Origin of the sequence: Tissierella sp. (assembly GCF_032104385.1) — a bacterium.
In the GTDB taxonomy this organism is placed as follows: domain Bacteria; phylum Bacillota; class Clostridia; order Tissierellales; family Tissierellaceae; genus Tissierella.
Genome location: NZ_DAMCHJ010000016.1, coordinates 1 through 44,558 on the forward strand (window position 1 = coordinate 1; position 44,558 = coordinate 44,558).

Genomic DNA, 44,558 nt, shown 5'->3' on the forward strand with positions numbered 1-44,558 from the left:
AGACTGCGGGAAATGACCTAACTTAGCGAACGATAGTGAGCTTTAGTAGGTCAAACGCAAGGGGAAACAAATCTATATGAGTAAGGCGAGTAGGTAGATTTGTGTTTCAAGACTGCGGTGATTTTATGATGAAAGGATGAAAAAATTGAAAAGGTTTAATGAATTATCAAATGAACCTGTAAAGGTTAGAGAGCATAATATTAATAAGTATTGGCAAGAGATAGATTTACTCCATAAATCAGTTACTACAAGGGATAAAAAGAAACCATATATATTCTACGAAGGACCTCCCACAGCAAATGGGAAGCCTGGAATACACCATGTAATGGCTAGAACATTAAAGGACTTAACCTGTAGATATAAAACTATGCAAGGATATCAAGTAAAAAGAAAAGCAGGCTGGGATACCCATGGACTTCCAGTAGAAATTGAAGTAGAAAAGAAATTAAACTTAAAAGATAAACATGATATTGAATCCTATGGTATAGAATCTTTTAATAAACAATGTAAGGAATCTGTTTTCCAATATGAAAAACTTTGGAGAGATATGACAGAAAGGATGGCTTATTTAATTGATTTAGATAATCCATATATAACTCTGGATAATAATTATATTGAATCAGTATGGTGGATATTAAATAAATTCTTTAAAGAAGGTTATATATACGAAGGACATAAGATATTACCATATTGCTCAAGATGTGGTACAGGATTAGCATCCCATGAGGTTGCACAAGGATATGAAGAAATAAAAACTGATACAGTAGTAGCAAAATTTAAACTTAAGGATAAGGATGAGTATTTCTTAGCTTGGACTACAACTCCTTGGACCCTTCCATCTAATGTTGCTTTGACAGTAAATCCTAAAGAAACCTATTTAAAAGTTAAACAAAATGATGAAATATATTATGTAGGAAAAGTTTTAGCAAATAAAGTATTAGGTGAAGATTATGAAGTACTAGAGGAAATGAAGGGTAATGATTTAGAGTTCGTTGAATATGAACAATTAATTCCATTTATTAATGTACAAGAAAAAGCATTTTTTATAACATTAGCAGACTATGTAACTACTGAAGATGGAACAGGAATAGTACACTCTGCTCCAGCATTTGGTGAAGATGACTATAACACAGGAATGAGATATAGTCTACCAGTTGTAAAACCAGTATCAGAAGATGGTAAATTTACTGAAACTCCTTGGGAAGGTAAATTTGTAATGGATGCTGACCTTGATATTATAAAATGGCTTAAAGAGGAAGGGAAATTATACAAGAAAGAAAAAGTAGCTCACAACTATCCACATTGTTGGAGATGTAAAACACCATTATTATATTATGCAAAACCATCTTGGTATATTGAAATGACAAAGTTGAAGGATAAACTTGTAGAAAATAACAATGGTGTAAATTGGTTCCCGTCATTTGTAGGTGAGAAGAGATTTGGCAATTGGTTAGAAAATATTAATGACTGGGCAATATCTAGAAGTAGATATTGGGGTACCCCACTTCCTATATGGAGATGTAGTGATTGTGGTCATATAGATAGTGTTGGTTCTAGGAAAGAATTAGTTGAAAGGGCAATAGAAGATATAGATGAAAATGTAGAGCTTCATAGACCATATGTTGATGAAATACATTTAAAATGTGATAAATGTAATGGAACTATGACTAGGGAAAAGGATGTAATAGATGTATGGTTCGATAGTGGAGCTATGCCATTTGCACAGCATCATTATCCATTTGAAAACAAGGATATTTTCTTTGATGAACTTTTCCCAGCTGATTTTATAAATGAAGGAATTGACCAAACTAGAGGTTGGTTCTATTCCCTTATTGCAATATCAACATTTGTAACGGGGAAATCACCATATAAAAATGTATTAGTAAACGATTTAATACTAGACAAGGATGGTAAGAAAATGTCTAAGTCTAGGGGAAATACAGTAGATCCTTTTGAACTGTTTGACAAATATGGAGCAGACGTTTTAAGATGGTATTTAATCTATGTATCTCCACCATGGGTTCCAACAAAATTTGATGAAGATGGACTAAGGGAAGTAGAAAGTAAATTCTTTAGATCTATAAGAAATGTATATAATTTCTTCTCACTATATGCAAATACAGATGGCATAGACCCTAGAGAGTTTTTTATTGAATACAATGATAGACCAGAAATCGACAGATGGATACTTTCAAAATATAATACATTAGTTAAGGATTGTAATCAAGATATGGACATATTTGAATTGACAAAAGTAGTTAGAGCAATCCAAGAGTTTGTAATAGAAGATTTATCTAATTGGTATATTAGAAGGAATAGAAGAAGATTCTGGTCAACAGAACTAGATGATGACAAGAAAGCTGTATATAATACAACTTATGAAATACTTGTAGGATTATGTAAAATGGTAGCTCCATTTGTACCATTTATTTCCGAGGAAATATATCAAAAGTTGACAGGAGATGAATCAGTACATTTAGTATACTATCCAAAGGCAAATGAAGAATTAATAAATAGAAAAACAGAAGAAAAGATGGATTTAGTAAGGGATTTAGTGGGACTTGGTCGTGCATCTCGTGAGTCAGTAAAGATAAAAGTACGTCAACCACTTAAAGAAGTAGTAATAGATGGAAAATATGAAGAACAAATAAAAGACTTAGTACCTTTAATTATGGAAGAGCTAAATGTTAAAGAAGTAGTATTTGAAAAGGATTTATCTCAATTTATGAACTACTCCTTAAAACCAAACTTCAAAGTAGCAGGTTCAATACTTGGAAAGAAGATTAAATCATTTGGTAAGGCATTAAATGAATTGAATGCCCGTGATACTGTTGAAAGATTAGAATCAGGTGAAAAAATAGTTCTAAATCTAGATGGAGAAGATACAGAAATAGAAAAAGACTATGTACTAGTTACTATAGAATCTAAAGAAGGTTTTGATGTAGCCATGGAAAACAATCTATTTGTAATTTTAGATACAACTTTAACTCCTGAGTTAATTAATGAAGGATATGCAAGAGAGTTTGTATCTAAGATTCAACAAATGAGAAAGAATAATGGCTATGAAGTTCTAGATAATATCAATATATTCTATGATGGTTCTGATGAAATCAAAGAAGCTATAGATGAATTTGAAGAGTTTATTAAGTCAGAAACTCTAGCTAAATCTATAGAAAGAGTAATAGAGGAAGGTTTAGAAAAACAAGACTTAAATGGTCAGATGACAGGAATAAGACTAGAAAGAATAGAATAGAAACTAGAATAAATATCCATCGGCTAGGTCGGTGGATATTTATTTGTTTTGGGATGAAAAAGAGTTGAGGATTTTATGGATCATTTATTGATAAGAATGAGAGAATAATCTGGAAGGCATGCTAAGATGTATTGTTTATATTACATGATTTAGAAAAATATATCTTTGGAGTCTGATCTTATAAGTTCTTTTTATTATTAAAAACTTAGAGAATGGTTTTATTTGCTAAAATATTTATGGCGAATAAGAAGTTTCTTAACTTCTATAAGTATGATATGAACTGCTGAAGTTTTTGACATATATATTTTTAGTGTTATATACTATAATTAATATTAAACAATAAAAGATTTATATAGAAGGGAATTGAACAGGAACAGTTAATTTGGAATTAATTATAAAATCTATAAGTAAATTATAAATAGTTAATTCACAAGATTTATTAAAAGTGGAAAAAACAATCTAAGGAAAGATGAGCTGGATCAAGTTTATGATATTATGTGTAAATATTCCAATATTCTATTGTGTATTGGTAATGGTAAGAAATATCATTTTGTAGAGATTGAATGAGAGGATGAGATATGCTGTGGGAGATTATGTAAGAGAACTAAGAAAATTAATAGGTTCCCGACCAGCTATTTTATGTGGGGCAGGTATTATCATAATAAATGCTAAGGAAGAAATATTGTTACAGCATAGGACGGATAATGATTTATGGGCAGTTCCAGGAGGTGCTATCGAGTTAGGAGAAACTGTGGAAGAAGCAGCTACTCGTGAAGTATTTGAGGAAACAGGATTGAAGGTGGGAAACCTTAAACTATTAGGAATATACTCTGGTGAAGATACTTATTATAAATATCCTAATGGAGATGAAGTTTATTGGATTACTATTGCATTTATAAGCAATGAGTTTGATGGAAAACTAAGACCAAATAATTATGAAAGCAAGGAATGTAAATTCTTCAGTGTAGACGAGCTGCCAGAAAATTTCATAGGTATAGATAGATTAATTTTGAATGATTATTTGAAGATTCGTGGATATTTCTTCACTGGCTGTTAATCACTACCTGGGAGCAAAAGTTCTTAAGCTTCAGCTCAAAAGTGTCAGAAATACAGAACACTATACAACATTGATATAATCATCTCAGAGTAATGAATTGTGAGATAAATTGCCAAATAATTTGGGGGGAAGGTATAATAAAAGAGAAAGCAAGGTCAAATTATAAAAAAGGTATGCAAATTTAAGATACACCTAAACAAGGAGTAAATAAAAAGAATAACTTGATATATGCTTTGGATGTACTAGATTTATTTGTAATAAAATGTTAGAAGATAAAATTGAAAAAAGAAATATTGTAAGTGATAGGAAAGTCACTGTTTAAAACACAGTGATTTAAAGGGTGGTAAATTATGATTAATCATAGTCAAATAATTTAAAGAGGTGTAAAAATGAGACCAATTGATATGCATTGTGATACAATATTAAAGTTAATGGATGATAAAGAAAACTTAGGATTATATGAGAATGATTTAAGTATAGATATTAAGAAACTGAAAAAGGCTAAATCATTAGCTCAATTTTTTGCTATGTGGGTGGATTTTAAAGAAGAAATAAATCCCCTGGAAAGATGTCTTGAGATGATTGATAAATTTTATACTGAAATTGATAAAAACTCAGATGCTATTTCTTTAGCAACTAGCTATGAAGATATAATTAAAAATGATAATGAAGGAAAAATTTCAGCTGTCCTTAGTATCGAAGAAGGGGGAACAATTAGAGGGCAGATACATAATTTGAGAAACTTTTATAGATTAGGAGTAAGATCCATAACTCTTACATGGAATGCAGCAAATGAAATAGGATATCCTAATATGAATAAAGAATATAGAGATAAAGGATTAACAAGTTTTGGTCAGGAAGTTATATATGAGATGAACAAACTAGGAATGCTTATAGATGTTTCCCATCTTTCAGATAGAGGTTTCTATGATGTAGCAAAACTAAGTTCAAAACCATTTATAGCATCCCATTCAAATTCAAGAGCTATGAAAGAACATTCTAGAAATCTTGCCGATGATATGATAAAAATCTTATCAGAACATGGAGGTACAATGGGCATATGCTTTGAAAGAGATTTTCTAGGTGAAAGTGAGAATTCAAGAATTGAGGATATGATAAGACATATTAAATATATTAGAAATGTAGGAGGCATAGATGTTATAGCATTAGGCTCTGATTATGATGGTTCTCATCCAAATTGTGAAATAAACAATATAGGTGGAATAGAGAAACTTGCATTTGCATTAAAAGATAATAAATTTTCGGAAGATGAAATAGATAAGATATTTTATAAAAATGCCCTCAGGGTAATTAAGGATGTATTGTAGTTGGGAAACTTAAAGAATGGAAATATAGAATTGTAGATATAATATAAACATATATAATAATTAATATGAGGTGAATTGGTTTGAAGCATTATAAAAAGATGTTTTTTGTATCTTTTATAGTTGCATTGGCATCACAAGTTAATATAGGTTTAATAAATAGTGATTTTAGAGTTTCGGCAGGTATAATATTCTTCGTAGCTTTTCTTTTTCACTATCATGAGTTAAGACCAATTCCAACTGGTATACTATCAGGCATAATGGTATATCTTTTAAGGTTAATGGTTCATTACTTAACCAGTAAGAATCTCAATAATGTAATAATCTCTTATCAATTGGAAATATTATTTTATGCTTTTTATGCCATTATTTACTCTTTATTAATAAATAAAGTAAATAGAAACAATATAAATTTTATGTTTTTTATTGCCATTATTAGCGACTTTGGTGCTAATCTTATTGAAGTAGTTGTAAGGACAACAATAGATATCTCTCCTTCTCCGTGGAAGGTTGGGACTACACTATTTCTTGTAAGCATAGTGCGCTCTGCCATAGTTTGGCTTGTATTAAATACGCTTAAATATTATAGAATGCTTTTGATGAAAGAAGAACATGAAAATAGATATAAAAGGCTATTATGGCTGACATCTCAGTTGAAAACAGAAATGTATTGGATAGAGAAGAATATGGATCATATAGAAACGGTCATGTCGGAGTCATATGAGTTATTTGAGAAAATCAATCTTAATGAAGATAGAGAAAGTTGGGCAAATAAAGCATTAAATATTGCTAGAGATGTACATGAGATAAAGAAAGAGAATGGTCTAGTAATACGTGGAATAAAAGAAATTACGGAAAGTGAACTAAAGGATAAAGGGATGGATTTTAAAGATATTGTTAGCATACTTTCTGAAACTATGAAAAGGGAAATAAAAGGATTAGATAAAGATATAAATCTTGAGTTTATCATAGGAGAAAACTTCTATACTTCCAAACATTATTATCTTATGTCCATGCTTCGGAATCTTATAATGAATGCTGTGGATGCAATACCTAAAATGCAAAAAGAAGCTAAAATCAGTGTAAGACATAAGATTGACGGAACCCAGCATCATTTTATAGTCTCTGATAACGGTATAGGTATAGATGAAGAAGGACTAAAATATATTTTTTCACCTGGATTTTCAACTAAGATAAATTATAATACAGGAGAAGTTAATAGAGGTCTTGGACTCAGTATAGTTCAGTATATAGTAGAGGAACAATTAAATGGTAAGGTAAATGTTACCTCTATTTTAGGAAATGGAACTAGTTTTCATATATACATTCCGAAAAATGTATTGGAGGAAGATTAAAAATGAGAATATATATAGTGGAAGATGATCCCAATATTATTAGAATTTTGGAAAGAATAATAATGGATAAAAATTTGGGAGATATAATAGGGAGAAGTGATAACGGATTAGATGCTTTGGAAGAAATAGAATTATTGAATCCTGATATAGTATTAGTTGATTTATTGATGCCTGGTAAAGATGGTATTAGTTTAGTGAGAGAGGCTAAGATAAAAGATTCAGATATTCAATATATTATGATTTCACAGGTATCATCTAAGGATATGATTTCTAAAGCATATCAAAGTGGAGTAGAATATTATATCTCAAAGCCCATTGATGCTATTGAAGTACAGACTGTAATTAAAAAAGTTACAGAAAAAATTAATATAAATAAGAAATTATTTCAAATTCAAAGTTTGTTTTCTGATGAAACTAAAAATGTTAAAAGAGAGCAAAATAGTGTAGATGGTATTGAAGGAGTAAAAACAGTGATGCAAAGAATTGGTCTTATTGGACAATCTGGTAGCCAAGATATTATTAATGTAGCTAAATATTTAATTGATACAAATCAAACCATGGCGGATTATACTATAAAAGAACTTTGTAGTCGCTTTACAGATAATCCTAAGACTATGGAGCAGAGAATTAGAAGAACAGCTACTATAGGCATGGTTAATCTTGCAAATATTGGAATAGAAGATTATATGAATGAGATATTTACTGAGTATTCAAATGGACTTTATAATTTTGAGCAACTAAAAATAGAGATGGATTTTATTAGAGGGAAAAGTAAAAAAAGAGGTAAGGTAAATATAAAAAAATTTATAGATGGAATAGTATATTATGGAAAAAGACAATAAAAAGCTATATAAGAGTTCAGTTTTAACTCTTATATAGCTTTTTATTATTGATAAAATACTACAAAAAAATCATAAATTTTTATTGCAATTTGAAACTTTCAAAAACTATTTGAATATTGCAGGTTATAATCGGTTTATAAATTATAGGACTAATTTATATGTGTGTAAGTGTCAAAAGGATATCAAAAATACTTAAGAAAACAGGAGGTTATATTAATGGATTCAGTAAGAGCAATAGTTAGTTTTGTAAATACTATTCTATGGGACTATGTATTAATATTTGGACTTATAGGGGTAGGAATTTTTATGACTGTAAGACTTAAGTTTCCACAATTTACAAGATTATTTCCTGCATTAAAGAAAATGATTGAAGGAATAGTTAAGAAAGAGGCAGTAGAGGAAGGAAAAATGTCACCTTTCCAAGCCTTATCAACAGCTGTGGCAGCTCAAGTTGGTACAGGAAATATAGTAGGTGTAGCTACAGCAATAGCAGCAGGAGGACCTGGGGCTGCATTTTGGATGCTAATATCTGCATTCTTTGGAATGGCTACCATTTTCAGTGAATCAGTTTTAGCACAAAAGTATCGAGAAAACAAAGATGGAGTATTAGTAGGGGGACCTGCTTATTATATAAAAAATGGTTTAAAATCTAAATTATTAGCAACAATTTTTTCTGTATCATGTATTGTGGCATTGGGTATAGTTGGTATCATGGTACAATCAAACTCAGTGGCTGGGTCAGTTAGCAATGCTTTCGGAGTACCAGTAATAGCAGTTACCATTGGACTTGCAATAGTAGTAGCACTTATATTAATGGGTGGTATGGGAAGGATAGCATCCTTTGCTGAAACAGTAGTGCCAATTATGGCAGGTGCTTATATATTAGGAAGCTTAATTATTATTGTAATGAACATTGGTAGTTTCATTCCAGCATTAAAAAGCATTTTTATGGGGGCATTTTCACCAGGATCAATAGGTGGAGGTGTACTTGGTATAACTGTTCAACAAACTGTAAGATTTGGTTTAGCAAGGGGACTTTTCTCTAATGAAGCTGGTATGGGTTCAACGCCACATTCACATGCAGTTGCCGATACTAAGCATCCAGCCGAACAAGGATTTACAGCAATGATAGGAGTATTTATATCAACATTTTTAATTTGTCTATCAACAGTTATGGTGAATATTACATCAGGTGCTTATAATTCCAATATATCGGCTGTTGAAATGACTCAAAACGCAACTGTAATGACACAAAATGGTTTTACTGCCGGATTTGGTACCTTTGGAGGAATGTTTTTATCAATATGTTTATCCTTTTTTTCACTTACTACAATAGTAGGATGGTATTTTTTTGCTGAATCAAATGTAAAACATATATTCAATACAAATACAATAATTATTAATGGATTTAAAGGTATAGTGCTTACGGCTTTAGTGGTGGGTACATTAATAGATGCCACATTTGTATGGGAATTGGCTGATATGTCCATGGGTATAATGGCTGTACCGAATATTATAGCATTATTCTTATTATCCAAGGAAGTTAAGAATATACTTGATGATTATGATTCAAAGGTATTAAGAGGAGAACTTCATTGGGAATATGAATATCAGAATCTTGATGAAAAGAAAGATAATAGAAAAGCTATATTAAGAAAAGGATTGAGTACTACTTTATTAAAATAATAAATTTTATGACACATTATGACACAGGGATAATCCCAAATCAGGGAAGGTAGATGGCTAAAGCTGTCTACCTTATTTGTATTTATAGATTTTTAAAGGAAAAGAAAAATGATAATATAAATCTTATAATGAAAATATTTTTGTAAACAGATTCAAACATTTAATGTAATATATGGATATGTTATGAATTGAATGTTACAATCATATTCAAGGATGTGCTTTCTTGAAAAATAAAATAACTGCTGTGATATGTGTAGATTCTTTCCAACAGAATTTTATATTCCAGGAAAAATTTGTATAATGATAACAGGGATAGGAGTCTACTATCCTGATGGTGGTGAAACACAGAGAATAGGCATAGTTCCTGACATTGAAATAAGACCTACAATTAAAGGAATTAAAGAAGGCAGAGATGAGTTGTTAGAAAAGGCTATTGAAATAATTAATGGGAAATAAAAAGCAAAAAAACTATTTCAAAGGGGGAGAAATGTGAGATTAACAGAAATAGAACAATATATATTAGAGCTATTTACGACTAAAGATAATGAACATTTCTATGAAGAAAGCGGAATTACTGTAAGAGGAACAGAGGATATAAAAAGAATTGGATATTGTACAAACTTAACTCTTGATACCATAGAAGAGGCAAGAAAAAATAAAGTTGATTTAATAATAACTCATCATGATGCTTGGGAGTTCATATATGAACTGAAAGAGGCTTGCAAAGAAAAGCTTTTGGAGTATAATATATCACATTATTTTAATCATCTGCCATTAGATGACTGTGAGTTTGGAACTAACAATTCTTTAATTGAAAGATTGGGATTGAAAATTATTGAAAGAACTCATGAAGAGGATGGATTTTTTTGTGGGAGAGTAGCAGAGTTTAAAGAAGAAATAACATTTGAAGAATTGGTTAAAAAACTAGAGGATATATTAGAAGAGCCAGTACAATCATGGAAGTTTAAGGATGAAAAAATAAGGACAGTTGGTTTGGTCTGTGGAGGTGGAGGCTTTACCACAGATGTTCGGGAAGCAGTTGAGCGAAATTGTGATGTGTATATAACAGGTGAAAAGGTGCTATATACTATTGAATATGCCAAATTTGCAGGGATTAATTTAATAGTAGGAAGTCATACCTTTACTGAAGTATTTGGAATTGAAAGCCTTGCTATGAAAATAAAAGATAAGTATAAAGACATAGAGATAATTAAGCTACAGGAAGAACATCTAGAGGTATTTCATAGTGTACTAAAGGGATAATTAAAGTATATATAACTAATTTTTAGTATAAATTAATAAGATTACTTACATTGCCTATGCTTCCTATCCATAGAGATATAGTTAGGAAGCATTTTGTGGCATTAAGACTTAGAATTAAGGTCTATTCTAATAGGATTACCTATTTCTATGCTATTATTTTTTATAATAGAATCATAAGCTAATATTTCAACACCATTTTCACTTGCAAGTTTAACAGCTTCAGAGAATTTACTATCCATTTGCCAATTTAATCTAAAAAGCTTTGGTCCCTTCATCTGTATTAGAAAGAATATCGTTCCTTTGTATCCTTGTTTTACTGCTTCAATCATTTCCAATACATGTTTAGTTCCTCTTTCTGTAGGTGCATCTGGAAACATGGAAATATGATTATTTTCTAAGGTTGCACCTTTTACTTCAATAAAACCCTTTTGCTCCTTAGATTCAAAATATATATCATATCTAGAACTTCCAAAGGTAACTTCTCTTTTTAATCTTGTTAAATCTTTAAATCCTTTAATTTTATTTTCCTTAAGGGCATGGTAAACTACTGCATTAGGGATTTGAGAATCTATATTAACTAACATATTCTCCTTCCAAACAGATATAATTGAGTATTTTGTCTTTCTATTTGGGTTATGAGTGCAATCTTCTAAAATAACTTTAGCTCCAGGTATTAATAATTCTCTACATCTTCCAGTATTTTTCACATGGACTGTTTCTTCTTTTCCATTTATCAGTACTTGTGCAATGAATCTATTTGGTCTTATTAGAAAGATTCCTTCTACAATTTTTTTATATTCCATATTTTCTCCTTTTTATAACAATGATTATTTATTGTTTATTGTATCACTAGGAATAATATATATCAATTTTTCCAATGAAAGGGGAGTCTAAGAGAATTTAAGGAAACTTCCACATTCATAGTTAATATAATAGCTATAACTATTATATCAGGGGTGAATGAAATGAAATATATGTATATTGTAGATTATGAAGATGGTTCTACAGTTAAAGAAAAAGTTAATGAGTGGATAGCTGAAAATGAAGAGAATATACTAGAAATCGTAGATATAGAATATAATCAGGAAGGAAATCTATACTTTGCTATAGTTTCTTATTTAGAAAGAGAAAAATAATGATTAAAAATATTATTTAATAAAAGAAGGATTTGACAAAAAAATGTAGAATATTTAATGTAGTATACAAATTCATCGCAAAGGAGATTACAATGGAAAGGTTTAAACAAAATAGAAATTTTATGAAATCTGGCTTTATAGAGCATATATTATCAGATCAAGAAAAACAATTACCTCAACCACCACTACAAAAACCATATGACAATAATTTTGAAATAATTGAGTTACCTAGTATAAACCAAGATCTCATAGTAAAGCAAGATATACATAAGTGTATATCGGATAGGAAGACCAATCGTGAATACAGTAAGAAAGCTTTAACAATAGATGAATTATCTTATCTCTTATGGGCAACTCAAAGTGTAAAAGAAATCAGGGGAGATAACTATGCAACAGTCAGACCTGTACCATCAGCTGGGGCAAGACACCCTTTTGAAACTTATTTAGCTGTTCAAAATGTAGAAGGGCTCAAAAAAGGTGTTTATAGATATCTTGCACTAGAGCACAAACTTTTATTTTTATATGAAGAAGATATAGAGGAGAAAATAATATCCGGAACTCTAGGACAAAAATTCGCTGGAACTGCAGCAGTTAACTTTATTTGGTCTTGCTTACCCTATAGAGGGGAATGGAGATATGATAAACTTGCCCATAAGGTGATGCTTATAGATGCTGGACATGTGTGTCAGGCATTATATATTGCTTGTGAGTCACTGGGGTTAGGTACTTGTGCTATAGCCGCATATGATCAAAATCTTATGGATGAGATGGTAAAAGTAGATGGGGAAGATGAGTTTGTAGTATATATGGCTCCAGTAGGCAGAATTTAACAGTTTACGATTTTTATTATTTTACATCCCTCAAGTGAAGTACTTGGGGGATAATATTAAATCATTTAAAACTTATATTCCAAATTGGTATAGGGAGTGATTATATTGAATATGAAAGAAATAGAAAAAACATGTCCCCTTTGTGGAAAAGATAATAATTGCCAACATGGTGAAGAAGAGTGTTGGTGCCATACTGTTAAAATACCAGCAGCCATATTAGACATGATTCCTAAGGAGAAAAAAGGTAAAGCTTGTGTATGTAAGGAGTGTATTAATAAATATAAAGAACAATTGAATAGATAAATATAAATTTATAAAAAGAAAATATTTTACTTTAATATAGATTGTTATTATTGTAAATAATAGAGAAATTTTGAAAAAGGTCTTGCATTTAATCATATTCATATGTTATTATAAGACAATTTAATTTGCTAAAATTTAAATATAAGAAACTTAAAAATACTAAATTTAATTAAATATGACAAAATTATAAATGTATTTATATCAAAAGAGGTGTAAAATAATGGCAGATAAAAAAATAAGAGATTATGGAATTAATATAGGTACTTTTGCAACAGGAAATAATAACTCTATTACCGATGTAAAAGGTGTAAAGGTAGGTCATACTACAATAAATGATGGAGTTATAAAGACAGGAGTAACTGCAATATTGCCACATGAAGGTAATATTTTTAAAGACAAGCTAATAGCAGCATGTCACGTAATAAATGGATTTGGTAAATCTACGGGACTTATACAAATAGAAGAATTGGGTACTATAGAAACACCTGTTATTCTTACCAATACACTTAGTGTTGGTACAGCCCATGAAGCTTTAGTAAAATATATGCTGAGTCATAATGATGACATTGGTAATACAACTGGTACTGTGAACCCTATTATCTGCGAATGTAATGATGGAGAGATAAATGATATCAGGGGACTTCATATAAAAGAAGAACATATCTATGAAGCTATAGAAAAATGTGATATTGATTTTGCTGAAGGAAATGTTGGTGCTGGCACAGGTATGATATGTTATGGATTAAAAGGCGGCATTGGTTCATCATCTAGGATTATTGAGCTAGAAAATACCCAATATACATTAGGAGTATTAGTTTTAAGTAATTTTGGTTCATTGAAGGATTTTGTCTTAAATGGGGAGCAGTTAGGTAAAAAGCTAAGTGATAAGATAAAAGATATTAGTATAAAAGAGGACAAAGGATCTATAATTTTAATATTAGCTACAGATATTCCTTTATCATCACGACAAATTAAACGTATAATAAAAAGAGTTTATCCTGGGATATCAAGAACAGGTAGTTATACAGGTAATGGAAGTGGTGAAGTAGTTATAGGATTTTCAACAGCTAATGTAATTAAACATTATGAAGAAGAGGGTATAGTTAATATTCAGGTGATTAATGAAAATAAGATAAATAAGGTTTTCAAAGCAACCGTTGAAGCAACGGAAGAGGCTATATTGAATTCCTTAATATGTTCCCATACTTCTATTGGTAGAGATGGAAAGCCAGTATATTCTTTAAAGGATTTGATATAAATTTTAATTGGAGGAAAAATAGATGTTTGAAATTAATGAGATTTATCATGGATTTAAATTGATAGAAGAAAGTAAGGTAGAAGAATTACAGTCAATTGCAAGGGTTTTTCAGCATGAAAAATCTGGTGCTAGATTACTTCATCTAGAAAACGATGACGATAATAAAGTGTTTTCCATAGCATTTAGAACACCACCAACTGATAGCACAGGTGTTCCGCATATATTAGAACATTGTGTACTATCAGGCTCGAGAAAATACACAACCAAAGAACCCTTTATGGATATGTTAAAAAGTTCTTTGCAAACTTTTATTAATGCTATGACTTTTAGTGATAAGACTTTATATCCTATAGCTAGTAGAAATGAAAAAGATTTTTTTAATTTAATGGACGTTTACTTAGATGCAGTTTTTTATCCTAAGATATACGAATTACCTAGTATTTTCATGCAAGAAGGTTGGCATCATGAATTATTTAATAGAGAAGATAAAATAACTTATAAAGGTGTTGTATATAATGAAATGAAAGGAGCTTATTCATCACCAGAGGAAATATTAGAGGAAAATATAGCTAAGTCATTATTTCCAGATACATGTTATCAGTATTCATCAGGTGGAGATCCAGATATAATTCCTGAACTTAGCTATGAAGCCTTCTTAGATTTCCATAGAAAGTTTTATCATCCTTCCAATAGTTATATATACATTTATGGTAATGGAGATATACATAAAGAACTTTCATTTATAGATGAAAATTATTTATGTAATTTCGATGAAATTAAAGTTGATTCATATATTGAAAAACAAAAACCTTTTAAATTAAAAAATGAAATAAAAGATTATTATCCAATTTCAATTGATGATAATGATGAAAACCGAGATTATCTAAGTCTTAACTTTGTTTTAGGAGATAATTCAGATTTAGAAAGCTATTTAATGAATAAGATTATCGGTCAAGTATTAATAGAATCACAAGCAGCACCTCTTAAAAAAGCGTTGCTTGATGCTGGAATTGGTGAAGATATATTTTCAGCTGATGTTGGAGGATTACAGCAGGGTTTTGGTATAGTTGCAAAAAATACCTCTATAGACAAAAAGGAAGAATTTCAAGAGATTATATTTGATGGTTTAAATAAATTAGTTGAAGAAGGTTTTGATAAGAAGTTAATTGAAGCTAGTATAAATATAGTTGAATATGATTTACGAGAAGCATCTAAGTTTCCAACTAAAGGTATTATTTATAATATTCTATCCTTAAATAGTTGGCTCTATGATGGTAACCCTATAAGTCATCTTCAATATGGAGAAGTCTTAGATAAACTTAGAGAGAATATAAGTACTAATTACTTTGAAGATTTTATTAGGGATAATCTTATTAATAATTCCCATAGCTCACTTGTTGTAATACAACCTAAAAAGGGCTTAGGAGAAGAAAAAGAAAGAGATATAGAAAAGAAATTAGATAAATATAAGGAATCTCTTAGTGAAGAACAGATAGAAGCTTTGATTTTAGAAAATGAGAAACTTAAAGAAATGCAATTATCTGATGATACAGAGGAAGCAAAGGCAACAATACCTAAATTAGCAATATCTGATGTAGACTGGAAAGCTGAGATTGTGCCTCAAAGGGTTATAAAGGATAATGAAATAACTATACTTTTCCATAGTATATTTACAAGTAAAATTGCCTATTTAGATTTATATTTTGATACATCTATGGTAGAAGAAAAACTTATTCCATATATAAATTTATTAGCCGGATTATTAGGGAAATTAGATACAAAAACAAAATCCTATGGTGAATTATCAAATCATATTTATGTAAATACTGGAGGAATTGAATTTGATACTGCTGCAATTATTAGAGATGAGAAAAATCATAGGTTTAGTCCTAAATTTATTGTAAGTGGGAAGGCATTAGGAAATAATATTCCTAAGTTAATACAATTGATTGCAGAGTTAATAAAGGAAACAAAGCTGGAAGATCATAAGAGAATTAAGGAATTACTTCACCAAATAAAATCTAGAATAGAAATGAACATATTTAATAGGGGTAATGCTGTTGCCGCTGGAAGAGTAAGTTCCTATTTTTCAGCATCATGGAAATATATGGAGAAGTTAAAGGGCTTGGATTTCTATTGGTTTGTATCAGATATAATTGAAAGATTTGATGATAACAAGGAAGAAATAATATCTAATCTAAATGAAGTCTATAGTATGATATTTAATAGAAATAATTTAATTATCAGTTTCACAGGAGATGAAGAAGATTTATCTATTGTAAGAGATAATGTACAAATAATAACTGAAATATTATGCAAAGAAGAATTCATAGAGAAGCAATATGGTTTTACTGAAGAAAGATTAAATGAAGGGATACTTTCATCTGCCAATGTTCAATATGTGGCTAAAGGATATAATTTTAATAAGCTTGGCTATGAGTATAATGGTAGTATGAAGGTCTTGGCTACTATATTAAATGGAGACTATCTGCATAATAGAGTTAGAGCCCAGGGAGGAGCTTATGGCGTTGGTATAAACTTTGAAAGAACAGGACATATGACTATCTTTTCTTATCGTGACCCTAATCTTAAAGAAACTATATCTGTATATGATAATATACATGAGTATGTTGCTAATTTAAAATTAAATGAATTGGAACTAACTCAATTCATTATAGGAACTATAAGTAGATTAGAACCAGCCATGACACCTCATATGAAAGGACAATTGCAAACTAGCAGATATATATCAAATATCATTAATGAAGATGTTCAAAAAATAAAAGATGAGGTTTTATCAACTAAACTTGATAATATTAAATCATTTGCTCCACTACTTGATTATACAATGAAACAAGATTATCTATGTGTATTAGGCAATGAAAACAAGATAAAAGAAAACAAAGAGTTATTTAACAATTTAGTAAGATTAATGAAATAAAGATAAGGGGACATGGTATATATACCATGTCCTAGTTTGAAATTAATAAGATAAAAAAATCTATAGGAGGTGAAGTATATAATGGATACTATTGGAATTATGGGAGCCATGGAGCTGGAAATAGAATTACTAAAGAATAAGCTAAACATAGATAGAAAGGAGAATATTGCAGGATTTGATTTTTATATAGGCTCCATAGATGGAAAAAACACTATAATAACTTGTTGTGGAGTTGGAAAGGTAAATGCGGCTTCCTGTACACAAATTTTAATTGATAGATTTGGTGTGGATGGTATTATAAATACGGGCATTGCCGGAGGATTGCATGAATCAGTTAAAATATGCGATGTGGTAATATCTAATAATGTTACCCATCATGATGTAAACAAATTTCAGATGGAGAAATTTTTCCCCTATAAAAATTGTTTTGAGGCAGATGAAAGATTAATAAAAATTGCTAAAAATGCATGTGAGCTGTATAAAAGTGAGAATTGGAATTATCATATTGGAAGAATAATTAGTGGAGAAGGCTTCATTAAAGATAGTGAAATAAAGAGAGGTTTAATTAGAGATTATTCACCACATTGTGTTGAAATGGAAGGCTCTGCAATAGGACATGTGGCTCATATAAACAAGATACCCTTTGTTATTATTAGAAGCATATCGGATAATGCTGATAATGATGCTTCTAATAGTTATAATGAATTTGAAACTATTGCAGCCAATAAATCAGCAGAAATAGTTTTGAATATGTTACCAATGCTTTAGGTAATCCTATTTTCAGGGAGCTGGAAACTTAATTATTATAAAACTATGGAAAGTGAGAAATCATATGAAAGCATATATTGGAATAAAATATCATGAAGATTATAGAAATGAAGCAATTCTTAATAAGATTTCATCAACTCTTGAAAAAATAGGATACAAGACTAGTTGTATTGTCAGAGATATAGAAAACAGCGGACAAGTAGAATATAATCCTCAAGAGTTAATGGAATTAACCTTTAAAGAAATAGACAAATGCAATTTAGTTGTTATTGATCTAACTGAAAAGGGAGTAGGTCTAGGTATTGAAGCAGGATATGCCTTTGCAAAGGGTATCCCGATTATTACCATAGCCAAACAGGGGTCAGATATTTCTGAAACATTGGTAGGAATATCTAAAAGAGTACTTTTCTATGATGATATTGAAGACATAGATGTGTGTTTAATAAATTTTAAGTAATGGGGGAATTTCATATGTATTATGGAGAAAAAGTAAAATTAAGAGCATATAAAAAAGAAGATATTAAATTAGCTTATGAATACATGAACGATAGTGAAGTAAAAAGACTATTAGTAAATAAAATACCTTATCCAATGATATTGGAACAAGAAGAAAAATGGTTTGAAAGTCTTATGGACTCTAAAGATCTTTATAACTTTGCAATAGAAGATTTAGACACAGGAAAATATATTGGAGGATGTGGAATAAACAATGTGAATTGGTTAAATAGGATAGCAACCATAGGAATATATATCGGAGATAAAAATTATTGGAGTAAAGGCTATGGTACAGATGCAGTAAGAACTTTAAATAAATTTATATTTGAGCAAATGAATATAAATAAAATAAAATTAAATGTATTTTCATTTAATGAAAGGGCAAAAAAATGTTATGAGAAATGTGGCTTTAAAGTTGAAGGAGTTTTAAAACAGGAACTTTTTAGAGATGGCAAATACTGTGATGAATATATTATGGCTATATTTTTTGAAGATTGGTGTAAGGAAAGCCAAAGGAAATAACATTAAGATAAAACTAAATAAAGCAATCTGGAGGGAGAAAATGTTTTTTGTATTTGGAATATCCACAAAGGAAAAAGATATTGACTTTGTACAGACTATTATATGCCCAAGCTGTAGTTCTTATGGACGGTTAGAAGTGTTTATGACTTATACATATTTTAGCTTATTTTTTATTCCTATTTTCAGATGGAATAAGAAATATTATGTAAGAAGTACTTGTTGTGGTAGTATATATATAATAGATAATAATTTAGGACAGGCTATTGAGAGGGGAGAGAAGACAAGCATTAAAGAATCTGATTTACATCCTATAAATATAAATTACCATAAAGAACAAGTCTGTCCAAATTGCAATTGTTCTATTGATGAAGATTTTGAATATTGTCCTAAATGTGGAAGAAAACTTTAGAAAGTTTATTGGACAAGATAAAATGGAGGGTTGAGTTTGAAGATATATATAACTAGACATGGAGAAACTCAATGGAATAAGGAAGGAAGGCTCCAAGGATGGAAGAATTCTAACTTGACTGAAAAAGGTATTAGAGATGCTAAAAAATTGGGGGATAGATTGAAAGATATTGATTTTGATTGTATTTATTCTAGTCCTCAAGGAAGAGCATTAAATACAGCCAAGTATATTAGGGGAGATAAAAATACCAAGATAATTACATTAGATTCTTTGAAAGAAATGGGATTTGGGAAATGGGAAGGAATGGAAAGCAGGGAAATACAAGCGCTATATCCAACGGAGTATTTTAATTTTTGGAATAAACCTCATTTATATAAGCCAGTGGAAGGGGAAAGTTTTGATGAGTTATTTAATAGGATAAAAAATACATTAGATCAAATAATAGATAAAAATGTTGGGGAAAATGTTTTGATAGTATCCCATGGAGTTGTAATTAAAGCAATTTATTCAATTATTAAAAGATATCCACTGGAAGAGTTATGGAGTTCCATTTTTATAGAAAACAATTCATTAACTATAGCAGAAGTAGTAAATGGCAATATTAACCTTATATTAGAAACGGACACTTCTCATTTGCAAGAATAATATTTTTATATAGGAGTTGATAATATGACTATAGAAAAATTAAAATCAATCATAGATGGTAGTGACAATATAGTATTTTTTGGAGGAGCTGGAGTATCTACTGAAAGTAATATACCCGACTTTAGGTCTGCAGCAGGGCTTTATACTACATCAAAGAACTATAAATATCCTCCGGAATATATGCTAAGTCATACTTGCTATAAAAGAGATACTAAAGATTTTTTTGAATTCTATAAAGCGAAGATGATTTATACAGAAGCAAAGCCAAATCTAGCTCATATTGCATTAAGAGAACTGGAGAGGAGAGGAAAGCTTAAAGCTATAATTACACAAAATATTGATGGACTCCATCAAATGGCAAAGTCAAAGAATGTACTAGAACTCCATGGTTCAGTACATAGAAATTATTGTATAAGATGTAGTAAGTTTTTTGCCCTTGACTATATATTAGAAAATGAAGAAATTCCAATATGTGATGAATGTGGTGGAATTGTAAAACCAGATGTAGTACTCTATGAGGAGAGTTTAGATATGGATGTATTACATAAGGCTATAGAATATGTCCAAAAAGCTGATGTGTTAATTGTAGGAGGAACATCTTTAATGGTATATCCAGCTGCAAGTTTGGTTGAATATTATAGAGGCAATAAGTTAATTTTAATTAATAAATCAGAAACTCAATATGATGGAAGGGCTTTACTAACTTTCAATAACAGCATAGGAGAAGTGTTAAATAGTATTTTATAAAGAAGAAATGGATTAGAGTCCTTGATTAATAAAGGACTTTAATCTATTTCTAAGTAGATAAAACTAAACAATTGTAAAAAGATGCCGATAGAAAATAAAGACAGATTTACATAAAATTATACAAAATAGTAAGAAAGAAGGGACAAAATTGAAGAAAATTAGCACAAGAATTGTATTAACTGTATTAATTTGCTCTATAGTAATGTCTTTGTTAGTAGGAATTACTAGTATTTTTAGAAGTAAATATGTAATAGAGGAAGAAGTTAAATCCGCTATTAATTATAGGACACAGCTTTATGCGAGAGACTATAATGAAAGTCTAGATTTTTATGAAACTGTAGGAGAGGCTATATATCAAAATATTGATGCTACCATTGATACAAAAAGATTATATGAGGAAGGATATCTTTCTAATTATAGTGACAACTTTTTAGATCCAATGATAAGTAGAATGACTAAAGATGCTAAGGATTCTCTTGGTATATTTGTAGCATTTGATTCTAAGTATACTGGAAGAACAGAAGGAATATGGGCTTCTCTCGATGATAATGGGAATATAAATAAAGCATTGCCTACTGGATTTACTAGTAAGGATGAAAGTAATCCAAAATTTGCTTGGTATTTTGATTGTATAAAACTAGGTAAAGGAATATGGAGTGATATGTATATTAGCAATGCTAACTTAAATGTAATTACATATTCAAGACCAGTTATTGTTGATAATATACCTATTGGTGCAATAGGCATTGACTTAAATGTAGAAGCGGTAGTAAGCAATATAGAAAATATAAAATTATATGATACAGGTTATGCCTTTCTTCTTAATAAAGATTATGACTTTTTAATTCATCCTGAATTTGATAATAGCAATAATTTAAGAAATATAAATGATGGGGAATATAGTTATGTAGCTGATGAAATAGAAAGTAATGATATTGGTATAGTAAATCATAATTTTTCTGGACAAAGGAAAATTATGATATTTTCAAAGTTACAAGATGGTAAGGTCATAGTTTTAACTGTACCAAAGGCTGAAGTGTTAAAAAATATGTATATGACCATCTATATAATTTTAGGAGTTATTATTATATCTGCTATAATGGCAGCTATCTTATCCTTAGTTTTAGGAAAACGAATTTCTAATCCAATAGCAATGACTACTGAAATCCTAGATAGAACATCAAAGTTAGATTTAACTCATATTGAAGAAAATAAAGAAATAAAGAATCTTATCAATAGAAATGATGAAGTAGGGGCCATGTTTAGAGCAACTAAAGTTGTGAGAGAAGAAATGGGAAAAATTATAAAAGCAATAGAGATAACTATGACTGATATTATAGAAAACACTACTAGTTTGACCACAGCTACAAATGAAACTACCCAATCTATAAATGATATGGCAAAAACTGTAGAAGAATTGGCGCAAGCTGCTATGGGACAAGCTGAAGATGCAGAAATAGGCTCAGAAAGATTATATAGACTGGCTAATGAAATAAAGGATGCAGTAGAAAACGGTGAAATAGTAGTGGAAAACTCAACTAGAGCCCAGAAAATAAATGAGGAAGGCTCACAGGCAATGGAAAGCATGGTGGAAAAATTTAATACCACAAATAAAACTACTCAAATAGTTGCTGAAAACATCAATTCCTTGTCGGAAAAGTCGAAATCTATTGTCAGTATACTAAATACTATAATAAATATTTCGGAGCAAACCAATTTATTAGCTTTAAATGCGGCTATAGAAGCAGCTAGAGCTGGCGAAGCGGGTAGAGGGTTTGCAGTGGTAGCTGAGGAAATAAGAAAACTATCTGAGCAAACAGGAGATGCAACTAAGAGTATAGAAGAGATACTAAATGCTATTCAATATGAAGTTCAAACTACAAGAGGAAGCATGGATGAGTCAGAAAAGGCTTTAATTGATGCAGATAATACTTTAGTACAAGTTAAGAATAACTTTGATGAAATATATAAATCTATATTGGCATCTATAGATGCTATAAAACAATTAGATGAAAGGTTGGAAATGGTTGATGGTGAAAAAGAAGATGCTATATTAGCTATTCAAAGTATATCTTCTGTAACAGAAGAAACAGCAGCTTCCACAGAAGAACTATCAGCTTCTATGGAAGAGCAGGCTGCAACAATGGAAACTATATCCAACAATACAGATAATTTAGCTAAAACTATAGAAAAGTTGAATGAATTAGTTAGTAGATTTAAATTATAATGATAAAAACTGAATCAATGTGTTATTTCATTGATTCAGTTTTTATTTTATGATGACTATATTACATTTAATATGAGAAAAGATTTGATATTATTATAGCATTTTCTGTGCTATAATATGTACAAAGTATATTAGAGATATAGAAGTAGCAGAATATATAGGAAAATTAAAAAGTTTAGAATAGTAGTTGATAATTAATATAAGGAGATTTTTGATGAATGAAGTTTTGGATTTATTAAATAGAATTATTTTGGATAACCAAATCACATATGGAGTACTTAGCAATTTAACAATAAAAGATGAAGATGATTTTAGCAAAGTAATTATTAAACCAGTACTTATACAAAAAGGGATGAGATTACAATTTGTCTATGAATATAGAAACAAAGTATTACATAAAAACCTTGAACCTTTGGATTCTATTGATGAGATAGAAAAACTTTTAACCCATAAATTTAAACAGGGTATGATTTTTACAAATAAAGCAGATTATCAAATATTAATAAATAAAAAAGGTGAGGCTGCTATTTTAAAAAAGAAACCTACAAAGAAACAATTGGATTTTTCACATAATAGAAAAAAGTCATATATAATTGAAGATGGAGAGCCTGTTGATTTTCTCATAAGACTTGGTGTAATGAATGAAAATGGCAAAGTAGTTTCTAAAAAATATGATAAATTTAAACAGATAAATAGATTTCTAGAGATGGTATCTGATGTCATTCAAAGAATAAATAAAGACAAGACATTAAATATTGTAGACTTTGGATGTGGGAAGTCTTATTTAACTTTTGCACTATATTATTATCTGGTAAATATTTTAGGTTTAGATGTAAATATAATAGGTCTTGATTTAAAACAAGAGGTAATTGAATTTTGTAATGAAGTGGCATTAGATTTAAATTATGATAGACTAAAATTTATACATGGAGATATAAAGGATTATGAAGGATTAAATAAGGTGAATATGGTAGTTACCCTTCATGCTTGTGATATTGCTACTGATGCAGCATTGGTGAAAGCTATAAACTGGGAGGCAGAGGCAATTCTTTCAGTGCCTTGTTGTCAACATGAATTCTATGATAAAATCAAGAATCCAGTATTAGAACCAATGTTAAGCCATGGAATAATAAAGGAAAAGCTAGCATCTTTAGTAACAGATAGTCTTAGAGCCAATATATTAGAAATTTTAGGATATCAGGTACAACTATTAGAATTCATAGATATGGAGCATACGCCTAAAAATATATTAATAAGGGCTGTAAAAACTAATAATAAGAATAATAAAGAGTCAATAAATAAATATATTGAATTCAAAAAATTTTGGGGGTTAAAAGATTTATATATTGAGAAAGAATTGGGTGAAAAAATAATTGCAAAATTAAATTAAAGAACAACTATATATTCGCTATGATATATTTTATTTAATAGGCAAAATTTAGAAAAGAGGGGGAAAAAATTGAAAAAAATTAGTACAAGAATTATATTAATAGTCTTAGTTTGTTCTATAACAATGTCATTATTAATTGGAATAACCAGTATGTTTAATAGTATAAGAGTAATTGAGAAAGAGAGTAAAGAAAAACTTCTTAATACAGCGAAAATATACTCTGGAAAATTTAATGAAGATTTAGTTCTATTTGAGGGAACATTAAATAATGTATATAAAATGGTCAGTGGATCTATTGATATGACAAGATTAAAAGAAACTGGGTATTTAGATAATTATAGTGAAGCGGTTTTAAAACCCATAGTTAAGGCAATAACTAAAGAAACTCGGAAATGTGCTGGAATATACATAGCCTTAGATCCTAAATATACTGATAGGACAGAAGGTATTTGGATTAAATTAGATGATAATGGAACTTTAATGCAATCTTTACCAGTGGAGATAAAGGGTAAAAAAGAAGACGACCCATCAGTTTCATTTTATTATGATGCTATAAAATCAGGTGTTGGGGTATGGAGTGATCCTAGATTCAATAATGCGAACTTTAACGTAATGACTTATTCTGCACCTATTATTATTGATAATGAAACTCTTGGTGTAATAGGAATAGATTTACGGGTAAAAGACTTAATAAAAGGAGTTGAAGAGATAAAGCTTTATGATACTGGATATGCTTTTATACTCAATAAAAACTATGATTATATAATTCATCCTAGTCTAGATAGAACAAATAATATGAGGACTATAGATGATGGAAGATATGAATATATTGTTGAAAAAATGGAAGAAAATGATGCGGGAATAGTAGATACTGATTTTGGTGGAGAAAAGAAAATTATGGTTTTTTCAAAATTAAATGATGGCAAGGTCATAGCTTTAACTGTACCAAATAGAGAAGTGTTGAAAGATATGTATAGGGCTATCTATATAAACTTTGGAATTATAATTATAGCGGCAGTATTAGCAACAATGATGGCTTTAATTGCAGGAAGAAGAATTTCTGAACCAATAAAATTGGTATCTGAGATATTAAGTAAAACATCTAATTTAGATTTAACTCATTCTGAAGAAACGAAGGAAATAAAATCTCTTGACAATAGGCAAGATGAAGTAGGAGCTATATTTAAGGCAGCAGCAACTTTAAGAAATGAAATGAGAAAGATTATAAGTGAAATTGAAGAAACTACTTTAAATATTGTAGAAAACACTACTAGTTTGACCACAGCTACAAATGAAACTACCCAATCTATAAATGATATGGCAAAAACTGTAGATGAATTGGCGCAAGCTTCTATGGGACAAGCTGAAGATGCAGAAACTGGCTCAGAAAAATTATATAGATTGGCTAATGAGATAAAGGCAGCAGTAGAAGATGGAGAGTTAGTAGTTGAAAGTTCTATTAAGGCTCAGAAGATAAATGAGGACGGCTCAAAAGCCATGAATAATATGGTGGAGAAATTTACTATAACAAATGAAGCTACTAGAATAGTTGCAAAAAATGTTGACTCTTTATCAGAAATGTCACAGTCTATTGGAGGAATATTAAATACTATAATGGATATTTCTGAACAAACTAATTTATTAGCATTAAATGCTGCTATAGAGGCAGCTAGAGCCGGTGAAGCAGGTAGAGGGTTTGCTGTTGTAGCAGAAGAAATAAGAAAATTATCAGAGCAAACTGGACATGCTACTAAAAATATAGAAGATATATTAAATACTATTCAAATTGAAGTAGAAGCTACTAAAGGAAGTATGGTTGAATCAGAGGGAGCATTGGATGATGCTAACAAAACTTTAGAACAGGTTAAAAATGGATTTGAAGAGATATATAGGGCAATACTAATATCAATAGGAGCTATAGAACAATTAGATGGAAGGCTTGAAATAGTAAATAAAGATAAGGAAGATGCCATATTGGCTATACAAAGTATATCTTCTGTAACAGAAGAAACAGCAGCATCTACAGAAGAATTGTCAGCTTCTATGGAAGAACAGGCTGCAACAATGGAGACCATATCTAACAATACAGATAATTTAGCTAAAACTATAGAAAAGTTAAATGGATTAGTGAATCGATTTAAACTGTAATTTCAAAAGATCAAGTCAGTGAATTATTGACTTGGTTTTTTTTCGCGATTTTTTTCCTTATGGTAATATGATATAATAAAGAAAAACTAGGGGGGGATTTTATGTATGGATTCCATATGTTTTCATTTATGGATGCTATTTTTCCATTATTTTTTATATTTATTTTTGGCATGATTATATTTACTATTATAAGAGGAATTAAGGAATGGAATTCAAATAATAAACAGCCAGTATTAACTGTAGCAGCTAAAGTGGTTACTAAAAGAACTAATACTTCAAGACATCACCATGAAAATCATTCATCTACCAGTACATCTTATTATGTTACTTTTGAAGTTGAATCTGGAGATAGAATGGAATTCCATATTTCAGGAAAAGAGTATGGAATGTTGGCAGAAGGAGACATTGGAAAACTTACATTTCAAGGAACGAGATACCATGGTTTTGAAAGGGTAGAATTTGAACAATAATACATTAAGTAATGTAAAGATGGAAAAGATAAGACACCATAGTTTTGAAAGGATGTTTTCATGAGATTGACTAGAGAGTTTTATGAACGAAATACTATAATAGTTGCAAGAGATTTACTTGGAAAGATTTTAGTATATAAAGATGGAGAAAATATATACAAGGGAAAGATAGTTGAAACAGAAGCCTATATAAATGCAAAGGATGATGGAGCTCATTTCAATAAAGGGCTAACTGAAAGGACAAGAATAATAGATGAAGTAGGAGGACATATTTATATCTATACAATATATGGTATGTATCTATGTTTTAATATTGTGGCTGAAAAAAAGGGAGTTCATGGGGCAGTATTAATTAGAGCAATAGAGCCAATAGAAGGTATAGAAAAAATGTATGTGAATAGATATAAAAGAATCTGTGATAATCCAACAAGAAAAGAGATTATCAACCTAACAAATGGACCAGCAAAATTTATTATGGCATATGGTATTACTAAAGAACTCTATGGGGCTGATGTAGTCACCGATTCAAGAATTTGGATAGAGACTGCGCCTAAGTTATCATTAGACCATATTGTAAGAAGTAAAAGAATTAATATAGATTATGCGGAAATGGCAAAAGATTATTTGCTAAGATTTTATATTAAAGACAATCCTTTTGTATCAAAAAAGTAGGACAGAAAGTTCTGCTTTTTTCTTTTATAAAACTAAAGTAGTGGATTCTACCACTTTAGTTTTAATTACTAAAAGTATGGGTAAAATACTTAACATATTTAAAGCGTTAAAAGATAAAATAAACAGGGGTGATCTTGTGGAGAAAACTTTTATTATGATTAAACCTGATGGGGTGAAAAGAGGGCTTATAGGGGAAATAATAGGAAGAATTGAAAGAAAAGGTTATAAAATAACAAGGGCAAGGATGTTTAAACCAAGTAGAGAATTAATAGAAGAACATTATACTGATCATAAAGGAAAGCCATTTTTTGAAGAGCTAATTAACTATATTTCAGAAGAATCCGTTATGGCTATGGAAATAGAGGGGCAATCAGCTATAGATGTCATGAGGATTATGATAGGTGACAAAGATCCTAAGGCAGCCATGCCAGGCACCATAAGGGGAGATTTTGCTAATTCTATTACTCAAAATATAATACATGGCTCAGATTCAATTGTAAGTGCAAAAAGAGAATTAAATTTGTGGTTTGATTAAAACAGCCTTTGGGGTTGTTTTTTAATATACATAATAAATATTCCATCATTCAATAAAAAAGTTCACATTATACTAAATATAATTTATAATAGATAGTGGCAAAAGTCATGATATATGAATAAAGATATAATTATACTATAGAAATTTAATGGAGATGAATATAATGAAGATAATTATTCAAAAATTTGGTGGAACTTCTGTAATGAATGATGAGCGAAGAAATTTAGCTATAGATAAAATTGAAGCAGCAATAGATAAAAACTTAGATCCTGTTGTAGTAGTTTCTGCTATTGGAAGAATGGGAGATCCATATGCAACAGATACATTGATAAATCTTATTAAATCTACGGGAATAGAACCTAACCCTAGAGAATTGGATATCTTAATGTCCTGTGGAGAAATTATATCTGCAACGGTTATGGCGAATACTTTAAAAGCAAGAGGACATAAGGCAGCTGTATTTACTGGAGGTCAAGCAGGAATTATAACAGATGATAATTTTTTAGATGCAAAGATATTAAAGGTAAGTCCTGAAAATATTCTCAAAAGTTTAGAAGAAGGGGTAATTCCTGTAATTACTGGATTTCAAGGGATGACGGAAAATGGAGATATTACTACACTAGGAAGAGGTGGATCTGATGTAACGGCATCTATTATAGGTGAAGCTTTAAATGCTGAGTTAGTAGAGATATATACAGATGTAGATGGAGTAATGACTGCAGATCCTAAAATAGTACCAGATGCAAGGGTAATGGATACTATATTTTATAATGAGGTATTTCAAATGGCAGAATACGGTGCTAAGGTATTGCATCCTAGAGCAGTAGAAATAGCTATGAGATCTAATATACCTATAGTTATTAGAAATACAAATTCAGACTATAATGGTACACTAATTACTAATTATCATAGAACCAGGTCTTATATAGAGGAAGATATGAAACTGATTACATCAGTTGCACATATAAATAATAGAACTCAAGTTAAGATAACGCCTTTTAAGTCTAATTTTGAAAGTAATGAATTATTATTTGATAATATAGCCAAGGCAGGAGTTAGTATTGATATGATAAATATATATCCTGAGCAAATATTTTTTATCATAGATGAAAAACAAGATATATTACTGGAAAAGGTGTTGAAGGAATTAAATTGTGAATATAGTTTAATACATGATTGTACTAAGGTTACAATTATTGGGAATAGAATGAGGGGTATACCAGGAGTAATGGCTAAGGCTGTTTCAGCACTATCTAAGGAAAATATAGAGATATTACAGACATCAGACTCTCATACTACAATTTCTTGTTTAATAGAAAGTCAATATACAAATAAAGCAGTTAATGCATTACACAATTATTTTGAATTAGGGAAGTAATGAAGTAATATAGAACGGTTAATAACCGTTCTATATATTTTTCTTGTAAATATAATGAATTGGTTATAAAATGAAGTAAAATAATAGTTATGGAGGTAAAGCTTTGAAGATTAATTGGAATTCTAAATATACGACTATATCCATTTATTCATTTTTTGTAATTTGTGCTAGTATTATTTTTTATTTGATTGCATCAGAGATAAATTTGTTTCAAATTAAGGTAGGAAAAGCAATATCGATATTTATGCCCTTTATAATTGGATTTACTATGGCATATCTTTTTAATTTTATTTTAAAATTTTATGAAGAAAATTTATTAAATTTTAAAATTTTTAATGATTTAAAACCAAAAATTAAACGATTAATTGGATTGATTTTAACCTATGCAACAGTAGTATTACTAATTTATAGTTTTTTGAAGTTTATATTTCCTCAAGTTTTATCAAGTATAATGGGACTAGTAAATGATATTCCATATTACGTAAGCAAAATTACTGTTTTGGTTAATGACTTTAATAGTAAGTATGAGATACAGGAAGAATATTATAATTTTATAGTAGAGAAATGGACTCAGTATAGGGAGAGTATAATAAAATTTGCAACAGACCTTATACCTATATTAGGTAATACGGTTAAAAATATACTATCAAGTATATGGAATATAGTTCTTGGACTTATTATATCTATTTATTTACTAACGGATAAAGAGAAGGTTATGGCATTAAGTAAAAAAGTGACAAGAGCTTTGTTTTCTGAGGTAAGAGCAAATAGATTAATAGAGTTAGTGAATAGAGGGAATAATATATTTGGGAAATTTCTAATAGGGAAGATATTGGACTCTTTTATTATTGGTATTTTAACCTTTGTTGTTGTAACTATGGCTAAAATGCCTTATACAATTTTAATATCTTTTATAATTGGTATAACTAATATAATTCCATTCTTTGGACCATTTATTGGTGCTATACCTTCAGCAATTATTATATTATTTATATCACCTGTTAAAGCATTTTGGTTCTTAGTAATAGTACTTGTAATTCAACAAATAGATGGAAATATTATAGGACCAAAAATATTAGGAGATTCTTTAGGAATTTCTGCATTTTGGATTTTGTTTTCTTTGTTAATTACGGGAAAACTATTTGGATTATTAGGAATGATTATTGGAGTACCTTTATTTGTATTTATATATTCTATTATTAAAGAAATTGTTGAAGACAGATTAAAGAAAAAAGGACTGCCATGTGAAACTGATAAATATATATAAGTAAATCAGGTGAGAATTTTTTCTCACCTGATTTTTAATATTTTTTAATATATAAGTTAAAATTTAATTACTCTTAGAATAATACTTCTTTTAATTTTTCAATAAATAAAGCATTTTCTTCCATGGTTCCTATGGAAACCCTTATAAAATTTCCTGTCATAGGTCTTATAATAACTCCTCTTTTTTGTAACTCTAAAAATACTTCTTGCCCATTTTTACCTACATTAACAAATACATGATTTGTTTCTGATGGTGGGTAATAAAATTCTAGTTTATCAAATTCCTTACAAATATAGTTTTTACCTTCTAGATTAGCTTCATAACTTTTTTTTAGGAACTCAGTATCTTTTATAGCTGCTATTGCCGCAGCTTGTGCTAATATATTTACATTAAAAGGTCCTCTAACTTTATTTATATTTTCTAAAATATCTTTATTTCCAACAGTATAGGCTACTCTAATGCCAGCTAATCCATAGGCTTTGGAAAAGGTTCTCATAACTAAAAGATTAGGATATTTTTTTGATAATTCTATAGTATTAAAAGGATAATCATCTCTAGTAACATACTCTCTATAAGCTTCATCAGATATGACTAAAATATTAGAAGGAACATTACTAAGGAAGTCTATGAATTCTTTTTCTGTAATCATAGTACCTGTTGGATTATTTGGGTTACATATCCAGATGATTTTGGTCTTATTTGTAATTTTTCCTAAGATTCCATCTAAATCAAATGTGAATTTTTTTAATGGAACTATAATTGGAGTTCCACCCATCATTTCTGCAGTTTGTATGTATCTTGGAAATGTAATATCAGCCTTTATTATTTCATCATCTTTATCAATATATGTTTTTGCTATTAGGTCAATCATTTCATCAGAACCACCACTTGGTAAAACTTCATTAACATCTATTCCAAGGGCAGAAGCTAAGGTTTCTTTTAATTCTGTAGAATTTCCATCTGGATAAATAGCCAATTCATTTAAAGTATTGATTATAGCCTCTTTAACTTTTGGCGAGCAACCTAAAGGATTTTCATTAGATGCAAGTTTTATAACCTTATAAAGATTATATTCTCTTTTTACATCTTTAATAGGTTTTCCAGGTTTGTATGGCTCTAAATTCCTTATCTCATTCCTAAAATCAATTGACAATATAAACAACCCCTTTCTTGTTATAAAGACATCAGTATATTAATTGTAACAATAGCTTAACAATAAAAAAAGACTATGATAATAATATACCTTATGATATAATCAAAGGGGTAATTAATATTCCGATTTTTTTTAATAATAATTTACTAAAAATTTTGTGAAATGTGTAAAATAGGTTATGAAGATTTTCAATAAAATCTTTTAAATAAATATGCTGGTTAAGGGGGAAATGTATAATGAAAACATATTCAGCTGATAAAATCAGGAATGTAGCTTTACTAGGACATAGTAGTAGCGGGAAAACAACTTTAACTGAAGCAGTACTATTTGCAACAGGCGTAACAAAAAGACAGGGAAGAGTAGATGATGGAAATACTGTATCAGATTTCGATAAAGAAGAAATCGCACGTAAAGTATCTATTGGTACAACTGTTATCCCTGTGGAATGGAAAGACACAAAATTCAATTTATTAGACACACCAGGATATTTCGATTTTATTGGTGAAATGTATGGTGCAAAAAGAGCATCGGAAGGCTCTATATTACTAGTTGATGCTTCTTCTGGTATCGAAGTAGGTACAGAGAAGGCGTGGAAGAATTTAGAAAAATATATAACGCCAAGGATTATATTCCTTAATAAAATGGATAAAGAAGAGGTTAATTTTGAAAGTTTATTATCTAATTTGAAAGAAACATTTGGTGATAAAATTGTGCCTTTTACTTTACCTATTGGTGTATCTAATGGTTTTAAAGGCTTTGTATCTGTAATAGATGAAAAAGCCTATGAATATAATGGAATTGAAAGAAAAGAAGTAGAGATGACAGGAGAACAAAAAGACGAGATAGAATCTATAAAGGAAGGCTTAATGGAAAAAGTAGCAGAAACAGATGAAGCCTTAATGGAAAAGTATTTTGAGGGAGAAGAGTTTACTCAAGAGGAAATAGCTAAAGGACTAAAAACAGCAGTTATAAATGGAGATTTAGTACCTTTGATAGTAGGTTCAGCAGAAAAAGCTATAGGCTGTGATTTCTTATTAGAAATTATAGAAAGATATATTCCTTCTCCAAAAGAAATTGAAATAGTTAAAGGAATAAACGAAGATAAGGAAATAGAAAGAAAAGTAGATGTCAACGAACCATTTTCAGGGGTAGTATTTAAAACTATTATAGACCCATTTGTAGGCAAATTGACATTGTTTAAAGTAGTATCAGGGAAAATAACTAAAGATATGGAATTATACAATTCTACAAAGGATAAGGTAGAGAAATTAGGAGGATTATTTGTTCTTAGGGGTAAAAATCAAATTGAAGTTTCAGAAATCCAAGCTGGGGATATTGGGGCTACTGCAAAACTTAACTTTACTAGAACAGGTGATACTTTATGTTCAAAAAATAATTCAATACTTTACGAAGAAATTAAATATCCTCAACCAACATTATTCTTGGCTGTGGAACCAAAGGCTAAGGGTGACGAGGAAAAGATAGGAGTATCTTTACAAAAATTGACAGATGAGGATCCAACTTTTATCGTTCAAAGAAATGCAGAAACAAAACAACTTTTAATCGGTGGACAAGGAAATATGCAGCTAACAGTTATAGTTGATAAATTGAAAAACACCTTTGGAGTAGAAGTTAATTTAACCAATCCAAAGATTGCTTATAGGGAAACAATTAAAGGAACAGCTTCTGTACAAGGAAAACATAAAAAACAATCGGGCGGTGCAGGGCAATATGGAGATGTTCATATAAGATTTGAGCCATGTGAAGAGAAATTTGTATTTGCAGAGGAAGTATTTGGTGGTGCAGTGCCAAGAAACTATTTCCCAGCAGTAGAAAAGGGACTTGTAGATTCTCTTGAGCATGGAGTTTTAGCAGGATATCCAGTAGTTAATATGAAGGCAATTTTATTCGATGGTTCTTATCATCCAGTAGATTCTAATGAAATGGCATTTAAAATTGCAGCATCATTGGCATTTAAAAAAGGTATGGATGCAGCAAAGCCAATACTACTTGAGCCTATAATGAAGTATGAAATATCAATACCTGAGGATTATATGGGCGATGTTATGGGAGATATGAATAAACGAAGAGGTAGGATATTAGGAATGGAACAGCAGGATGATGGTACACAAAAGGTTAGTGCGGAAGCACCACATTCTGAGATGTTTGAATATGCAATAGATTTAAGAGCTATGACTCAAGCAAGAGGAAGTTTTACAATGGAATTTGCTAGATATGAAGAAGTTCCTTCTAATATTGCGGAAAAAATTATAGCAGAAGCAAAAGCTGAAAAAGAATAAGTAAAAAAAGGTCCAGCCAAATTTGGCTGGACCTTTTAGCATAAATTATTTATAAATATATTGTAAACAATATAAAATATAGATATAATATAATAAGAGAAAGGGCAAAGAAAGTCAAAGTCAAAGGAGGATTTAAATGCCTGGAATAAGCAATACTATAGAGCGTTTTATTAAGTCTATGATAGACATGGCTGAAGATAGGACTATAGAAATTCAGAGGAATGAATTAGCAGAAAAATTTGATTGTGCACCTTCACAGATAAATTATGTATTGACCACTAGATTTACTCCCTATAAAGGATATTATATTGAGAGTAGAAGAGGTGGTGGTGGGTATATTAAGATTATAAAAGTAGGAATAGATGAGAATGAAGATATCAATACTATTATATTAGATACTATTGGTGAATCAATTACGAAAAATAAAGCATATCATATAATTGATGGGTTGTTGGAAGAAGATTTTATTAGTAGTAGAGAAAGGGATATTATTAATGCTGCAATAGGAGATAGGGCTTTAAGTAAAGAAAATGCAACTACACGAAATGAATTAAGAGCAGATATTTTAAAAAATATTTTGTTGATTCTTGTTAAATAGGGGGTGTTATTTTGTTATGTCAAACTTGTCAAAAAAATAATGCAACTATTCATTTTACTAAGATAGTAAATGGTAGTGTTGAGGAAACACATCTATGTGATTCTTGTGCTAAAAAGAATAATGATTTAGATTTTGATTTTGATTTTCCTTTTTCTTTTCAAAAGATTTTTACAGGACTTATAGGCTCTATACAAGAAGGAAAAGAAGAAGTAAAAAATATTGTTTGTCCAGAATGTGGTTTAACTTATAAAAAGTTTATGGAAATAGGTAGATTTGGTTGTGCAAAGTGTTATGAAACATTTAGAGAGGATGTAGACTCCTTGTTAAAGGGAATACATGGGCATAATGAACATGGAGGAAAGATTCCCACTAAAGCAAGTAATAGAGCTATACAAAAAAAGGCAATTGAGTCTTTAAAAGTCCAATTAGAGGAGTCAATAGTTAAAGAAGATTTTGAGAGGGCTGCATTTCTAAGGGATGAAATAAAAAAATTAAAAAGCAAGACTGATAGTTATGAGAGGTGATAAACTTGATTAAATGGTTAGATGGTATAGGGAATGATGAAGATGTAGTGGTTAGTACAAGACTAAGAATTGCCAGAAATATGACTAATTATAAATTCCCAGATTTTATGACTATGGACGAATCAGAGTTTGTTACAGAAGAAATCTTAAATGCTATGAAGGGTAGAGAAGATATATATAAATTTTATAGGATTAAGGATTTATCTGAATTAGAAAAGGAAGTATTTGTTGAAGAACATCTAATAAGTCCTAATCTTGCACAAAGTACGAGTAATGGGAGCTTCCTTTTGAGAGATGATGAAAAGGCCACTATAATGATAAATGAGGAGGATCATATAAGAATACAAGTATTATTACCAGGGTTAAATATAGAAGAAGGGTGGAAAATTTCTTCGACTATAGATGATAATTTAGAAGAAAAGATTGAATATGCCTTTCATGATAGATTTGGATATTTAACATCCTGTCCTACTAATGTAGGTACTGGGCTTAGAGCATCTGTAATGGTTCATCTTCCAGCTTTATCTATTACAGGCCACTTAAATGCTATAATAGACGGGTTAGGGAAAATTGGTTTAACTGCGAGGGGGCTTTACGGTGAAGGCTCTAAAGCTTTAGGTCATTTATTTCAGATATCTAATCAAACTACATTAGGAGAAAAAGAAGAAGATATAATTAAAAAATTAAATAAAGTCATATACCAAATAGTTGAAAGAGAAAGAAGTACTAGGGAATTTCTTTTAGATAAGAAGAAGATTCAAATTGAAGATAAGATATTTAGGTCTTTTGGAATTTTAAGTTATAGTAGACTTATAACATCTAAAGAGGCAATGCTTCATTTATCTAATGTTAAATTAGGTTCTGATATGGGAATAATAAAAGATATAAAACCAAAAGATATTGTGAGGCTAATGATAGATATACAACCAGCTAGTATACAGACGAATTTTCAGAGAGATATGCTACAAGATGAAAGAGATATGTATAGAGCACAAATAATAAGAAATAATTTGATTAATATGGAGGGGTAGTAAATATGGCTATGTTTGGAAGATTTACTGAAAAAGCACAAAAGGCAATACTCTTGTCTCAGGAAGAAGCCAAGGGTCTGAAACATAACTATGTAGGAACAGAACATTTATTATTAGGGCTAGTGTCAGAAGGAGAAGGAGTGGCTGCAAAAGCACTATTACAATCTGGTGTTACGTTGGATAAAGTTAGGGAAGAAGTTATTTCAGCCATCGGAGAAGGTCAATATGGTGCAGATATTTTAGGATTTACGCCTAGAACTAAAAGAATATTTGAGTTAGGATTTATTGAAGCAAGAAATTTAGGACATAATTATGTTGGTACAGAGCATTTGTTACTTGGATTATTAGCTGAAGGCGAAGGAGTTGCAATTGTTGTATTGAAAAAGTTAGGAGTAGATATAAATAAACTTGGAGAATTAATTCTTAGTATGGTAACAGATGTAGGACCAAAACAAGGACAAAATGTAGAAAGTAGCAGTCAAAACACTCCTAATTTAGCTAAATATAGTACTGATTTAAATAAACTAGCAGCCTCTGGAAAAATTGATCCTGTAATTGGTAGAATGAAGGAAATAGAAAGAGTAATTCAGGTCTTAAGTAGAAGGACTAAAAATAATCCAGTATTAATTGGTGAACCAGGTGTGGGAAAAACTGCTATTGCAGAAGGTCTTGCTCAAAAGATAATTGAAGGGCAAGTACCAGAGATTATAAAGAATAAAAGAGTTGTTACATTGGATTTACCAGGAATGATAGCAGGGGCAAAATATAGGGGTGAATTTGAAGAGAGATTAAAATCTGTGATGCAGGAACTAAAAGAAGCAGGAGATGTAATACTCTTCATAGATGAATTGCATACAATAGTAGGTGCTGGAGCTGCTGAAGGTGCAATAGATGCTTCAAATATACTGAAACCAGTATTGGCCCGTGGTGAATTACAAATAGTAGGTGCAACAACTATAGATGAATATAGAAAATATATTGAAAAAGATTCTGCCTTAGAGAGAAGATTACAAACTATTATGGTAGAAGAACCTAGTGTAGAAGATACTATAAAGATATTAGAAGGTTTAAGAGATAGATATGAAGCTCATCATAGAGTAAAAATAACAGACGAAGCTATAAAAACTGCTGCAGAATTATCAAGCAGGTATATAACTGACAGGTTTTTACCTGATAAGGCTATTGATTTAATAGATGAAGCTGCTTCGATGATTAGGATAAATTCTTATGTTGCACCAGATGATTTAAAGAAATTAGAAGAAAGACTTGAGGAATTATCTCAAGAAAAAGAAGAAGCAATAAATACTCAAAACTATGAAAAAGCAGCAAAAATAAGAGATGTGGAAAGGCAAGTAAAAGAAGAACTGGAGAATAATAAGGCAAGATGGGAACAGGAGAAGCAAACCTCAAATATGGTAGTTAATTATGAGGAAATAGCTAAAGTGGTATCTAACTGGACAGGAATACCAGTTACAAAAATGACCACAGAAGAGTCTGAAAGATTATTAAATCTAGAGGAGATATTACATGAAAAGGTTATTGGACAAGAACAAGCAGTGAACGCTATATCTAGTGCAGTAAGAAGGTCGAGGGTTGGACTTAAAGATCCTAAAAAACCAGTTGGAAGTTTTATATTTGTAGGGCCTACAGGTGTAGGTAAAACTTATTTAGCAAAGGCTTTAGCAGAAGCTTTATTTGGTGATGAAGATGCTATGATAAGGATAGATATGTCAGAGTATATGGAGAAACATTCTGTTTCTAGGTTAGTAGGTTCTCCTCCAGGATACGTTGGATATGATGAAGGTGGACAGCTGACAGAAGCTGTAAGAAGAAAACCCTATGCAGTAGTTTTATTTGATGAAATTGAGAAGGCACATCCAGATGTATTTAATATGCTTTTGCAAATATTAGATGATGGTAGACTTACAGATTCCAAAGGAAAAACTGTTGATTTTAAAAATACAGTTATTATAATGACTTCAAATGTTGGCGCTACATCTATTAGGAAGCAAAATGTACTAGGATTCTCTATAGGCAAAGAAGAGAATAAGGAAGAATATGAAAAGATGAAAGAAACCATAACTGAAGATTTAAAGAGAACTTTTAGACCTGAATTCTTAAATAGACTAGATGAAATTATAGTTTTTCACAGCTTAGAGGAAGAACATGTGAAGGAAATTGTAGAAATTATGATAAAAGATTTAGAGAAACGCCTTTTAAAAATTGGGGTTAAAATACAAGTGTCAAAGAATACACAATCCCATATAGCTAGCAAAGGATTTGATCCTGTATACGGAGCAAGACCCCTTGAAAGAACTATAAGAAGAATGATAGAAGATCAGCTCGCAGAAGAGATATTAAAAGGTAATGTGTCTAAGGACGATGATATAATCATCGATTATGAAAATGATAAATTAACATTTAAAAGATAGGGAATGATTAATATATCATTCCCCAATATTCTGGGGGAAAAAATGAAGAAAAAAACTATGTATATATGTGAAAATTGTGGATATCGGAGTATTGGACATTTAGGAAGATGTCCAGAATGTAATTCTTGGGGAAGTTTAAAAGAAACTATAATTGATGAAAAAAAAGGAGTTCTTAACTCTGGCAGAGGTTTAGAAAAAAGGCCTATTAGAAGATTACAAGATATAGTGGCTACCAATAGTGATAGAATAATAACAAATATAAATGAATTTAATAGAGTAATGGGAGGTGGAATAGTTAAGGATTCTATAACAATACTTTCTGCAAAACCAGGAGCTGGAAAATCCACCTTACTTTTACAGGTAGCAAATGATTTAGCTAAGATGGACTACAAGGTTCTATATGCATCAGGAGAAGAAAGTGAATCCCAGATAAAGAATAGAGCAGATAGAATTATAAATAAGATTGATTCCAATGTCTGGGTAATGTCTGATAATAGTATGGATAATGTTCTAGATAGTATAGAAGAGATTGATCCGGATTTGATTATTATAGATAGTATTCAAACCTTTGTTCTTGGAGAATTTTCTAGCTCTAGGGCAGGTTCACCAACCCAAACTATGGAGTGCGCAAATGCTTTAGTTAAGATAGCTAAAAATCAAGACAGACCTAGAGCTGTTATTTTAATAGGACAGATGACGAAAGAAGATGAAATTGCTGGAGTGAGAGCGCTAGAGCATTTAGTTGATGCTGTACTTATTATAGAAGGTGAAAGTGGTGAAGAATTAAGAACATTGCTTACTACAAAAAATAGATATGGCTCTACAGGAGAAATGGGATTTTTTTATATAACTGATAAGGGAATGATTTCTATAGATAATCCCTCTGAATATTTTATGACAGCCAGAGAAGGAAATAGTATAATGCCAGGGTCAGCAATAACTGTGGTTAGAGAAGGAACAAGACCGATTATTTTGGAAATAGAATCTTTAGTTTCTGAATCTTTTACGCCATATCCTTCAAGGATAGGAGAATGTTTGAAAAGAGAACAGTTAAATACTTTGGTATCCATAATAGAACAAAGGGGTGGAATAAGGTTTTATGATAAAAATGTGGTTATAAAAACTACTGGAGGAATAAAGTTAAAGGAACAAGCCTCAAACTTAGCAGTACTTATGAGCATTATATCTTCAGTAAAATATAAAGGTATATTAAATGATACTGTATTTATATCAGATGTTGGATTAACTGGAGAATTAAAAAGAGTTCCATCTTTGGAAGCAAGACTTAGAGAACTAGATAGAATGGGATTTAAAAGAGTATATGTAGCTCCTAATAGTGGAAAAGGAATAAAAACATCAAATCTTAAAATTGTAGAACTAGAAACTTTAAGAGATGTGATTAAAGATGTTTTTGATTAAAGATATAGAAAAATAGGCTAGAATTAATTCTAGCCTATTTTCTATAATTTAAAGCTCAAAAATGGCACAGTCTATTCTATTTCAAACTAAATACACCAAGAGTTTTAATAGTATTATATTCCTTTTTTAATATTTCATCCATATTCAAATCTAAAGAATTACATAAAGCAGCTAGATAAAAGAGATAGGAGCCTATTTCTTCATTAAGAACTTCTTTACAACCATCACAAATATTACCTTCAACATGAGTCTTAGTAGAATCTAGCATTTCTTCAAAAGTTTCTTTACTGTAGTCTTGCTTAGTTGCATTAATAGAAATGCATCCACAAGAAGTTACAGATTTTGCAACAGCCCTATTAATTCGAGCGTTATACTCATCTAATTTTGTCATCATATCTAATATACTTTTATGCCTAATAAGAACCTTAGAAACTTGTTCTTGAAAATTTTTACATGTTGAATTCATATCTGAATTTATAATATTGTCATTCATATTCTCCACTCCCGTCAAAAGATTATTTGCTATAGTTCAATTATACTTATGAAGACAAGCAGTTGTCAAATATTTCTATTAATTATTCATAAAGATTTATTAGATTAATAATTACATAATGATTTTTGAAAATACAATTAAAAGGGGATTGACAATTGAAATGTGTCTATGATAAAATATAAACTTTACAATTCCAGCATTTTAATGTATAATAAAATAGAAAGGTAGATAGGAGGTATTCAGATGTTTAATATTGGAGATAAAGTAGTATATCCTATGCATGGTGCTGGAGTTATTGAAGGCATAGAAGAGAAAGAAATTTTAGGAGAAAAAAGAAAATATTTTATTATGAGAATGCCTATTGGAGATATGAAGGTAATGGTTCCTGTAGATAATATTGAAGAAGTAGGTGTAAGAGAAATAATAAATACATCGGATTTAGATAAAGTAATCTCAATATTGAAGGGCACCAAAACTGCCATGCCGCAAAATTGGAATAGAAGATATAGAATAAATATGGATAAGATAAAATCTGGAGATATATTTGAAATTGCAGCTGTTGTTCGGAATCTTCTAATGATGGATATGGAAAAGGGATTATCTACAGGAGAAAGAAAAATGTTAGGTTCCGCAAAGCAGATGCTGCTATCTGAAATGGTTTTAGTTGCTGATTCTGATATTGATAAAATTGAGGAATTAGTATTGGATGCAATAAAATGCGAAGAAGAAATAGAAACTAAAGAAATTTAATTTGATAAATATGAATATAGGGTTTATTTTTATGAAAAAGTGGTAATAATTATATTAAACTAGGAGGTGAATTGATGATTGATAAAATTTTAAAAGGAGTCATTGGATTAATAGGAGCGTTGATGGGATATAGTATTTTAACTCTATTTATCAATCTAGAGATTATTCAAATGTCTAGAGGAGGATGGCTTAATTTAATAGTACATCTAGGTACTTCGATTTTATTTGGAATTATATTTTTTACTTTATCATCAAGAATAATTGAGAGAGGTAGAAGGTTAGTAAAGTTAATTGAGAATGAGTTGGAAAAATTTTCTGTATATGATATTACTATATCTTCTGTTGGACTTATTGTAGGATTACTAATAGCATTTTTATTATCCCAGCCACTTAATAGCTCTGGTATACCATATGTTGGAGTTATAGCATCAATTATGCTTTATAGCATATTCGGATATTTAGGATTGACTATTCCCCATAGAAAAAGGGATGACATATCTTCAACATTAGGAAATATAAGAAGAAGTCCCAAAGACAGGATGAAATCCCAAAATCGTTCATGTCCAAAGATATTAGATACATCTGTTATAATTGATGGTAGAATAGCTGATATTTGTAAGACTGGATTTATTGAAGGGCCTCTTATTATTCCAGAGTTTGTATTGGAAGAGTTACAACATATTGCAGATTCTTCAGATTCTTTAAAAAGGAATAGAGGAAGAAGAGGACTCGATATCTTGAATAAGATACAAAAAGAGTTAGATATTGAAGTGATAATAAATGATAAAAAATTTGATGATGTTCAAGAAGTTGACTCAAAATTGCTAAAATTAACTCAGCTACTTAAAGGAAAAATAATAACTAATGATTATAACTTAAATAAAGTTGCAGAGGTGCAAGGGATATATGTATTAAATATAAATGAACTTGCTAATGCAGTAAAACCAGTAGTACTTCCAGGTGAAGAAATGTTGGTTCAGGTAGTAAGAGATGGAAAAGAATTAAATCAAGGTCTTGCATATTTAGATGATGGTACTATGATTGTTGTAGAAAGTGGAAGAAAGTTTATTGGGGAAACTATAGACGTAGTAGTAACATCAGTTCTCCAAACATCTGCTGGAAGGATGATATTTGCTAAACCGAAATCAATGGTAGATAAAGCAGTTTAGGACCCAGATGGGTCTTTTTTCTTTTTGGACATAATAAATACTGTTTATTGTTTTAATATACTATGTTATAATATTCTGAGAGGTGAATAGGATGTATGAAAACTACTATGTATCTGTTATTATTGCTGCAGCAGGAATGAGCAACAGAATGGGAAGTAAAATCAATAAACAATTTATAGCTATAGATGGAAAACCTATACTTGCTCATACAATAGAAAAATTTGAGAGATGCAGATACATCGATGAAATAATCTTAGTAGCTAAAGAGGAAGAAATTGAGTATTGTAGAAAAGAAATCGTTAAAAGATACAAATTTAATAAGGTGGCTAATATAATTAGGGGCGGGAAAGAACGACAAGATTCTATATATAATGGAATATTGGCCTTGAGTGAAAAAACTGATATAGTTTTAACCCATGATGGGGCAAGACCTTTTGTAAATATAGAAAATATTGAAGATGGCATAAAGGGTACCACTGCCTATGGTGCTTGTGTAATAGGAGTTCCAGTAACAGATACAATTAAAGTAGTAGGAGAAAATAAAACTATAGATAATACTCCGCAGAGGGCTTTGCTTTGGGCTGCTCAGACACCTCAATGTTTTTTAAAACATATACTTATTAAAGGATATGAAAGAGCCATATCTAATGGATTTATTGGGACAGATGATAGTTCTATAGTTGAGAGAATAGGCTATGATGTTAAGATGATTATGGGATCTTACGAAAATATTAAAATTACTACTCCTAAAGATATAATTCTTGCGGAATCTTTGTTTAAGGATAAGGATATAATTTTCAGAAGGAGAGAGTTTATTCTTCAAAGTAGATAATATAGATAGGTGATAATATGAGAATAGGATTTGGTTATGATGTTCATCAACTGATAGAGGAAAGAAAATTGATTATAGGCGGAGTAGAAATTCCTTTTGAAAAAGGACTACTAGGGCATTCTGATGCAGATGTTCTTATTCATGCCATAATGGATAGCATATTAGGGGCATTGGCTTTAGGTGATATTGGAAAGCATTTTCCAGATACAGATAATAAGTATAAGGATATTTCTAGTGTTTATCTTTTATCCCAAGTATTTAAATTAATGAATGATAAAGGTTACGATATAGGTAATATTGATGCTACTATTGTTGCCCAAAAACCTAAATTAGCTCCTTATATAGAAGATATGAGGGTTAAAATTGCAGAAACCTTACATACATCTACAGATAATATAAATATAAAAGCTACCACAACAGAATGGCTAGGTTTTGTAGGGAGAGAAGAGGGTATTTCATCATATAGTGTTTGTTTACTTGAAAAATAAAATAATTGACATAATATAATACTATTAGTATAATGTGGATATATTATATAGACAAAGATGGGAAATAGTAAATATTACAGGTCCTAGAGAGGAGGTCAAAGGGTGGAAGACTTCTGTCCTTCCTAATATTGAACCTATCCTTGAGTTTTTAAGCCATAAAGCTTAAACGGTTGTGCGTTATAACTATTGAGTGAACCTTTACTAGGTTTATTAGAGTGGTACCGCGGAATTCAACCTTTCGTCTCTAGAGCAAGAGATGAAAGGTTTTTTTATGATCTAACCCGATTTGCGTTTCTTGCAAATTGATGATAGGTCAAACGAACGAGCACCAAATCTATACGACCGTAGCGAGTAAATAGATTTGAGTTTCGAGACTGCTTATGACCTAACTTAGCGAACGAAGTGAGCTTTAGTAGGTCAAACGCAACGAGCACCAAATCTATACGA

Annotated in this window: 40 protein-coding genes and 1 other annotated feature; of the genes, 37 read left to right on the forward strand and 3 right to left on the reverse strand. The window is 30.2% G+C overall.

From position 1 onward, the window contains the following. Positions 1 to 145 precede the first annotated feature (145 nt). The 8 genes from ileS (at position 146) to RT714_RS13405 (ending at position 10,781) form a co-directional block, all read left to right on the forward strand. A complete protein-coding gene (gene ileS / locus RT714_RS13370) occupies positions 146 to 3,253 on the forward strand; it encodes an isoleucine--tRNA ligase (protein ID WP_313758291.1) in 3,108 nt (1,035 codons plus the stop codon). Between the two features lie 583 nt (positions 3,254 to 3,836). Next, positions 3,837 to 4,310 (forward strand): NUDIX hydrolase, encoded by a 474-nt coding sequence (locus RT714_RS13375; protein ID WP_313758292.1) that lies wholly within the window; start codon positions 3,837 to 3,839, stop codon positions 4,308 to 4,310. A 389-nt stretch (positions 4,311 to 4,699) separates the two neighbouring features. After that, positions 4,700 to 5,638: a dipeptidase gene (locus tag RT714_RS13380; RefSeq protein WP_313758293.1), complete on the forward strand. Its 939-nt coding sequence runs from the start codon at positions 4,700 to 4,702 to the stop codon at positions 5,636 to 5,638. An 80-nt stretch (positions 5,639 to 5,718) separates the two neighbouring features. Beyond that, entirely contained in the window at positions 5,719 to 6,990 is a 1,272-nt protein-coding gene (locus RT714_RS13385) for an ATP-binding protein (RefSeq protein ID WP_313758295.1), read from the forward strand. A 2-nt stretch (positions 6,991 to 6,992) separates the two neighbouring features. Then, complete coding sequence (locus RT714_RS13390) at positions 6,993 to 7,832, forward strand: DNA-binding domain-containing protein (RefSeq protein WP_313758296.1); 840 nt, start codon at positions 6,993 to 6,995, stop codon at positions 7,830 to 7,832. 216 nt (positions 7,833 to 8,048) lie between these two features. Continuing rightward, positions 8,049 to 9,518 carry a sodium:alanine symporter family protein gene (locus RT714_RS13395; protein WP_313758298.1) on the forward strand — a complete coding sequence of 490 codons (1,470 nt, stop codon included), beginning with the start codon at positions 8,049 to 8,051 and terminating at the stop codon, positions 9,516 to 9,518. A 249-nt stretch (positions 9,519 to 9,767) separates the two neighbouring features. Continuing rightward, positions 9,768 to 9,974, forward strand: coding sequence for a hypothetical protein (locus tag RT714_RS13400; protein WP_313758300.1), 207 nt, complete (start codon positions 9,768 to 9,770; stop codon positions 9,972 to 9,974). A 33-nt stretch (positions 9,975 to 10,007) separates the two neighbouring features. Beyond that, positions 10,008 to 10,781, forward strand: a complete 774-nt coding sequence (locus RT714_RS13405) for a Nif3-like dinuclear metal center hexameric protein (protein WP_313758301.1) — start codon at positions 10,008 to 10,010, stop codon at positions 10,779 to 10,781. Positions 10,782 to 10,882: 101 nt separating this feature from the next. Here RT714_RS13405 and sfsA read toward each other — a convergent pair whose 3' ends face one another. After that, on the reverse strand, positions 10,883 to 11,584 hold the full coding sequence (gene sfsA, locus RT714_RS13410) for a DNA/RNA nuclease SfsA (RefSeq protein WP_313758302.1): 702 nt from the start codon (positions 11,582 to 11,584) through the stop codon (positions 10,883 to 10,885). 162 nt (positions 11,585 to 11,746) lie between these two features. Between sfsA and RT714_RS13415 the strand changes: the two genes are divergently transcribed. From RT714_RS13415 to RT714_RS13505, 19 genes are all read left to right on the forward strand, one after another. Further along, positions 11,747 to 11,917, forward strand: coding sequence for a hypothetical protein (locus RT714_RS13415; RefSeq protein WP_313758303.1), 171 nt, complete (start codon positions 11,747 to 11,749; stop codon positions 11,915 to 11,917). 92 nt (positions 11,918 to 12,009) lie between these two features. Further along, positions 12,010 to 12,747 carry a SagB/ThcOx family dehydrogenase gene (locus tag RT714_RS13420; protein WP_313758304.1) on the forward strand — a complete coding sequence of 246 codons (738 nt, stop codon included), beginning with the start codon at positions 12,010 to 12,012 and terminating at the stop codon, positions 12,745 to 12,747. 111 nt (positions 12,748 to 12,858) lie between these two features. Beyond that, on the forward strand, positions 12,859 to 13,050 hold the full coding sequence (locus tag RT714_RS13425; protein WP_072976721.1) for a cysteine-rich CWC family protein: 192 nt from the start codon (positions 12,859 to 12,861) through the stop codon (positions 13,048 to 13,050). Positions 13,051 to 13,270: 220 nt separating this feature from the next. After that, positions 13,271 to 14,308 carry a P1 family peptidase gene (locus RT714_RS13430; protein WP_313758305.1) on the forward strand — a complete coding sequence of 346 codons (1,038 nt, stop codon included), beginning with the start codon at positions 13,271 to 13,273 and terminating at the stop codon, positions 14,306 to 14,308. 22 nt (positions 14,309 to 14,330) lie between these two features. Then, positions 14,331 to 17,249 (forward strand): insulinase family protein, encoded by a 2,919-nt coding sequence (locus tag RT714_RS13435; RefSeq protein ID WP_313758306.1) that lies wholly within the window; start codon positions 14,331 to 14,333, stop codon positions 17,247 to 17,249. A gap of 81 nt (positions 17,250 to 17,330) precedes the next feature. Beyond that, positions 17,331 to 18,017, forward strand: a complete 687-nt coding sequence (locus RT714_RS13440) for a 5'-methylthioadenosine/adenosylhomocysteine nucleosidase (protein ID WP_313758307.1) — start codon at positions 17,331 to 17,333, stop codon at positions 18,015 to 18,017. Positions 18,018 to 18,081: 64 nt separating this feature from the next. Continuing rightward, the gene (locus RT714_RS13445; RefSeq protein WP_313758309.1) at positions 18,082 to 18,474 is read left to right on the forward strand and encodes a hypothetical protein; all 393 of its coding nucleotides are present in this window, start codon (positions 18,082 to 18,084) and stop codon (positions 18,472 to 18,474) included. A gap of 14 nt (positions 18,475 to 18,488) precedes the next feature. Beyond that, entirely contained in the window at positions 18,489 to 19,034 is a 546-nt protein-coding gene (locus tag RT714_RS13450) for a GNAT family protein (protein ID WP_313758311.1), read from the forward strand. Positions 19,035 to 19,074: 40 nt separating this feature from the next. Next, positions 19,075 to 19,443, forward strand: a complete 369-nt coding sequence (locus RT714_RS13455; RefSeq protein WP_313758313.1) for a zinc ribbon domain-containing protein — start codon at positions 19,075 to 19,077, stop codon at positions 19,441 to 19,443. Positions 19,444 to 19,479: 36 nt separating this feature from the next. After that, a complete protein-coding gene (locus tag RT714_RS13460; RefSeq protein ID WP_313758314.1) occupies positions 19,480 to 20,088 on the forward strand; it encodes a histidine phosphatase family protein in 609 nt (202 codons plus the stop codon). Positions 20,089 to 20,112: 24 nt separating this feature from the next. Further along, complete coding sequence (locus RT714_RS13465) at positions 20,113 to 20,835, forward strand: NAD-dependent protein deacylase (RefSeq protein ID WP_313758315.1); 723 nt, start codon at positions 20,113 to 20,115, stop codon at positions 20,833 to 20,835. 148 nt (positions 20,836 to 20,983) lie between these two features. Beyond that, complete coding sequence (locus RT714_RS13470) at positions 20,984 to 23,062, forward strand: methyl-accepting chemotaxis protein (protein WP_313758316.1); 2,079 nt, start codon at positions 20,984 to 20,986, stop codon at positions 23,060 to 23,062. Between the two features lie 214 nt (positions 23,063 to 23,276). Further along, positions 23,277 to 24,452: an SAM-dependent methyltransferase gene (locus RT714_RS13475; RefSeq protein ID WP_313758318.1), complete on the forward strand. Its 1,176-nt coding sequence runs from the start codon at positions 23,277 to 23,279 to the stop codon at positions 24,450 to 24,452. Between the two features lie 69 nt (positions 24,453 to 24,521). Then, complete coding sequence (locus RT714_RS13480; protein WP_313758320.1) at positions 24,522 to 26,600, forward strand: methyl-accepting chemotaxis protein; 2,079 nt, start codon at positions 24,522 to 24,524, stop codon at positions 26,598 to 26,600. A gap of 101 nt (positions 26,601 to 26,701) precedes the next feature. After that, positions 26,702 to 27,070 (forward strand): DUF2500 domain-containing protein, encoded by a 369-nt coding sequence (locus RT714_RS13485; protein WP_313758321.1) that lies wholly within the window; start codon positions 26,702 to 26,704, stop codon positions 27,068 to 27,070. Between the two features lie 60 nt (positions 27,071 to 27,130). Beyond that, a complete protein-coding gene (locus tag RT714_RS13490) occupies positions 27,131 to 27,742 on the forward strand; it encodes a DNA-3-methyladenine glycosylase (RefSeq protein ID WP_313758322.1) in 612 nt (203 codons plus the stop codon). Positions 27,743 to 27,878: 136 nt separating this feature from the next. After that, positions 27,879 to 28,277, forward strand: a complete 399-nt coding sequence (gene ndk / locus RT714_RS13495) for a nucleoside-diphosphate kinase (RefSeq protein ID WP_313758323.1) — start codon at positions 27,879 to 27,881, stop codon at positions 28,275 to 28,277. A gap of 163 nt (positions 28,278 to 28,440) precedes the next feature. Next, positions 28,441 to 29,655 carry an aspartate kinase gene (dapG, locus tag RT714_RS13500; RefSeq protein WP_313758325.1) on the forward strand — a complete coding sequence of 405 codons (1,215 nt, stop codon included), beginning with the start codon at positions 28,441 to 28,443 and terminating at the stop codon, positions 29,653 to 29,655. 103 nt (positions 29,656 to 29,758) lie between these two features. Continuing rightward, positions 29,759 to 30,922 (forward strand): AI-2E family transporter, encoded by a 1,164-nt coding sequence (locus RT714_RS13505; protein ID WP_313758327.1) that lies wholly within the window; start codon positions 29,759 to 29,761, stop codon positions 30,920 to 30,922. Between the two features lie 73 nt (positions 30,923 to 30,995). Here the strand turns inward: RT714_RS13505 and hisC are convergent, their stop codons facing one another. Beyond that, positions 30,996 to 32,075 carry a histidinol-phosphate transaminase gene (gene hisC / locus RT714_RS13510; RefSeq protein WP_313758328.1) on the reverse strand — a complete coding sequence of 360 codons (1,080 nt, stop codon included), beginning with the start codon at positions 32,073 to 32,075 and terminating at the stop codon, positions 30,996 to 30,998. A 236-nt stretch (positions 32,076 to 32,311) separates the two neighbouring features. Here hisC and fusA point away from each other — a divergent pair, with 236 nt between their 5' ends. The 6 genes from fusA to radA all read left to right on the forward strand — a co-directional run bounded on the left by fusA (position 32,312) and on the right by radA (position 40,379). After that, positions 32,312 to 34,375: an elongation factor G gene (fusA, locus tag RT714_RS13515; RefSeq protein WP_313758329.1), complete on the forward strand. Its 2,064-nt coding sequence runs from the start codon at positions 32,312 to 32,314 to the stop codon at positions 34,373 to 34,375. A 136-nt stretch (positions 34,376 to 34,511) separates the two neighbouring features. After that, entirely contained in the window at positions 34,512 to 34,973 is a 462-nt protein-coding gene (locus RT714_RS13520; RefSeq protein ID WP_313758331.1) for a CtsR family transcriptional regulator, read from the forward strand. 11 nt (positions 34,974 to 34,984) lie between these two features. Continuing rightward, a complete protein-coding gene (locus RT714_RS13525; protein ID WP_313758332.1) occupies positions 34,985 to 35,497 on the forward strand; it encodes a UvrB/UvrC motif-containing protein in 513 nt (170 codons plus the stop codon). 5 nt (positions 35,498 to 35,502) lie between these two features. Then, a complete protein-coding gene (locus RT714_RS13530; RefSeq protein ID WP_313758333.1) occupies positions 35,503 to 36,528 on the forward strand; it encodes a protein arginine kinase in 1,026 nt (341 codons plus the stop codon). A gap of 5 nt (positions 36,529 to 36,533) precedes the next feature. Next, the gene (locus tag RT714_RS13535; protein ID WP_313758334.1) at positions 36,534 to 38,960 is read left to right on the forward strand and encodes an ATP-dependent Clp protease ATP-binding subunit; all 2,427 of its coding nucleotides are present in this window, start codon (positions 36,534 to 36,536) and stop codon (positions 38,958 to 38,960) included. Between the two features lie 42 nt (positions 38,961 to 39,002). Continuing rightward, a complete protein-coding gene (gene radA / locus RT714_RS13540) occupies positions 39,003 to 40,379 on the forward strand; it encodes a DNA repair protein RadA (protein ID WP_313758335.1) in 1,377 nt (458 codons plus the stop codon). A gap of 76 nt (positions 40,380 to 40,455) precedes the next feature. On the opposite strand, the gene RT714_RS13545 is transcribed toward radA, so the two are convergent. Further along, a complete protein-coding gene (locus tag RT714_RS13545; RefSeq protein ID WP_313758336.1) occupies positions 40,456 to 40,872 on the reverse strand; it encodes a DUF1573 domain-containing protein in 417 nt (138 codons plus the stop codon). A 243-nt stretch (positions 40,873 to 41,115) separates the two neighbouring features. Between RT714_RS13545 and RT714_RS13550 the strand changes: the two genes are divergently transcribed. The 4 genes from RT714_RS13550 (at position 41,116) to ispF (ending at position 44,111) form a co-directional block, all read left to right on the forward strand. Then, positions 41,116 to 41,622, forward strand: a complete 507-nt coding sequence (locus RT714_RS13550) for a CarD family transcriptional regulator (RefSeq protein WP_313758338.1) — start codon at positions 41,116 to 41,118, stop codon at positions 41,620 to 41,622. Between the two features lie 74 nt (positions 41,623 to 41,696). Next, positions 41,697 to 42,791 (forward strand): PIN/TRAM domain-containing protein, encoded by a 1,095-nt coding sequence (locus RT714_RS13555; protein ID WP_313758340.1) that lies wholly within the window; start codon positions 41,697 to 41,699, stop codon positions 42,789 to 42,791. A gap of 91 nt (positions 42,792 to 42,882) precedes the next feature. Continuing rightward, positions 42,883 to 43,623: a 2-C-methyl-D-erythritol 4-phosphate cytidylyltransferase gene (ispD, locus tag RT714_RS13560; RefSeq protein WP_313758341.1), complete on the forward strand. Its 741-nt coding sequence runs from the start codon at positions 42,883 to 42,885 to the stop codon at positions 43,621 to 43,623. Positions 43,624 to 43,640: 17 nt separating this feature from the next. After that, on the forward strand, positions 43,641 to 44,111 hold the full coding sequence (ispF, locus tag RT714_RS13565) for a 2-C-methyl-D-erythritol 2,4-cyclodiphosphate synthase (RefSeq protein WP_313758342.1): 471 nt from the start codon (positions 43,641 to 43,643) through the stop codon (positions 44,109 to 44,111). Between the two features lie 45 nt (positions 44,112 to 44,156). Beyond that, positions 44,157 to 44,360: a binding site (T-box leader), on the forward strand. Positions 44,361 to 44,558: the final 198 nt, after the last annotated feature.

Excerpts from the sequence above, each read along its gene's own strand:
- RT714_RS13380 (WP_313758293.1), top strand. The coding sequence starts at position 4,700 with ATGAGACCAATTGATATGCATTGTGATACAATATTAAAGTTAATGGAT.
- RT714_RS13390 (WP_313758296.1), top strand. The coding sequence starts at position 6,993 with ATGAGAATATATATAGTGGAAGATGATCCCAATATTATTAGAATTTTG.
- RT714_RS13395 (WP_313758298.1), top strand. The coding sequence starts at position 8,049 with ATGGATTCAGTAAGAGCAATAGTTAGTTTTGTAAATACTATTCTATGG.
- RT714_RS13400 (WP_313758300.1), top strand. The coding sequence starts at position 9,768 with ATGTGTAGATTCTTTCCAACAGAATTTTATATTCCAGGAAAAATTTGT.
- sfsA (WP_313758302.1), bottom strand. The coding sequence starts at position 11,584 with ATGGAATATAAAAAAATTGTAGAAGGAATCTTTCTAATAAGACCAAAT.
- RT714_RS13415 (WP_313758303.1), top strand. The coding sequence starts at position 11,747 with ATGAAATATATGTATATTGTAGATTATGAAGATGGTTCTACAGTTAAA.
- RT714_RS13420 (WP_313758304.1), top strand. The coding sequence starts at position 12,010 with ATGGAAAGGTTTAAACAAAATAGAAATTTTATGAAATCTGGCTTTATA.
- RT714_RS13425 (WP_072976721.1), top strand. The coding sequence starts at position 12,859 with ATGAAAGAAATAGAAAAAACATGTCCCCTTTGTGGAAAAGATAATAAT.
- RT714_RS13430 (WP_313758305.1), top strand. The coding sequence starts at position 13,271 with ATGGCAGATAAAAAAATAAGAGATTATGGAATTAATATAGGTACTTTT.
- RT714_RS13435 (WP_313758306.1), top strand. The coding sequence starts at position 14,331 with ATGTTTGAAATTAATGAGATTTATCATGGATTTAAATTGATAGAAGAA.
- RT714_RS13440 (WP_313758307.1), top strand. The coding sequence starts at position 17,331 with ATGGATACTATTGGAATTATGGGAGCCATGGAGCTGGAAATAGAATTA.
- RT714_RS13445 (WP_313758309.1), top strand. The coding sequence starts at position 18,082 with ATGAAAGCATATATTGGAATAAAATATCATGAAGATTATAGAAATGAA.
- RT714_RS13450 (WP_313758311.1), top strand. The coding sequence starts at position 18,489 with ATGTATTATGGAGAAAAAGTAAAATTAAGAGCATATAAAAAAGAAGAT.
- RT714_RS13455 (WP_313758313.1), top strand. The coding sequence starts at position 19,075 with ATGTTTTTTGTATTTGGAATATCCACAAAGGAAAAAGATATTGACTTT.
- RT714_RS13465 (WP_313758315.1), top strand. The coding sequence starts at position 20,113 with ATGACTATAGAAAAATTAAAATCAATCATAGATGGTAGTGACAATATA.
- RT714_RS13475 (WP_313758318.1), top strand. The coding sequence starts at position 23,277 with ATGAATGAAGTTTTGGATTTATTAAATAGAATTATTTTGGATAACCAA.
- RT714_RS13485 (WP_313758321.1), top strand. The coding sequence starts at position 26,702 with ATGTATGGATTCCATATGTTTTCATTTATGGATGCTATTTTTCCATTA.
- RT714_RS13490 (WP_313758322.1), top strand. The coding sequence starts at position 27,131 with ATGAGATTGACTAGAGAGTTTTATGAACGAAATACTATAATAGTTGCA.
- dapG (WP_313758325.1), top strand. The coding sequence starts at position 28,441 with ATGAAGATAATTATTCAAAAATTTGGTGGAACTTCTGTAATGAATGAT.
- fusA (WP_313758329.1), top strand. The coding sequence starts at position 32,312 with ATGAAAACATATTCAGCTGATAAAATCAGGAATGTAGCTTTACTAGGA.
- RT714_RS13520 (WP_313758331.1), top strand. The coding sequence starts at position 34,512 with ATGCCTGGAATAAGCAATACTATAGAGCGTTTTATTAAGTCTATGATA.
- RT714_RS13535 (WP_313758334.1), top strand. The coding sequence starts at position 36,534 with ATGGCTATGTTTGGAAGATTTACTGAAAAAGCACAAAAGGCAATACTC.
- radA (WP_313758335.1), top strand. The coding sequence starts at position 39,003 with ATGAAGAAAAAAACTATGTATATATGTGAAAATTGTGGATATCGGAGT.
- RT714_RS13545 (WP_313758336.1), bottom strand. The coding sequence starts at position 40,872 with ATGAATGACAATATTATAAATTCAGATATGAATTCAACATGTAAAAAT.
- RT714_RS13550 (WP_313758338.1), top strand. The coding sequence starts at position 41,116 with ATGTTTAATATTGGAGATAAAGTAGTATATCCTATGCATGGTGCTGGA.
- RT714_RS13555 (WP_313758340.1), top strand. The coding sequence starts at position 41,697 with ATGATTGATAAAATTTTAAAAGGAGTCATTGGATTAATAGGAGCGTTG.
- ispD (WP_313758341.1), top strand. The coding sequence starts at position 42,883 with ATGTATGAAAACTACTATGTATCTGTTATTATTGCTGCAGCAGGAATG.
- ispF (WP_313758342.1), top strand. The coding sequence starts at position 43,641 with ATGAGAATAGGATTTGGTTATGATGTTCATCAACTGATAGAGGAAAGA.